41 protein-coding genes, 1 tRNA gene and 1 pseudogene are annotated in these 48875 nt (G+C 55.0%); 10 read left to right on the top strand and 33 right to left on the bottom strand.

Features of this window, described 5'->3' with window-relative positions:
* Positions 1-89 precede the first annotated feature (89 nt).
* Together QC823_RS14185 and QC823_RS14180 are read left to right on the top strand one after the other, a co-directional pair.
* Entirely contained in the window at positions 90-344 is a 255-nt protein-coding gene (locus QC823_RS14185) for a hypothetical protein (protein ID WP_309656999.1), read from the top strand.
* Positions 341-3652: a tyrosine-type recombinase/integrase gene (locus QC823_RS14180; RefSeq protein WP_309656998.1), complete on the top strand. Its 3312-nt coding sequence runs from the start codon at positions 341-343 to the stop codon at positions 3650-3652. The genes QC823_RS14185 and QC823_RS14180 overlap by 4 nt, the downstream gene beginning before the upstream one ends.
* 135 nt (positions 3653-3787) lie before the next feature.
* On the opposite strand, the gene QC823_RS14175 is transcribed toward QC823_RS14180, so the two are convergent.
* The 4 genes from QC823_RS14175 to QC823_RS14160 are packed head-to-tail and all read right to left on the bottom strand — an operon-like array spanning position 3788 to position 5785.
* On the bottom strand, positions 3788-4072 hold the full coding sequence (locus QC823_RS14175) for a hypothetical protein (RefSeq protein WP_309656997.1): 285 nt from the start codon (positions 4070-4072) through the stop codon (positions 3788-3790).
* On the bottom strand, positions 4063-4383 hold the full coding sequence (locus tag QC823_RS14170) for a hypothetical protein (protein WP_309656996.1): 321 nt from the start codon (positions 4381-4383) through the stop codon (positions 4063-4065). The genes QC823_RS14175 and QC823_RS14170 overlap by 10 nt, the downstream gene beginning before the upstream one ends.
* Positions 4384-4392: 9 nt before the next feature.
* Complete coding sequence (locus QC823_RS14165) at positions 4393-5556, bottom strand: Arm DNA-binding domain-containing protein (protein WP_309656995.1); 1164 nt, start codon at positions 5554-5556, stop codon at positions 4393-4395.
* Positions 5549-5785 (bottom strand): hypothetical protein, encoded by a 237-nt coding sequence (locus QC823_RS14160; protein WP_309656994.1) that lies wholly within the window; start codon positions 5783-5785, stop codon positions 5549-5551. Before QC823_RS14160 ends, QC823_RS14165 begins: the two co-directional genes overlap by 8 nt.
* 148 nt (positions 5786-5933) lie before the next feature.
* Here QC823_RS14160 and QC823_RS14155 point away from each other — a divergent pair, with 148 nt between their 5' ends.
* Positions 5934-6155, top strand: coding sequence for a helix-turn-helix domain-containing protein (locus QC823_RS14155; RefSeq protein ID WP_309656993.1), 222 nt, complete (start codon positions 5934-5936; stop codon positions 6153-6155).
* 13 nt (positions 6156-6168) lie between these two features.
* Here the strand turns inward: QC823_RS14155 and QC823_RS14150 are convergent, their stop codons facing one another.
* From QC823_RS14150 to QC823_RS14120, 7 genes and pseudogenes are all read right to left on the bottom strand, one after another.
* Entirely contained in the window at positions 6169-7272 is a 1104-nt protein-coding gene (locus QC823_RS14150) for an endonuclease NucS domain-containing protein (RefSeq protein WP_309656992.1), read from the bottom strand.
* Between the two features lie 9 nt (positions 7273-7281).
* Positions 7282-9300 (bottom strand): DUF262 domain-containing protein, encoded by a 2019-nt coding sequence (locus QC823_RS14145; protein ID WP_309656991.1) that lies wholly within the window; start codon positions 9298-9300, stop codon positions 7282-7284.
* Positions 9293-10717 (bottom strand): DUF262 domain-containing protein, encoded by a 1425-nt coding sequence (locus QC823_RS14140; protein WP_309656990.1) that lies wholly within the window; start codon positions 10715-10717, stop codon positions 9293-9295. Before QC823_RS14140 ends, QC823_RS14145 begins: the two co-directional genes overlap by 8 nt.
* A gap of 60 nt (positions 10718-10777) precedes the next feature.
* Positions 10778-10939: a restriction endonuclease subunit S domain-containing protein gene (locus QC823_RS14135; protein WP_309656989.1), complete on the bottom strand. Its 162-nt coding sequence runs from the start codon at positions 10937-10939 to the stop codon at positions 10778-10780.
* Between the two features lie 429 nt (positions 10940-11368).
* Complete coding sequence (locus QC823_RS14130; RefSeq protein WP_309656988.1) at positions 11369-12976, bottom strand: methyl-accepting chemotaxis protein; 1608 nt, start codon at positions 12974-12976, stop codon at positions 11369-11371.
* A gap of 230 nt (positions 12977-13206) precedes the next feature.
* Complete coding sequence (locus QC823_RS14125) at positions 13207-14943, bottom strand: putative bifunctional diguanylate cyclase/phosphodiesterase (protein WP_309656987.1); 1737 nt, start codon at positions 14941-14943, stop codon at positions 13207-13209.
* A gap of 952 nt (positions 14944-15895) precedes the next feature.
* Positions 15896-17464: pseudogene (locus QC823_RS14120) on the bottom strand (methyl-accepting chemotaxis protein); the annotation flags it as partial.
* Between the two features lie 423 nt (positions 17465-17887).
* Here QC823_RS14120 and QC823_RS14115 point away from each other — a divergent pair.
* From QC823_RS14115 to QC823_RS14090, 6 genes are all read left to right on the top strand, one after another.
* Positions 17888-18082 (top strand): hypothetical protein, encoded by a 195-nt coding sequence (locus tag QC823_RS14115; RefSeq protein WP_309657003.1) that lies wholly within the window; start codon positions 17888-17890, stop codon positions 18080-18082.
* A 465-nt stretch (positions 18083-18547) separates the two neighbouring features.
* A complete protein-coding gene (locus tag QC823_RS14110) occupies positions 18548-20242 on the top strand; it encodes a methyl-accepting chemotaxis protein (RefSeq protein WP_309656985.1) in 1695 nt (564 codons plus the stop codon).
* Positions 20243-20456: 214 nt separating this feature from the next.
* The gene (locus QC823_RS14105; protein ID WP_309656984.1) at positions 20457-23027 is read left to right on the top strand and encodes a sensor domain-containing phosphodiesterase; all 2571 of its coding nucleotides are present in this window, start codon (positions 20457-20459) and stop codon (positions 23025-23027) included.
* A gap of 365 nt (positions 23028-23392) precedes the next feature.
* Positions 23393-24070, top strand: coding sequence for a tetratricopeptide repeat protein (locus QC823_RS14100; protein ID WP_309656983.1), 678 nt, complete (start codon positions 23393-23395; stop codon positions 24068-24070).
* A 109-nt stretch (positions 24071-24179) separates the two neighbouring features.
* Positions 24180-25424 (top strand): sensor domain-containing diguanylate cyclase, encoded by a 1245-nt coding sequence (locus QC823_RS14095; RefSeq protein ID WP_309656982.1) that lies wholly within the window; start codon positions 24180-24182, stop codon positions 25422-25424.
* A gap of 192 nt (positions 25425-25616) precedes the next feature.
* A complete protein-coding gene (locus QC823_RS14090) occupies positions 25617-27329 on the top strand; it encodes a class I SAM-dependent methyltransferase (protein WP_309656981.1) in 1713 nt (570 codons plus the stop codon).
* Between the two features lie 158 nt (positions 27330-27487).
* On the opposite strand, the gene QC823_RS14085 is transcribed toward QC823_RS14090, so the two are convergent.
* From QC823_RS14085 to QC823_RS13995, 19 genes are all read right to left on the bottom strand, one after another.
* Positions 27488-27564, bottom strand: a tRNA-Arg gene (locus QC823_RS14085).
* Between the two features lie 71 nt (positions 27565-27635).
* Positions 27636-28994, bottom strand: a complete 1359-nt coding sequence (locus QC823_RS14080) for a diguanylate cyclase (protein WP_309656980.1) — start codon at positions 28992-28994, stop codon at positions 27636-27638.
* Positions 28995-29120: 126 nt separating this feature from the next.
* A complete protein-coding gene (locus tag QC823_RS14075; RefSeq protein WP_309656979.1) occupies positions 29121-29363 on the bottom strand; it encodes a hypothetical protein in 243 nt (80 codons plus the stop codon).
* 42 nt (positions 29364-29405) lie between these two features.
* Positions 29406-30041, bottom strand: coding sequence for an urease accessory protein UreG (ureG, locus tag QC823_RS14070; RefSeq protein ID WP_309656978.1), 636 nt, complete (start codon positions 30039-30041; stop codon positions 29406-29408).
* 37 nt (positions 30042-30078) lie between these two features.
* Positions 30079-30804 carry an urease accessory protein UreF gene (locus tag QC823_RS14065; protein WP_309657002.1) on the bottom strand — a complete coding sequence of 242 codons (726 nt, stop codon included), beginning with the start codon at positions 30802-30804 and terminating at the stop codon, positions 30079-30081.
* Complete coding sequence (gene ureE / locus QC823_RS14060; protein ID WP_309656977.1) at positions 30794-31345, bottom strand: urease accessory protein UreE; 552 nt, start codon at positions 31343-31345, stop codon at positions 30794-30796. Before ureE ends, QC823_RS14065 begins: the two co-directional genes overlap by 11 nt.
* A gap of 8 nt (positions 31346-31353) precedes the next feature.
* Positions 31354-33069 (bottom strand): urease subunit alpha, encoded by a 1716-nt coding sequence (ureC, locus tag QC823_RS14055; protein ID WP_309656976.1) that lies wholly within the window; start codon positions 33067-33069, stop codon positions 31354-31356.
* Entirely contained in the window at positions 33066-33386 is a 321-nt protein-coding gene (locus QC823_RS14050) for an urease subunit beta (RefSeq protein ID WP_309657001.1), read from the bottom strand. Before QC823_RS14050 ends, ureC begins: the two co-directional genes overlap by 4 nt.
* A gap of 38 nt (positions 33387-33424) precedes the next feature.
* Entirely contained in the window at positions 33425-33727 is a 303-nt protein-coding gene (locus tag QC823_RS14045; RefSeq protein WP_186254114.1) for an urease subunit gamma, read from the bottom strand.
* A gap of 16 nt (positions 33728-33743) precedes the next feature.
* Positions 33744-34628 carry an urease accessory protein UreD gene (locus tag QC823_RS14040; RefSeq protein ID WP_309656975.1) on the bottom strand — a complete coding sequence of 295 codons (885 nt, stop codon included), beginning with the start codon at positions 34626-34628 and terminating at the stop codon, positions 33744-33746.
* A gap of 200 nt (positions 34629-34828) precedes the next feature.
* On the bottom strand, positions 34829-35527 hold the full coding sequence (urtE, locus tag QC823_RS14035) for an urea ABC transporter ATP-binding subunit UrtE (protein ID WP_309656974.1): 699 nt from the start codon (positions 35525-35527) through the stop codon (positions 34829-34831).
* Positions 35527-36363 (bottom strand): urea ABC transporter ATP-binding protein UrtD, encoded by an 837-nt coding sequence (urtD, locus tag QC823_RS14030; RefSeq protein WP_309656973.1) that lies wholly within the window; start codon positions 36361-36363, stop codon positions 35527-35529. Before urtD ends, urtE begins: the two co-directional genes overlap by 1 nt.
* The gene (urtC, locus tag QC823_RS14025) at positions 36360-37517 is read right to left on the bottom strand and encodes an urea ABC transporter permease subunit UrtC (RefSeq protein ID WP_309656972.1); all 1158 of its coding nucleotides are present in this window, start codon (positions 37515-37517) and stop codon (positions 36360-36362) included. The genes urtD and urtC overlap by 4 nt, the downstream gene beginning before the upstream one ends.
* Positions 37518-37520: 3 nt before the next feature.
* Positions 37521-39122 carry an urea ABC transporter permease subunit UrtB gene (urtB, locus tag QC823_RS14020; protein WP_309656971.1) on the bottom strand — a complete coding sequence of 534 codons (1602 nt, stop codon included), beginning with the start codon at positions 39120-39122 and terminating at the stop codon, positions 37521-37523.
* A 119-nt stretch (positions 39123-39241) separates the two neighbouring features.
* Positions 39242-40519, bottom strand: a complete 1278-nt coding sequence (gene urtA / locus QC823_RS14015; RefSeq protein ID WP_309657000.1) for an urea ABC transporter substrate-binding protein — start codon at positions 40517-40519, stop codon at positions 39242-39244.
* Positions 40520-40932: 413 nt separating this feature from the next.
* Positions 40933-41718, bottom strand: a complete 786-nt coding sequence (locus QC823_RS14010; RefSeq protein ID WP_309656970.1) for an outer membrane protein OmpK — start codon at positions 41716-41718, stop codon at positions 40933-40935.
* A gap of 128 nt (positions 41719-41846) precedes the next feature.
* Entirely contained in the window at positions 41847-42617 is a 771-nt protein-coding gene (locus tag QC823_RS14005) for an ABC transporter permease (RefSeq protein ID WP_179931732.1), read from the bottom strand.
* 9 nt (positions 42618-42626) lie between these two features.
* Positions 42627-43406 carry an ABC transporter ATP-binding protein gene (locus QC823_RS14000; protein ID WP_309656969.1) on the bottom strand — a complete coding sequence of 260 codons (780 nt, stop codon included), beginning with the start codon at positions 43404-43406 and terminating at the stop codon, positions 42627-42629.
* 2 nt (positions 43407-43408) lie between these two features.
* On the bottom strand, positions 43409-44479 hold the full coding sequence (locus QC823_RS13995; RefSeq protein ID WP_309656968.1) for an ABC transporter substrate-binding protein: 1071 nt from the start codon (positions 44477-44479) through the stop codon (positions 43409-43411).
* 347 nt (positions 44480-44826) lie between these two features.
* On the opposite strand from QC823_RS13995, the gene QC823_RS13990 reads away from it, so the two are divergent.
* Entirely contained in the window at positions 44827-46386 is a 1560-nt protein-coding gene (locus tag QC823_RS13990; protein WP_309656967.1) for a BCCT family transporter, read from the top strand.
* Between the two features lie 18 nt (positions 46387-46404).
* On the opposite strand, the gene QC823_RS13985 is transcribed toward QC823_RS13990, so the two are convergent.
* The 3 genes from QC823_RS13985 to puuE all read right to left on the bottom strand — a co-directional run bounded on the left by QC823_RS13985 (position 46405) and on the right by puuE (position 48773).
* The gene (locus tag QC823_RS13985) at positions 46405-46899 is read right to left on the bottom strand and encodes an ureidoglycolate lyase (RefSeq protein ID WP_309656966.1); all 495 of its coding nucleotides are present in this window, start codon (positions 46897-46899) and stop codon (positions 46405-46407) included.
* A gap of 108 nt (positions 46900-47007) precedes the next feature.
* Positions 47008-47832 (bottom strand): bifunctional allantoicase/(S)-ureidoglycine aminohydrolase, encoded by an 825-nt coding sequence (locus tag QC823_RS13980; RefSeq protein WP_309656965.1) that lies wholly within the window; start codon positions 47830-47832, stop codon positions 47008-47010.
* The gene (gene puuE / locus QC823_RS13975; protein WP_309656964.1) at positions 47829-48773 is read right to left on the bottom strand and encodes an allantoinase PuuE; all 945 of its coding nucleotides are present in this window, start codon (positions 48771-48773) and stop codon (positions 47829-47831) included. Before puuE ends, QC823_RS13980 begins: the two co-directional genes overlap by 4 nt.
* Between the last annotated feature and the right edge of the window lie 102 nt (positions 48774-48875).

Raw genomic sequence — 48875 nt, 5'->3', positions numbered from 1 at the left:
GTAAGACGTTAGATAGCCTCAACGCATCCACCATGCAGACATAAAGCGCTCAATAATGGCGCTACCACCGCCGCGATGAATGAGGCGGGTTGAAAAGCCAGCTTCACTGGCCTGACGATCCGCCTCTGAATATCAATCGGCATTTCCTTCACACCCACCTAAAGGAAAATGGCTGCTCATCAGAAATTGTTGACGCCTTTATGGGGCACTGGGATGCAGGCCAAGAACCCTGGGCAAGCTACTCAACATTGTGTCCTCAAGAATACCGAAATCTCTTAACACCGATCATCGAACGCTTAATGGTGCGCCTAGGCTGGAAAGCTTTAAAAGGAGCAGCACTGTGAACGATAAGACCATCTGGCCCGGCTGGAAGCTAGCGAAACCGACAAAAACGGCAACTGATGGTCAGGAAACACGTCGTTACCAGCGCACAATGGGCCAATATAAGAGCTTATTAGCTACTCTTGAGACTTTGGAAAGTGCCGTACCTGGGGCTCTAGAAGGAAAGCACGGGCTCCTTTTTCCGGACAAAGCCATTACGGCTGTCTTCGACAACCTTCACCAATCAGCCCCGCCTCACGCGCTGCAAATCGCACACAATTTGCTGGTAAAAGGGTTAGAGCGCGGCCATGCCACACTTAGCTGGCAGGTCTCTATTCCTAGCCCCCTGGTGGTCGTTAAGCGGCCTTCACCTACCGTAACGACCCACTCATTCGCCGAATTGCATAAGTGGGACCCTGTGGTAGAGATGCACGATGCCATGCCAAGCTCGGCGGGACTTAGCGGGCATGCCCTGCATAAATGGCTTACCGGGCGATCGATATTCCAGTTAATTCGCGAAGGCGCTCTGCTGCATAAACGTTACTTCGAGCAATTGCCGGATGCCTTTGAGCAAGGCATCACCTTTTCAGCCGGCACGGGGTTTCTCACGTTAAAAGAATGCGTACAGCCAGCCAATGCAGGCGACGAAAATGAAGCCCCAGAAAACGGTAACGACACATCGAATGCCGATCCACTTGCCAAATCACCCTCTGAACCTCACATCGAAAAAGAGCAGCGTTTTTGCTACCGGCGCTTATTTTTAAGCCCGCTGAATCAACTGCTGCTTCTTAACACGTATCAGCGCATCGGCAGGGTATGGCCTCGTACTGCTTCCAAAAGTATCGTGCCCGTCGAGCAGTGCTTGATGTTTTATCTCAATCAGATTGCCGCCAATAAAACACCGGCAAGCTTTTCAACTCTTCTATCAATGGCTAAAACAGCGGCGGCGCTGGATATGACGCCGTTGCTGACACATTACGCAAGCAAAACCGATATTGCGTTATCACTACGCCCATCAACGTGGCAGCGACTACTCCACCGCAACGTGTTAACCGCTACTGCAATGGAGAGCGCTGGCGAAGATGTTTATTTGGACTTTCAAACACCCACTCTGGCTCGCACTACCGCTTCCGACCAGCTAAAACAGCTTCGCCAGCTGCAGCGATGTTTCTCGGCATCATTGGTGGGCCAAACAGGCAGGCGCGAGGCAATCGCCAATATTGATGCCTTTCTCGCTGTTTCAAACAATAACGATGTCATAGTCACGTTATTGGCAAAATGGTGCCAAAAATTGATGCAAAAAGGCGGCCGCGTTAAATCAAGGCTTGCCGCCCGGTCTGCTGCTACGTATTTATCGATCATAGCGCGCCCACTTGTCGCCCATAGCCAAGCGTTTGGAGATGTACCCTCAGCGAGTGCTGATGAGTGGGAAGCGCTCTATGAAAACGTCCTTAATAGCATAAAGCCAAACGGAGATCGGGCAAAAACGCAAAACCGCCTCTGCGATTTCCATCATTTTTTGGTCGACACACAGGCAGCGCCCCCTATCGACCTGGAAAACACAAGTGGCGTAAAACAGCGCGTTGATGTGAATATCATCACGCCCGCCGAATTTCGCCGCGCCTTGGCGTTGATTGACACCTCTCAGCAGCCCGAACGTTTTCGCACCATGCAAAAGCTTGTGCTGATACTGGGCTACCGTCTTGGGCTTCGCCGCAGCGAATGCGCGGGGCTAATGCTAAAAGATATCCCCTACCTTTTTGATGACGACCCACATGATGGTGAGGTCATCATTCGCTCTAATGAATACCGGCAAGGTAAAAGCTACTCGGCAACACGGCGGCTGCCGCTATGGTTACTGATGCCAGAAGAACGGAAACAGCTCATCGACTGGGTGAAACGTCGCCACGGGGAAATCACCACCGCTCAGACACAAAAGCAGTTGCTTTTTTGCCGCAGCGGTAACGGCCGTTTACTGCTGGACAATAAAGCCCTCTTTCATCCCATACAAACCGCTTTGAAGACGGTTAGCGGTGACGAAACGCTACGCTACCATCACCTACGGCACAGCTTTGTGACTTTTACCCTGCTGCGTCTGCTGGAGCGCGTGCCGGGTGAGCTGCTGCCGCGCACATGGCTAACGGATGATCATCGCACTATCGCAATGCCAAACGCTGACGCCGATATATCGGCTTTAGCCGGCCTTGCGCCCCAAGATTGCCCTTCACGCAAACGGCTTTGGCAGCTCGCGTTGTGGGCGGGGCATGCAAGCCCCGAGGAAACGCTTAGCACGTATACCCATTTATTGGACTGGGTGCTTGGTCAAACCCTACGTGAACGCTTTAACCCGACCCTCAGTATCGATCAACAGTTTGTGCTGCTTAACCTGCCGACGAAAACGGCACTGAGCACCTGGCGTAACCGCAAGGAATTAAAGGGCCAAACACAAGCCAGCGTGTTATTGGAATGTCTGCAAGATAAGTGGCAGACGTATGTAGCGGATGACCCCCTGAAAGACGAGTGGCAGCCTTACCAACCGCCAACCGAAAATCCGCTCGATAATCCCCTGGAAACGGCGTTTGACTGGCCCGAAGCCATGACGATTTATCAAAGCCTGCGACTTGTCGAACAGCAGGAGATACACGGCGTACCGCTTGATGATGCCATCCAACAAACTGCTAACCGGTTTGTCCTCGACCCTGCCCAGCTTCGCCTTTGGTTAGATAGTGGTGACGTCCTGATGAAACGCAAAACGCGATGCAAAAAACCGCAGTTCGGCCATGAAGAAAAACGCCATGACCACGACGCATTAAAGGCTTATCTGCTAGAGCTTCGCCGCTGCATGGCACCGCCTATCAAACCCTTGGTGCTGAAAAAAACCGGGGAGTTTTTTCACCGCCTGCTCGACTGGCATCAATCGCAGCCTGAGGCCGCAGAAGAAAGCTTAACCACCTTGCGCAACCACATGCAGCGCAGCACCGGGCAGCTCGCACTACCCGATGCGGAAGCCATTAACCGTGTTCATGCACTCTTACGACCGCTGCGCTGTTTTCAGAGCGTGTATCTCGTGGTTGAAGTCGAAACGGCGGCCAAGGCAAAAAGCGTTAAAAGGCATTGGTCTCAGGCGACCGGCATTCCCCATAATCGTATTGTTTTAACCCCCACGCCCTCCTCTTCTGGCAGCACACGAAACTGGTATGGCAATGCCAATCTCAAAATCACCGAAGGCCACTATAAAGATAATGCGCAACTCCTTTGGGAAGCCGTACGCTTCGCTGCGTTTATGACGATGCTGGTGCTGGGTTTGGGGGATGATTCAACGCCAACGTGAGAACGCGATAACTGCCCCCTTGCCAATTCGGGGCGCAGTGCGTTTTGAATAGATCGCTTCATAAAACTATCCCCACCCCCTGGCTGAGAGGGGGTGGGGATAAGTTGGAGTATGACGTGGGCAAGGGTTTAGATTCTAACCGCTCACCACCTCATAAGCATTGATAAAGCAGAGCTTCTGGCTAGCAAAATGTGCCCACTTCACCGTCACCTGTAACCGCTGCCCCATCGTTGGCACGCCCTGCTCAGTAATGTGGCGGTCGGTAAGATAGAAGCGGTAGTTACCCTTCGAGCCAATGAGGTAGAGCGACCACACTTGGTGCTCCATCAGCCACTCCGGGCCTTCGACACCGGCGACATAAAGCTCACCCTTAAACTGACGGCCGGCCCGCTGAGTAGCGGCTTGGTGTGTTACTGCCATGTTTGATCCTCCCACGCCCAAAGCGTGCGTTCGAGTTCGGCCAGCAGCAAAGGAATCGCATAGCGATCGGCATTGAGTTTCAGCTGCTTCAGTGTACTACCCACCCACGTCACCAGCGCTTCAAAATTATTCGCTTCGTGCCCGTCACCGAGCCACATGACCAAGGCACTACCGTTGGCTAAATGGGTCGCCACCGCTAGCGACTCCGCCAAGCGGCGCTCAACACGGCGCTGGGTCTTCCGCGCTGCCGTCACGCGCAGGGAGTGTTCAATGTCGTCGCGGGTCATCAACAGATCATCTAGGTTTTTCATCGCTATCTCCTAGGCGCGTTTTTGTTCGAGCATACGTTCAAAGGCGGAGCCGTCTTGGCGCGTCAGGTTGGGCACAAAGCGTGAATAGACTCGAAAGAGCATTTCGGTCGTGGTGTGGCCCATTTGGCGAGCGATCCACTCGGGGCTTTCACCAGCGGCAAGCCACAACGTCGCCGCGGTATGGCGGGTCTGATAGGGCCGGCGCTTTTTCAAGCCAAGCTCTTCAAGCAACGGATACCAAACCCGCTTAGTGACGTTGTGATGCGAGAGCTGGGTGCCTTTGCGCGTGGTGAAGACAAGCTCGGTCTTGCCGGTCACGGCAAACTGCGCCTTGAGGGCATCAAAGACCGGCTGGGACATATCGATCGAACGAAAGGAGCCATCGGTTTTGGTGGGGACGAATTGCCCGCGCACTAGCGCTTGATGCACCAAGATTTGACGGCGGGCAAAATCGACGTGCTCCCACGTGAGGCCATCGATCTCGCCGGTTCGCATACCGGTAAAAAAGCGCACGATGTAGTACTGACGAAAATCGTCGCGCACGTTGTCGATGATCAGCTCCACCTCGTCAAGGCTGAACGGCTCGACATCCGTGCGCGGCACACTCAACGATTTAATCCCGCGATACGGTGAGCTAAACTCATAACGGTCGGCGGCTTCATTCAGCATCATGCGCAATGGCGTCATGATGTGGTTAATGCGACTAGCAGAGATTTTCTTGCCGCTCCGGGAGTTAACTTTGGCGAGTGATGCCCGGAATTCAAGAATCTCTGCGCGGGTGATGCTGCCGACCTCTTTGTTACCCAAGGCCGGCAAAATGTGCCGATCCAAGCACCCCCGCACCGTCACGATCTGCGACTCACGCCACTCGATCTCCTTTTCGGTAAACCAGGTTTTAGCAAACTCGCTCAGCAGCGGTGTCGCGTGATACCCACCCACAGCCGTCAGCGCACGCTTGCTTAACGTCTCCGCCCGCGGGCTATCCGGAAAGTAACGGCCATAGTCGAATGACCCCAGCGTAATCTCCGCTTCGATCTTCTCCAGAATCCGCTCCAGTTTCTTACGGTTGGCGGCCGTGTTATCCAGTGACGTCTGCTCACGGCAGCGTTTGCCTAAATAGCGGAAGTCGAAAAATAGTTTATTCGTTTTCTCACGGACACGAATTTTACCCATAGCAAACACCTCCTCCCGCCATCGGCACACCCAAACTTTCCTCTTTCGAGTACAGCTGCATATCACGCTCAATTGGCTCCCAGAGGTACAGAATCTTGCGACCGCCAAAAGGGCGAATGTAGTGAATGCCTTCCAGCAACACGTCGTCTTTCAAACGTTCGCGAATAGTACGCGCGTCGTACTTGATGCGCTCAGCAAGCTCCGCTGTTGTTAAGTAGCTATGAGACATATTCCTTCTCCTTGTGATAAAGTCACAGAAGACCATTAAGACTTCCATAAAAACTTAATGAGCTCCTGAAGAACATAATAACCCAAAAAAGACCTTTTGCAAGGCTTTTAGATCTACAGGAGAGCAAAAATATTTTCAGAGGGACGCTATGATCAAATGCCACTTGTCTCGCATCATGGGAGAGAGAAAGTTAAAAATCGTCGATGTGGCCCGTGAAACAGGCGTAAACCGAGGAACGGTTACGAGGCTATACCACGAAACCGCAAGCCGCATTGAGCTTGATGTCATTGAGGCGCTGTGCCTATATTTCGATTGCCAAGTGGGTGATTTATTTGAATATCAATCAGATAGCGACACAGGCTCGTTCTAGAATAAGGTATCTTTTAGCGTTCTAACTGCCATACCTGCTTCAGTCGTTCGACCGTATGGGACCATTTGGGTGTGGTGGGCTTACAAACCGTGTTCTGGTTGCCGAACAAACCAACCTCACTAAAAGCGTCGTCGCGGCTTAAGATATATAGCCAGCGTACCGGCACCAAGTACTCGGCCTCTTCGTCTTCATCGCTTGTATAAAGATGGGGGTAGTCTTTTTCTGAAGCGATTTCCAGCAGTGTTCGTCTGCCTTGTTCGGTGTCGAAGCGGTATTCATCCGCACGGCAGCGCTCATCAGTCACTACACCCACACCAACGTACCCTGTCTTTGGAATATTGACCCAGACGCGATCACCTTCTGACAGCATCATGAGCGTTTTGGAGTACCAAGCAGCGCCACCCCCTGCGATAAAACCGTATCGGCGGGCCAGCTCCCAGGGCCGGTTATCACCAAAGGAGGCGTAGAACTCGCCGTTCCAAGGCTCTTTCTTTGTTTTGCTAGCAATAGGCTGGGTAGGCTCGTCCGGATCGATCATCCAGGCGCGGCTAAGGTAGCGGTTGCCGCCATCCTCAAAGGCAGCAAAGAACATAGCGTTGATCGACAATTGGGCGTGATCATTTAGATAAGTGATGATGCGCTCACTACTGGCATCAAGTCGGGTAGCTACTACCACGAGTTGGTGATTTTCGTTGAGAATAACAGCATCCAACCCGATATCGAACTTGGCTTCAAAAGCCTCACCCAAGGTAGAGTGAGGTCGCTGGTAGCGTTCAGCAAAATCACGATAGATATCGATCAACTGATAGTCCGCCAGAGCAACCACCCAGGAAGCGTAGTCGATGGCTTGGGCGACCACATCACGCGGAGTTTTATCGCGCTTGAGTTCGATGATGATCACCGTGCCGTTGGCGTCGATGGCTAGCAGATCAATAAACTTGTCGAAAGCGGTACGCACCTGCCGGCCAATCAGCAGCCAGTCCCGGTTTAGGATCGATACATCCTGCATAACCTGCTCTTCCAGCACGCTTTCGTCTACCAAACCCGCTGGGCGTAGCTTCTGAGGTAATGTGTCTGCCGTGCTCGCTAATTTCCATATGCCTTGTTCAATTGCCATGGTAACTCTCTACCCTGTTGTTGCAGTGGCAAGGTGAGCTTGGCTACTCTCAAGATCTTTTTTGAAAACCTTCAGCATTTCGTCGTTGTGCTGCTGAATTTCATCCTCGGTCCAAGGACTCATCTCCATCATCAACCACTGTTTGATGCTGTCTATGCCACCTTTGCGGTAGTAGTCTTTTTTTGCCTCTGGGCTTAAATTGCTTAATCGAGAGTTCTTGCTATGGCTGATTAGGCAAAGGTTGCCAAACGAATCCAGGTAATCCCTCGGCAGCTCATCAACTCCTGGCAGCGGGTTCTGGGGGTAATAATGCTCTACCGAGCTACGGAAGCTGAACGAATAACTCCTTAGCCGCGAATCCTCCTTGTAATATTTACACCACAACAGGTAATCCAGATAGTTGAACACGAGGTTATTGGCGATGTTGCCAAACGTCAGTTTGGTTTCGTCGATATAACTCCACCTTTTCGTCAACGGTTGCCCGCGTCGTTGATAAATAATGTCGTAGTATTCAGCACCATCGCCATACGCCAGAAAGCGGTCGTAGACAAAGCAGCGGGCAATCGATTCAAGATGACGCAGGTATGCCTGAGATTCGACAGTCTCAGCACGAAAGAGAAAGTAAAGCGCCGCATTTAGCCAGTGTTTGTACACCATGGTAGGCGTGGACGTGTGCAAAGCAGATAGCAACATCAGTACACGACGATTGGTATCACTATCCCCGTCCTCCGTGCCAAACGTATTGACGTAATCATTGCTGTTGTTGGAAGCCTGCCATTTCAAGCGTTTTAGACTCCAATCATCGGAATTGCCGGTAAACTCACGCTTGATAATGTAGTGGTCAAACAGGAACTTGCACTTTAGTAAGTTGTAAATAAAGGATTTTACTTGGTCGGTCGCGTCCGCCTTGCTTAGCAGGTGTTCTTCAAACACCGCTATCAGGCGCTTGTCATCCAGCGGAATATTCTTGCCGGTGGTTACCCTTAGCACCTGCAACAAGAAATTAGGGAAGTTAATGACAGTATTGAAGCGCTCCGGTGACTCTTCTTTTTTTCCGGCTTTATCCTGTTTTTGTGCCTGCTGATTTTGTGCTGAAGGAGGCGTGGCAATAAGCTGGCTCAATGGCAAAGCTTGTTCCGAATCCTGCTGGGTGCTCGTTTTGACTAGTGTCTGGCTTAAGTCAGCAAAGTTTTGAGGCTGCAATTCTCCCCAGTTTTGTTCGCCAAATAATCGGTCACGCTCCGCGGGGGTAAAGCCCATCTGCACGTAACGCTCCATGTTGGCACAGGCTTCCCATACACTTTGCAGAACGTTGTAATCCGCTTTTTCCAGTTGGCTCATCAACTTGGATTTAAGCACTTCATGCTTCTCAAGCTGCTCACCCCGGTTGTTCATGATCTCGAAGTAATGGTTCAGATCCGTGTCTTGGGGGACTTGTACTCGCATGATCTGCACGTAATGGAAAAGATAATCAGCGAAGGTTTCCAGAGAGGCCCCGTTCTCTTTGCATAGCTTAGGCACCAGCCTCTGAATCAACTCATACCCATTGAGGATATCGCGGTTGTACGCTTCGGTATGGAGCGTTTGAGCGTCGCTGTTCTCGGCCTGACCATTAAAAACCGCAAGTAGTGTTTTTGATGAATGGGGGCGACTTTCAAATTGCACGCAAGGATTCTGAAACCAGTCCCGTAGTGCTTGCCTGGCAATATCGGTCCTATTTCGGAAAAAAGATGCCAACAAAAACAGGGTGGTCAGCCGTTGCTGACCATCAATCACCTCGTACAGCGGTTGGTTACTGTCGCTGTTCTTGTGAAACACCACCAAAGTGCCGATGTAATAAGGGTTTACTCGACCGGCTGTTGCCGTCTGCTTGAGCATTTCATCCAATACGTCCTGAATCAGCTGGGTAATTTCCCCTTCGCCCCAAGCGTAGTTGCGTTGATACATGGGGATCAGATAACTGGATACTGCTTGCGGCGCACCGCCAAGTAAGTCCCGCACAGATAATTGATCGATTCCATTACTCACAGTAGCGCATCTCCTTGAACAGCTTCTCGATTGCGGCGGCCTTACTGGCGTTAACCTTTGGCAATACTGACAACTCTACCCCCAGAAAATCCGCCGGTTGGGTAGCCTCCTTGATCAACAGAAAGAGATTATTCTCCAGTACGTGATTATCCATGCTGGCGAGTTGAACTACCTGCATTTTTAATCGCAGGCTGTAGGCCCAGATAAACACCTTCTCAATAGCGCGGGATATTTCCACCATGCCAAACTTATCGATGTAAGCGATCAGCAAACAATCGAACAGCGAGCGTACATAGCGATCCCCTGTGCGTCCCTTACCCTCGTAGGTATCAAGCTCAGTGAAGATGCGTGGGGCAAAGCCTTCTAGCTCGGATAAATGCTGCAGATGAGTCCCGGAAACGTCATTCTTTTGGGGCTGAAACTCACACTGAAAACTGGCTATTTTCTGCTGGTAGTGGCCGATCATTTCAAAAAAGCGCCGACCATTGATAATGATTTGGTCCAAATGGAACGGGAAAGCCAAGTGGTTGCCGTCGATGCGGCGTTGGTAATGCTGGTTATACTCATCAACAAAATGATGCGCCATGCGCAGCTGCTCGACATAGGGGTAGCGGTCGATGCGATTAATGTTCACGCCTTTGAACAGGTACGTATGTTCCTTGCCAAAATAACGAGCCGACTCTCCGCGTGACCAGTTGCGGATACGGAATAGATAATTGGCAAACAGCTTGGCGAGCTTCTCGCTATCGCTGTTTTCCCAGTGACTGACGACGTCAGCTTTAAGGTGCTCGTCCTCTTCTGTGAACTCGCGTAGATGAAAGGCCTTGAGCAAATCGTGCGGCTCCAGGTCTCGCCCCCGCGCATTCTGGGAATCAAAAAACTGGAACGCTTCGGAAATATTGTTTAGCTCGAAAAACACCAGTTCACATCGGTTGAGCAGGAAATCAACCATCTCTTCGGTAAATTCCGAGCGCGACACAATACGGCTGACGGCCAGGTAGTTGTTGTGCAAGTTGGTTTGCGAGGTCAGGCTGCTGAAGCGAGGGTCTTTCATGTTCTTGCCCAGCGTATTCAGTGTTTCCAGCAAGTCTTTACGGAGAATTGGGTTACTGACTTTCGGCCCGGTGCGTTCGTTGATCAGCGCACGCACCGCCAGCATCAGGCTGAGAGTGCGCTGCTGGCCGTCTACAATATTGCGCTTTATTTCTCCGTTTTTGTCTTCTTCCTGATGAAACACCACGGTACCCAGGCGGTAGGCTGTTTTATCCTTATGCAGGGCAATATCAGAAAATAGCTGGCTGATATTTTTTGCCGTCCATTTGTAGGGGCGCTGGTACACGGGAATTTCCAAACGCTCATCGCCTAGCAGCTCACGAACGCTGAGAACGCCTTTTTTCAATGGGGCCGTCGCGGTCATATCATTTGTATCCTTACGTTGCGATTCCGGTTCACGCTCTTTTCGAGTCAGCCAGCTTGATCAGCCTAATGCTCCTTCCACCGCGGCTTCGGCCAGCTGGTTGCGGGTTTGGCTGGCCTGATTCAGGCGTTCTTTGAGGTGGTCGCAGAGGGCCGTCAGTTCATCGACTTTTTGGACGATGCGGTGTTGTTCCTTCGCTAAGCTAAGAGGCTTCTTACTCACGTCAGCATCCTGCTTTTCTAGCAGGTTGGGCGTTGATTACCCAAGCTTACGATACTCAGTCAATTTAAGCATCCTGTGCTAGGCTGGATTTGGCAGGGCTAGCACCTCTGTAGGGAGGTATTAATGGCCGTTAGTCATGTAGGTGTAGAGTCCCTGATGACAGTAGACGACCCAAAGCGGCCATGCTGGAAAAGGCGCAGAGACTGGACATCTGTAGCAAAATTGTATCGACTGTTTCCGCGAAAGCCTGAGCTCGGGGGTGATGTTGTCAGAGACCCTATTATCTGAACATCAGGCTTGCTTTAAAACTGTCCGAACCATTGATGGAAGTAATCAACAACAAAAATCCGCCCTAACCACTATCCTGTGAAACGGTAGTGATAAGGGCGGCGATAACCTCGCCTTGACCCGCCGAGAGGGGTAGGCGCCTTAGCTTACGGGGAGAGCAGGGGCCTGGCGGTCTTCAGGCAGTTTGAACCTTTCCACTGCGCTCAATAGGTCGTCTGCGTGGTCTTGCAGCTGTGTTGCGGACTGGGCACCTTCTTGAATGTTAAGCGCATTGCGTTGCGTGACGCGGTCCATGTCGGTGACGGCATCGTTAACCTCGCCAACCCCTTTGCTCTGCTCTGCACTGGCGTTACTGATCTCCTGCATGATGCTGGTGACACGCTCAATGGCGTCGATAATTTCTTCCGTGGCTTGGCTGGCCTCTTCTGCCTGTTTATCACCATCCTTGACACGTTCAAGGTTGCTGGTAATGCGCAAGGTAATCTCGCTCGCGGCTTCGGCACTGCGCTGGGCAAGCTTGCGGACTTCTTGGGCGACCACCGCAAACCCACGCCCGTGTTCGCCCGCCCGCGCTGCCTCAACAGAGGCATTAAGCGCAAGAATATTCGTCTGGAAGGCAATCGAGTCAATGGTGGAAATAATGCCAGCAATTTCCTGTGAGCTTTCGCTCAGGGCTTTCATGGTTTCCGTGACCTGATTGACAGATTCACCGCCGCGTCTAGCAGTTGTCGTCGCGCCGTTCGCTTCTTTGCTTGCCTGTTGCGAGTTATCCGCGTTTTGCTCAACGGTGCTGTGTAGCTCCTCCATGGCGGAGGCGGTTTCAGCAAGCGCGCTTGCCTGCTGCTCCATGCTGGAGGCCATGCCGTTGTTGTTTTCCGAGATTAGCTGGCTTTTGCTCGCCACGGTACTTGCTGAATGCTGTACCTGGGTTACAAGGTCGCGTAATTGGTTAGCCATGCCGGACAACGTGGCCATAATGCTGCTGGTGTCCCCTTCGGCGACGTGGGGTTTGGCGGTAAGATCGCCTTGCCCCACGGCTTGGGCAAAGGCGCGCACTTCTTTCGGCTCTGCGCCAAGCTCTTTGACCAACTGGCGAGAAATAAACACGGCAATCCCAATGCCTAATACTAAGGCGATCACGGTCAGGGTGATCATCAGGCGGCTAAAGTTATCCGCGACGCTACGGGCGACGGTGGTGTCTGCGGCGCTTTCCGCCTCTTGGTAGTCGATGAAAACATTGATGGCATCGAGCCACTCGGCAAACGTATCACCGCCTTCGCCAACCACTGTTTCACGGGCGGAAATAAAGTCCCCATCACGGCGCTCGTTAATAATCTCTTGAGCGAAGTCGCGGCCGCGTTGGGCAATGCGATTAATGTCGGCGAGCATTTCTTGCTCGCGCTCGGTAATGGTCTCGGGATAGTTCTCGAACATGTCGTTCAGGCGGTTTTCGGCTTGGCGATAATTGTTCGCCAGACGGTCATGAAGTTCTACCAGCTCGTTAACCTCTTGGGTGTCACTCACCAGGGTAATGTCGCGCAACGCAATCGCCCGGTCATGCACACTGCCGCGAAAGTTAATCGCGTGGCGCATCATTTGCCCGTTAACGTCATTGATCATGTACAACCGCTGATCAATGGTATTGACCCGGTCAATACCGACAACCGTGAGCGCACTAAAAATAACCAGAAGTGCCCCAAACCCTATCATTAGACGATTGCGCACTTTTAAACGCGAAAATTTCAACATGTCGGTATTCCTGTTCCCATTCCCATTTATGATGTCTTTCGTTATTGGTAGAAAGTACTTATTGTACAGTAGCTGTACAATTAAGTTATTATTGATACTTAATCGTTTTGCATGACTTTTTTCTTTTCCATCAGGCTTTAATGGGGTTCTGGCAGAAAGGCGAGCGTTGCGGCGTTAGCGTTCGCTAATCGGATGCATTGTCATTGCTCAGTGCCAGTGCTCACCAGTACTTAAAACAGAGGAAAGTCGTCGGCCGCGACCGGCTTGCTGTAGTAGTAGCCCTGCGCGTAGGTGTAATCGCACTCCCGCAGAAACGCCTCATGAGCGGCCGTCTCGACGCCCTCGCCGAGGGCATCAAGCTTGAGGTGACGGCTTAGCTGTGACAAGCTCGATACCACTCCGGCACCACGCCCGTCAGGTGTCTCCCATACGAAGGAACGATCCACCTTAAGAACGCTGAATGGCATATCAATCAGTCGCCTCAGCGACGAGTGGCCCATGCCGAAGTCGTCTAGGGCGAGGGGAAAGCCCGCCGTTTTGAGCGACTCAATAACGTCGTTGACTTCATCAACCCCTTGTTCCAGCGCACTCTCGGTAATTTCTAGCTTGACGTAAGCCGGTGACACATTGGCCGCGCGCGTAATGGCGACAAACTCATTGGCCAAGTTCGGGTTACCGAGCTGAGCAGGAGCGACGTTAACCGATACCCAGAATGCCTCGTTGCCCGGACGTTGTTGCCAGTGCCGCAGTTGACGACAGGCTTGTTCGAAGACCTGGGTGCCAAGGCAGTCCATCAGGCCCAACGTTTCGGCGAGTGGGATAAATTCAGCGGGTCCAATGGCCGCGTCTCCGGCCGGCTGAGGCCACCGTGCCAGTGCCTCCGCACCCACGATCGCGCTACTGTCCAGAGCCACAATGGGTTGATAGACAACCGTTAGATCGCCGTCTCTGATCGCGCGGCGCAGCTTGTTCTCAAGCGCCAGTTGCTTACGCTGGGCCGCAAGGGTTTGGTGGTCCGCCCAGTGAACTTGCCCGGCATTCGTATTCGCGCTGCGTTGGGCGGCCTCCTCTGCGTAGACCGAGAGTTCGCTTGGGTCATGACTATCCACGGGCGCGCGCGCAATTCCGACGCCGACCTCCACCTCGACGATGCTATCGCCAACATTAAAGGCGTCTGTCATGATAGCCGCGACAAGGGCACGGGCGCGCACCAATAGATGCTGGTCCGCCTTGTCCGCTGTCTCGGTGGTCACCGGCGCGAGGACCGCAAAGGTGTGCTCGTGGGAACGTACCAGGAATTCGCTTGGCTCGAGCTGGGCGCCGAGACGCTCTCGAATGTCGTTTAAGAGTCGGTTAGTGGCTTTGACACCATAGGCTTGATCGATGCGTTCGAGGCGCTGGCATTGCAGCTTGATGAGTCCGACGACGGAATCCGCGCTAACCGTCTCACCAAGGAGGCGCTGAAGTTGCATTAGCATGCCTCTATAATTCAGCACGCCCGTCACCGGATCGTGATCGCCTCCGCTCGATTGCAAGAGGCTGTTCAACCGGCGGGTTTCGCTCGTGAGTGCCTCCTGGATTTCATAAAACTCGGTGACGTCACGCTGCACGGAAAAGAAGTAGTCGGTGCCTTCACTGGCGAGGCGCAATGGTGACACTGTCCACGCCACTTGGTAGGCCGTGCCATCCTTGCGGTAATTCCAGGTGCGGCCCTCAAAGGTATCACCATTGCGCAAGGTCGCCTTAAGCCGATCCAGTTCTGTGCGTTCTGTTGCCGGTCCCTGATGGATGCGCGGGGTCGCGCCCACGAGCTCGTCGCGCGTATACCCTGTCAGGCGAGTGAAGGCCTCATTGACGTAGACAATCTCAGGGCCTGGCGGGTCCAACTCGGCGGTGGTGAGAACGACGGGGGAGTCTGACTGCTCAATAGCCACTTCCAAGATGCTCGTTTTATCGCTAAATGCCATGGGCACTACCTTTAAAATGACTTAATTATATCTGCTGATCCGTCAGTAAGCCGCTAACCGTATTGTGTGTAGCGACATCCGGTGAGGGAGATGACATCATGGCACGTGGGTTCCTGGTAATCTATTGTCTCACTTAGCGTGAGAGCGGCATTTTGGAGAAGTTAACCAGTTTGTGACACCTCAGTTAAGACGCTTTCTTCAGTCCTACCATTGCTGATTCGTGATCGTTGGGGCTGAGTTCAAATCTTGGTAATATCGCCAAATGCTAGTTAATCAATGGTTCGGACAGTTTTAAAGAAAGCCTGATGCTCAGATAATGGACTCTCTCACAACCTCACCCCCGAGCAGAGGCTTTCATGAAAATAGTCAATACTGCCCCATAGTGAGCCTTTAACCGATCAATCAGACAGCAACGCCGCATGACCGCTGTACACCAGACTTAACCATAACTCGCCAAGCAGTTTCTGGGGCGGAACGACTGTCAGGCACGAAAGGAAAAGACGCTACACTTCCATTTCAACGCGTCGATGACCGCGCTGAACCTGCTCAAGCTTGAGGATCGACAGCAACATTCAGGCGATAGGCGAGCGATTTCTATCGCCCGCTGGCGAACCCGAAAAGCCAACGTGCATCTGCTAAAACGTTTTTCTTCCTAGTTGGGTCTGGACTTCAATCGCATAAAACTCCGACCCGACTTTGATGAGATGTGCCTCTACAGCGCTATTACGTCATGAAACTGTCCGACCCCTTGTTCGATCAAAAACATTTCTCGGATTGTTGTATTTAACCCGTATTAGAAGGACGCCCATTCTTTGACATTACTCGGAGAAGATCCATCTTGCTGGGCCGCCAACTGATTCGTTGCGAGGGTGTTATGATGATCCTGCGATGCAGATGATGGGGCAGACTGACCCTTCAGAGGAACTTCCTCAGCCCCAGTTCCAGATTCTCGAAACGCCTGGACAGCCTCGTTCAACATAATCGTTTGCGCGTCGAGCTCGCTGGCGGCGCGGGCACTTTCTTGCACCCGAGTAGCATTTTGCTGGGTGACCTGATCCATCTGCGTAACCGCATCATTGACCTGACTAATGCCGTCGCTCTGTTCCTCGGATGCTGACGTGATCTCGCCCATCAGGTCGTTGACCCGGATGGCCGCATCAACGGTTTCCGTCAGCGTGGCCTGCGCCTTGCGGACGAGCTCAGCGCCGTCGTTAATCTGGTGGGTAGACTGGTCAATGAGCTCGCGGATATCTTTGGCTGCATCGGCACTGCGTGTGGCGAGGTTGCGGACTTCCTCGGCGACCACGGCAAATCCGCGACCATGCTCGCCGGCCCGTGCCGCTTCGACCGAAGCGTTGAGTGCGAGGATGTTGGTCTGAAAGGCGATCGAGTCGATCAGTCCCACAATCTCGGCTATTTTCCGCGAGCCTTCGGTAATTTCATCCATGGTATCGACGACGCGATGCATCATCTCGCCTGAATCACGGCTGCGATCGGCATTTTGCGAAGCGAGTTGGGTAACTTGACGGGCGTTGTCGGTGTTGTGCTTCACCGTGGTGGTTATCTCCTCCATGCTCGCCGCCGTCTGTTGGAGCGACGCGGCCTGCTGCTCAGTGCGGCTGGCGAGATCGTCATTACCCACAGCGATATCCTTGACCGTCGGTGTGACCTGGTCGACGCCGTCACGCACATCCCCAACAATGCTTCCAAGGCTTTTACGCATGATATCAAGTGCGGCCTGAACACGTCCTATTTCATCGTTACGTAACACGGCAGGCGGTGTCGCGCCGAGATTGCCCGACGCGATCTGCAGGGTGAAGCGTCTGGCTTCATCAAGCGGTCGAGTCAGTGCCCGCGCTGTTGTCACGCCAAGGAGAACCAACAGTATCAGTCCAATGGCAAGCGCCCCGATCTCGATAGGAATAAGCTGAGCCTTGTCGATGCCTCCCATCTCCCCCACGATACTGATTCCTCCGCTGAGAGCCGCCATAAGCGTGGCGACGCAGATGAATAACGTGATTCTCGCTTTGATACTGCGTAGGTTCAGCTTGCCCAGCCAACCGGATAGCCCAGAACGGCGGATGGTTCCCTGATCGAGACAATACCCTCGACGTCCTTCTCGGATCGTGGCATAGACCTTCTCGGCGGTCTTGATTTGCTCAGGTGAGGGTTTAATGCGCATGGAGGCGTAGCCACAGACCCGACCGTTCTCGATGATGGGCGTCACGTTCGACTCCACCCAGTAGTGGTCACCGTTCTTTCGGCGATTTTTGATTACTCCGCGCCAGATATCTCCCTTCTGGATGGTGTCCCAGAAATCTTTATAAGCGTCCCGCGGCATATCAGGATGACGCACAATATTGTGGTGTGAGCCAATCAACTCCTCCCGCTTAAAGCCACTGACATCGACGAAGGCGGGGTTCACATAGGTAATTTGACCGTCAAGGTTTGTGCGTGAGATGAGAAGCTGGTCATCGCCAAACACATATTCTTTCTGTGTTACGGGTTGATTATTTCGCATGACGTTTATCCTTGTTATGTGAACGGCTTCGCCCAATAACTCCAGAAGCCTGGTAGTGACAAACTAAAAAATACGTTAATTAGACGTTTGAGCACGCATCGAATATAACCGCAACACGCTACTTGGGCAGGATACACAGCTATTCGCCTCTGTTTTAGCGTCTACTGTTGCGTTGTTAACTCGACTCATGACGATTTTTCCTATTTCGTTAATTGACAACGGGTTAGATAACGTTATCGCATAATTTTTTTATTCTGATCATGATATTTGATATTAAATAGTTATTGATATACGCGTTGAATGCTCCTTTTTTATTACACGCTGCACGCCCACTCAACCAGAAACGATACAGACGTTCTTCGTTAGCGAGATCACAATCGAACGGGATAATGGCCGATGACGCAGTGACGCAAGGAATTGCATATGAGGCGTGGGACTTTGGCAGTGACCGTGCTGTTACTCCCCTCAGTAATATCCGGTGACGCCATATTGGGTCGTGAAACGTTAAGCACCTCGAGTTGGAACAACGATAAAACGATGTCTCAGGTCGCCCATATGACGCAACACGTTGATTTTCTGGCTATTCAGGAGCTAACGGATCGCTCCAACTCGCTTTAGGGTATCCATCTGTGCCAGGAATCGTTTCCGGCGAGTGACTTTCTTCTTGTTTTGGTGCTCAGCTTGGGCAAACGAGATCTGCTTCATCGGCAACTCTGTCAGACAGTGGAAAACCCTACTTTACCCTGCCGGCGGCACTTAGGCAGCTACAGCATTATCGTTATACAGCGTTTTCCTATTTTTTAGAGATATACTTAGCTTCAAAAAAACTGGCTGAAATAGGCTTTGTTTATATTTGAAGAGTATTTCATTGTTTGACAAATGCACCATTTCTTTCCGTTAATAATTAACTAGTTTTATACAATTATTATAAATTTGTGCGCTATCATGAAAAGTCTGAGAAATTTAATATGCAGTTGATTTTATCCATCAGCGTTAAGTTGTTGTGGAACGGCCCTGATATTGTGCTAGATTCAAGTCGAGGGGCCATTCTATTTGACTAAAAATGAATAGGGTAATTTTCTTATGCTTAAAAATATAAAAATTGCGCATCAATTAGCCGTTTTAGTCAGTGTTTTCACCATTGCCATATTGATTATCGGCGCGTTAGGCATAACAGGAAAAAAAGCCACGCTGGACAGTCTTAAAACCGTATATGAAGACCGTGTAGTGCCTGTAAAACAGCTATCCACCATCGTTCAAGCTTACGCCGTCAATATCGTTGATACTGCACATAAGGTCAGCAATGGCAATATTCGTTGGGAGCAGGCCGCGCGCAATTTAGAGGAGGCAAAAAGCATTATCGCGCGCGAGTGGGAAGCCTATTTGGACACCGAGTTAGTTGCTTCGGAAGAGCGCTTGGTCGCAGAACTTAAGCCTTTACTAGAGCGCGCTAATGAGGTTGAGGCAAGGCTTGAAGACATTATTCAGCGACAGAACTCGGCTGCTTTAAATGACCTCATTGTAAATGACCTTTACCAAAGTATTGACCCTGTTTCTGAGACATTTGATCAACTCATGACGGTTCAGCTCGAGGTTGCGGAGCGGGAGTACCGTCAAGGGTTGGAGCAGTACGATATCATGCGTACGACATTCATCGTCGCTATCTTGGCTGTCTTAGCAATAGGGATTTTCTTGGCTTGGTACATGATTTCCCGTCTCAGTCGTCAACTGGGAGCTGAACCCGCGTATGTCGCTAATATTGCGAGTCAAGTCGCTAACCAGAACTTGGATATCGACATTAACACCCGATCCGGTGGGGATGACGGCAGCGTCCTCTTTGCCATGAAACGCATGGTCGACAATCTATCCAGCGTTATCCAGAGCGTGCGGGATAGCTCCAATTCGATTCACGTTGGAACACGCGAAATAGCCAACGGTAACGCCGATCTCTCCTCAAGGACCGAGGAGCAAGCCTCTGCCCTGCAGCAGACGGCTGCCAGCATGGAAGAAATGACGGCTACGGTAAAACAAAATGCTGAAAACGCGAAACAGGCGAGCGGTTTAGCGCAGGAAGCTTCAGACACTGCCGAGCGAGGCGGAGATGAAGTGAATCGTGTTGTGAAAACTATGCACGATATTGCCGGCAGTTCTCAGCAGGTCTCCGATATTATAGGTGTTATTGATTCCATTTCTTTTCAGACGAATATTCTGGCATTAAATGCTTCTGTCGAAGCCGCCCGTGCCGGTGAGCAAGGGCGTGGCTTTGCCGTGGTCGCCAGCGAAGTGCGCAACCTTGCTAGCCGAAGCGCGGAAGCGGCGAAAGAGATCAGGTCGCTTATTGAAAGTTCGGTAGCACAGGTGCAGCAAGGATCTGCCTTGGTTGAGCAAACGGGCAATACTATGACAGAAGTGGTGAGTGCGATTCGTCGTGTCACGGACATCATGGACGAGATTTCCGCCGCTTCTGAGGAACAAAGTTCTGGTATAGAGCAGGTCTCTCAGGCAGTAGGACAGATGGATCAGGTGACCCAACAAAATGCGGCGCTGGTTCAGCAGGCATCTTCGGCTTCTGCTTCATTAGACGAGCAGGCCGATCGTTTGGAAGCTGCTGTGGCTGTTTTCAATCTGGCAAATAATAGTCAAGATGCAAAAAGGCACGAAGAGGGCTTTAAGCTTGAAAGTGATACGTCTGAGGTAGCTTCCCCAGCGCCGAAACAACGTTTTAATAAAGACACATCGTCTAAATTCTCTTTGCAAAATGAATGGGAAGCATTCTGACAGGACACTAACTATGTGGCTGAATAATAAGGCGTTGATCCGTTGTGATATTGAGCAGGAACGTTTCATTGTCTCAGGTAAGTCTTTTCATTCACCCACCACGTTGTGTCCGTCGTCAGAAAGGAAAAAGAAGTTCATGCTGGTTATCGAGATGCAATAAGGCGTTCCCCCAATAACGGACAAAGACAGTCATCTCTTATAAAAGGAATGACCAATGAACAACGTAAGCCCTCTACGGGAGGGTCAACAAGGCGTCTATCCATTCGCTGAGCGATATCCCTTGTTGCCTGAAAGACTCGACGTAATTTCGCAATGGATCGAGCAACTGTTACCCGATTCTATTGTGGCGTTTATGCGTTACGATGCGAAGGACGGCACATTAAGCCTACTCCCTAATCCGCGCTTCTCCCTCAACTACCATAAAGTGCTTCAGCAGGTTGAGGTCGCATCTGATGTGGTGTCCTTCGCTACGGCGGCCCATGATCGCTGCTTGACAATTACGGAAGATATCGCCTCCGACCCCCGGTGGGATTTTTTTCGCGATGCCGCCCTTGCCGAAGGTGTTCGCGCCTGCTGGTCCTGCCCTGTGATCGCACCGGATGGAGAGCTTTTGGGGACGTTCAGTACTTACTACGCCTTCCCCGACGTGCCCACTGTCGGTAGTCAACAGCGACTACACCAGGCTGCCACTATGGTCTCCTTGGCTTTGTCGTATGATCGGGATTCTCAGCGCCACCACGAGCTCACCGAGTGGTATCGGTCGCTGTTCACCTACCATCCCGATGGTGTCTATGAGCTCGATCTGGAAGGGTGTTTCCAACGCGGCAATCCCGCGCTGGAACGCATCACTGGCTACCCCGAGTCCCACCTGATCGGCCAGCATTTCGAAAAGTTCGTGACACACGACGAACGCGAAATGACCCTAGTGTATTTCAATATGGCCGCCCTGGGAGAGGTGGTGACGTATGAAACGCGTGGCATCCATGCCGAGGGTTACGCTTTTTATCTGGAGGTGATCAACTTTCCCGTATCGCTAGATGGCGAGATCGTTGGCGTCTACGGCATCTGCCGTGATATTACCCAGCGCAATCGCCAGACCGATGCCTTGAGGCGACTCAGCCGTGGGATTGAAGCCAGCCCCAACGGGGTGGTAATGGCAGATGCGAGCGAACCCGGTTTGCCTATCGTGTACGCCAACTCGGCCTTTTTGACCATGACCGGCTACTCTCGCGATGAGGTAATAGGCGTCAACTGTCGTTTCCTGCAGGGGCCGGACACCGACCCGGAAACCGTGGACGAGATACGCGCGGGTATTCGCGAGCAGCGCGATGTCTGTGTGACGCTGGTCAATTATCGCAAGGACGGCACGCCGTTCTGGAACCAGCTGGAAATCAGCCCGGTCTTCGATGACGACCAGGTTTGCAGCCATTATATCGGGACACAGCAAGACATCACCGAATGGAAAACGCAGAAAGCCCATATTGCCTATCAAGCGACCCATGATCTGCTGACCGGGCTCTATAACTTGACGTCCTTTACCAGCCTGTTGAAGGACGCCTTTCAGCGTAGCCTGAAGACGTCAGAGCTGTTGGCGGTGATGTACCTGGACATGGATGGCTTTAAGACCATTAACGACGGGCTGGGGCACCATGTTGGCAATCAGGTGCTGACCACCATCGCCCAACGGCTGGAAACGCTATTGAGTCCGGATGAGATATTGGCACGCCTGGGTGGGGATGAATTCGGCATCCTGCTGGCTGACTATCACAGCCGCGATCAGGTGATTCAGCTAGCCGAGCGCATTATCGAGACCTTGTCACAGCCCATCGAGGTTGAGGGCCAGCAAATACAACTCAGCGTCAGTATCGGCATCGCCTGCAACTGTTATCTATCGGCGCAGTCCCACGAACTTGTCCAGCAAGCCGATTTGGCCGTGGAGCAGGCCAAGCGCCAAGGACGCAACACCTGGCAGTGGTTCAAAGGATGCCAGACAGCGCACTCCCGCCACAGCGTGATGATGCGCCACGAGCTGAATACGGCGTTACTCGAAGAGCAGCTCGAGCTTCATTATCAGCCCCAGGTCGATGCCACAAACGGTGGTATTCGCAGCGTCGAAGCGCTGGTGCGCTGGCGACACCCGACGCGCGGCATGATTTCACCCGGGGAGTTCATTCCGCTGGCCGAGCACACGGGACAGATCATCCCGCTGGGGCGCTGGATTCTGTATCAGGCCTGCCGCGACATCGCTGAGCTTTACGCCAATACGGGCCGCAGGCTGCCGGTGGCGGTGAACATTTCGTCGTTGCAGTTTCGTCGCGATGGTTTTTTCGAGGAAGTGGAGCACGCCTTGGCGTGTTCGGGGTTGCCGCCGGCCCTTCTGGAACTGGAAGTCACCGAGAGCGTGCTGCTGGACGGCGCCGAACCGGTGGTCGAGCTAATGGAGAAGCTCAATATGATGGGGATAAGCGTCGCTCTGGATGATTTCGGCACCGGTTTCTCAAGCCTCAGTTATCTGTGTGACCTGCCCGCGCGCAAACTCAAGCTCGACCGCAGTTTCGTGCAGAAGGCGCAACAGGACCATCGCATCGCCGCTATCGTGGAGGGCGTGATTACCATGGCGCACCATATGGAAATGGTTGTGGTCGCCGAAGGCGTTGAGACCCGCGAAGAGCAGCAGGATATGGTTCGCCGTCAGTGCGACTTGCTGCAGGGCTTTCTGTTCTCTCGGCCCATTCCCTTGGGCGATCTAATGACCTTACCGGTACAGCTGCCTGCTGATGACTGATCACACCGATCGCGGCTCGGCCGACGACGAGAGCCTAAGGAAGATCATGGCACGATGTTTAATGGAATGTTCGATATTGGGCTAAAAAAGTCACAGCTAAAGGAACGACGACATGACAGATTAAATATGCCTTTTCTAAGGATAATCGCTGGCATCTTAAATAGAACATGCCGCATGGCGCTAAAATAAGCCGACTTCTTTTTTACGTATTTGAGAACCCGGTCTGCTCGGGTTGCTGCTTTAAATTTGGAGCAATATTCAAGCAGATGAAGGTTTTTGATCAGTAATTATGGAGTGAATAAGGCATATCCCTGTGCTGTATCAGCAGCCTTATCGTATTAATCAACGTTAAGAGGGCAGAATAAATGAGCTTCACAGGAAAAAAACAATATGACGTAATATCTGCTGACATAATACCTTATGAAGAGCAGGCGCCTGCTAAAGACGCATTGGACACTGTATTTCTTCTAGAACTGAAGGCGCTAGGTGCCAGCGGTGATGGTGACGCAAATTTCATGTTAGGAATGCGAGCTTATTATGGCGCTGATGCTGCTCCAAATTTATTAATGGCAGCGACACATTGGTATCGAGCGACTGGAAGCGGCCATGCGGATGCGGCGTATCACTTGGGGCTACTGTATTTACATGGGGGCGGTGTGCCGTTGTGCTATCAACGTGCCTTGCACCTATTTTACAAAGCGAGCGATAAGGGCCATGCCGGGGCAGTTAACCGCTTAGGTTGCCATCATTGGTGGGGTGATATTGTCCCTCAAGACCGGAAAAAAGCTTTAACATTTTTTGTTTATGCGCATCAGTTAGGCTCGACGTATGCCGCCTATAACCTTGGTCACTATTGCTTAACGCACCAGGTTTCATACAACGACGTAAAGCTGGGCATTCATTACCTATTGCAGGCGGCGAGCGCGCATCATCCCGAAGCTATGATGCGACTAGCGCATGTTTTTGACGGCGCATATCCCGACTTTGAAGATCCATTGGCCGCTTATCAATGGCAAAAAATGGCAGCTAACTTTGATTTTTAATGGTCTCTATAGTGCGATAAAGGGTGAAACAACTTTTTTCTGGCAGCCCTTTTATTGCTGAGAAGGTAACAGGTGATAACGGTGGTGAATCAAGGAGCTTATGAGAGAAATGGAATACTTAAGGTTACTTGAGGTCGCAATGGCACAATCGTTCAATGCTGTTGTTATCACCACAGCTAGCCTCGATCTTCCTGGACCAGAGATCGTCTATGTCAATACGGCCATGACTCGCATGAGCGGTTATACCCGGGAAGAGTTGCTGGGCGCCACGCCGCGTTTGTTGCAGGGACCAAGAACCGACCGTGACATGCTTGATCGCCTGCGAAAGGCGCTGCACGCCGGTGAGCCTTTCGACGCTATCACGGTGAACTACCGCAAAGACGGGGCTCCCTATGACGTGGAGTGGAACCTCTCACCGGTACGCAATGAGACGGGGGCAATTACCCATTTCGTGTCTATCCAGCGGGATATTACCGCCTCGGTAGAAGATCAGCGGCAAAGGCTGCTGCTGTCAAGTGCGATTGAAATGTCGTCCGACAGCGTGGTTATCACCGATGCTACCGGCAATATTGAATACGTCAATCAGGCGTTCGAACGTTATACGGGTTACACGCGCGACGCGGTGATTGGGCAAAACCCCCGGCTGCTTCAATCGGGCCATCATTCGGCCCAATTTTATCGCAACATGTGGGATACCCTGACAAGCGGTGACACCTTTCGCGATACATTTTTGGACCAAACACGCGATGGAGCGCACCGCTATGTTGAGCAAACGATTAGCCCCATTAAAGATGAGCAGGGGCGTATTGTCCGCTATGTTTCCGTGGGTAAAGACATTACTCAGCGGTTAAAGCACGAGCAGGAGCTAAAACGGATAGCCAGTACAGATATGCTCACGGGACTGGTTAACCGTATGAGCTTCGATCAACGCCTGGAAAAAGAAATCGAGCGTACCAGGCGCTATGAGCGGCCGCTATCACTTATCATGATTGATATTGACCACTTCAAACCCATCAACGATGAGCATGGCCACGATGTAGGCGATCAGGTGCTGGGGGACTTTGCGCGGGTACTTTCTGCGAACCTTCGCACAACCGATATTTGCGCTCGCTGGGGCGGTGAAGAGTTCATGGTGCTGGCACCGGAAACCGAGTTTTCCCAAGCCGTACAGCTAGCTGAGAAGCTGCGGCTGGCTATCGTTGACGTGATTTTTCCAGTGGTCGGGAAGGTGACGGCAAGCTTTGGTGTTGTCGAAGTCGGACCCAACGAGCTGGCAACCAGGGTGGTTAAGCGAGCCGATCAAGCGCTCTACCAGGCCAAGGCCGAAGGACGTAACCGAGTTATGGCATCGTAATAGGATAAATTTTTGGTCAGTCGTTGAAAGGTATTGTGAGCTATTTAAACAAATATTGATCGTAAATGCGGAAGTGCTAAAAGACCGCTTCTGGCCGATAGCTGAAGATCCTCGCACCTCTTTCATCACCTGAGGCGCACTAAACTGATAAGGTGAAGGTATTAGCCGGTTATTGCTTACCAAGGATTTGGCATGATGTCTTCTCAACGTCCAGCTGCGTCGACGTACTTCTACGATGAACACGCTCACCGATTGTTTAACCAGTACCAATCGCTGAACTTTGAAAGTATCCATGGTGAATGGCTTCATCATCTCCCCGAGCAGCCGGGCTTAGTATTAGACGTTGGCGCTGGTAGCGGACGTGATGCCAAAGCACTTACAGAGCGCGGTTGGCAGGTGATAGCGGTTGAGCCTGCAGAAAAGCTGAGAACGCTAGGGCAAGCATATACGCACGACCGGGATGTCAGTTGGATTGACGATACTTTGCCTGCATTGAACCGTGTCCGCCAGCTTTCACAGCGTTTCCAGCTGATTCTGGTATCAGCAGTCTGGATGCATTTGCCTCCTAATGAACAGCAACGTGCGTTGCGAGTGCTCAGCTCACTGCTAGCACCGGGCGGGCTTTTGGTGATTACCTGTCGCGAAGGCCCGGTTAGCGATGAGCGTCAGTTTCATTCGGTCAATATGGAGGTATTGGATAACTGGGCTCGGGATCTGGCACTGCTTCCCATGCAGGAAAGCTATAACAACGACCAACTTGGGCGACAAGGTGTTGCCTGGCATCTACGTGTTTTCAGGCTGCCTGATGATGGCACTGGAGCGCTGCCTTCCCTTCGACATATTATCGTTAATGATGACAAGGCTTCTTCTTATAAGCTTGGTTTGCTGCGCACGTTGACGCGCCTGGCCGATAGTGCGCCTGGCATCGTGATTTCACGAACAGACGAATGGGTGACGGTACCTCTGGGGGCGGTTGGGCTTTTCTGGATAAAACTCTACCGGCCCTTGTTAATCGAGCGTGATCTGCGCCAATCACCCGGCCAAAAAGGCTATGGCTTTGCCAAGGATGATTTCTATCGCCTACGGCAACTGTCACCCCATGATCTGCGAATCGGTTCGCCCTTTCTTGATCCTCAATGTGCCGCTAGCGTAATGCGCGCGCTGCGTGATGCTTGCCAGACCATCCTCAAAATGCCCGCGCATTTTATTACCTGGCCTGGCAGTCAGCGGCCTATTTTTGAAGGGCACTATCAGGGGTTACGTGTCCGTGAACAGGCCATCCGCCTTGATAGTGCAACACTGGCATCTTTCGGCACGTTTCAAATCCCTACCCAGCTGTGGGATGCCATGAGCCGTTACGCCTGCTGGCTGGAGCCTGCCATCGTGCATGAGTGGGTACAGCTGATGCAGCGATATGACACCGACTACGATACAGGCATCTTACATCATGCCTTGCAGTGGCAGGAAAATTGCCGTGATACACAGCAGGTACGCCAGTTAGTTACTCAACGTTTACAAGACCCTGCGCCATTGCCTTGTGTATGGTCACATAATGATCTGCACCGACAAAGGTACGCCATAGACCACTGCTTTCCTTGGTCACGTTGGAACAACAATGATTTATGGAATCTGCTGCCTGCTACGGAAAAAGCCAATCAAGCGAAATCGGATCGGCTGCCTTCTGCTAACGTAATGCAAAGAGCTAAGCAAGATATTTTACACTGGTGGCAATGTCTCGATGACAACGAAAAGGTCTGTCAACAGTTTCGAGACGAAGCGGCCGTTGCACTGCCGCTAGCTACACCAGCGTCATCTCTAGATGTAATTTTCAATAGCGCATTATTACAACGCCAACGATTGAAGGCCAATCAGCAGTTAGCAGAATGGGTGGGCAGTACCCAATAATAATGGTGTGCCCAACATTGTGCCTTTTAACAACCGAACGTCATTACGAAAGTATCAGCTTTAGCGCAGGGAGAGACATAACAAGGCACGAGATGGGCACCAAATGGGCACAAGCAAAAAATAAGGGCCTACGAATTAACGTAAGCCCTTGAAATCGCTGGCGCGCCCAGCAGGATTTGAACCTGCGACCCTCGGCTTCGGAGGCCGATACTCTATCCAACTGAGCTATGGGCGCTTAACGAGGACGTATCGTAACCGGGAGCGGCGCTTGTGTCTAGCCGAGCTGCTTCCGCGCTCATGCCATCATCACTGCATTACCACGCAGTTACGCCCGTGGTGCTTGGCTTGGTAGAGGGCTTGGTCGGCGCGTTGCAGCGAGCGTTGGTAGTCAGGGTGGCCATCGTGCAGGGTGGCCCCAACGCTGATCGTGACATTGAGCAGGGTATCGCCCGCGACCAACATCGGCTCGTTGGCGATTGCCTGGCGCAGCCGCTCGGCAAACAGGCGGCTGCCTTCGGCATCGGTATCGACGAGTACGAGCAAAAACTCTTCGCCGCCCATGCGAAACACGTAGTCACCGCCACGCGTTGAGCGGTCCAGAATGCCGGCCACCTGCTGCAGCACGCTGTCGCCGGCATCGTGGCCGTGGGTGTCGTTAAAGGCTTTGAAGTGATCAATATCCACCATCATCAGGGCAAAGCGTTTGTTAGAGTGGCGGCCAATCTCGATCTCACGATTCAGCACCACGGAAAGAAACTTGCGGTTGAGAAGGCGCGTCAAGCTGTCTCGGCCCGCTTCTAGGCCGCTGGCACGCTCCAGCATATTATCCAGCAGCATCAGAATGGAGCGCGTGGCATCGCGAATATCGCTTAGTGCGTTCATTCTTGAGGCAGTGTCCGCCTTGTGCAGTTCTTTCAGCCACTCATTATCTATCTGTTCAATGCACCGGGTGATAGCGGTAATTTCCGGTGCGCCTTCAAACGCGTGGCACGCTTTGTGCAAATACCACAGGCCAAACTCCGAGCTTGCAAGCCGTGGGAGCGAGGCCGCGTCTTGCTGCGCGGCCACGCCGTACATCAGCGTGTTTTCCCAATCCAGCAGCGCCGAGCGCTGGCGTTCACGCTCGTCACCCACGCTTTGGGTCAGCGAAAACAGCCGATACGCTTCCTCAGTGCGGGCATTGCGGTCGTTGGCGACCGAATAGGCGTGGCTCATGATCTCCATCGCCATGTCGATATGGTCAGAGACGTACACCGAGGCCTCACCGTGGGTCGCGTTTGGCATGTCGCGGTTGATCTGACGGTAGAACGCGAGTTTGAGCTGGCGCGCGCCGTTGAGCACCAAATTCACGGGAATATCAATGCGAGCATGCACCTGGCCGACTTTCTCCTGCTGCTCGACCAAGGCCTCAAAGTTCTCGTGCTCAACGCTGAACATAGCGCTCAGCCAACGCTGCATCGACGGGTTAAGCCGCTGCCCTACTTGATCATTGGAGAGAAACAGCGAGGCATTGGGGTCTTCGAGCATGACCTGGTAGAAGTGATCAGCGAAATACACGCAATGGGTCAACACCAGCGACTCCACCGCTTGCCGAACCGGCGACGATGTTCGCTGCAAAAGCGTTTGCCACTCGGTGGCAAGCTGATGTTTGTCTTTATAGCGCATAGCGCACCCCATCTCGTATTGCTGTTAAAGGCGTAATACTACACCGAAACAGCGTGATTTACTGCAGAGGTTCGGATGCCAACGGCAATAGTCCTAGGGGTGCTGCGAACGGATTAGGCGTTGCGTTTACCCCTGCTGGCGCGCCTGTTTTGCCTCTGTCTGACGGCGGCGATACACGCGCCAGACGATAAGCGCGGCAGCCGTGAACCCCAACACGCCACCCCCCAGCAATAACCACATCGCCGGGCTGCCTAAGTGGCTGTGGACGTCTATTGGGGCGTGGCCAGAGTGCGCGCTGACCGCACTGCTTAGCGCCAGCGTGATAAGGCCGAATAACGGGCGTGAAAGCGTTTTTTTCATCGGGTTCATCACGTTTTCCTTGTCTTTTATGGGATCAGGTATTGCCAACCTTTACGCAGTGGCAGCCACCGGGGGGCGACGGTCGTCGAGCATGCCTTGATCTAAAATAAAGCGAATAATGTCTTCCAACCCCACGCCGTCGTAAAGGTTGGTAAACACGAAGGGCCGCTCGCCGCGCATTTTTTTCGAGTCGCGCGCCATCACGTCTAGCGAGGCATGCACCTGCTCGGCGATGTCGATTTTATTGATGATCAGCAAATCCGATTTGGTGATCCCCGGTCCGCCCTTGCGCGGGATCTTGTCGCCGGCGGAGACGTCGATGACGTAAAGCGTGAGATCGGAAAGCTCAGGGCTGAAGGTGGCCGAAAGGTTATCGCCGCCGGACTCCACCAGCACCAGCTCAAGGCCGGGGTGGCGCTCTTGTAGCTCGTCAATAGCGGCGAGGTTCATCGAGGCGTCTTCACGGATCGCGGTGTGCGGGCAGCCACCGGTTTCCACGCCCATGATCCGATCCGCTGGCAGCGCATCGTGCTTGAGCAGAAAGTCCGCATCTTCGCGGGTGTAGATATCGTTGGTGACCACGGCGATGTTGTAGTGATCGCGCAGCGCCAGGCAGAGCTGCTTGAGTAGCGCGGTTTTGCCCGAGCCTACCGGGCCGCCAACGCCAATGCGTAAACAATGGGTCATGTCATTCTCCTGATCGTCAAATTCAACGTCTAAACGATTAACTTCTAAACAGGCGCGAATACTGGGTTTCGTGCAGGGCGCTGGCGAGTGCCAGGCCGGGAAGCACTGGGCCTAACTCGTCATCATCCAGCGTAAGTGCCTGGTCCACGGCGGTAACAAGCGCCGGGCGCAGCCGCTCGATTACCCGCTGGGCGGCAGTATGGCCGAGCGGCAGCGCTTTGCAGGCGACGGCCAGTTGGTTTTCCAGCCATGCCCAGGCAAAGCCCAGCAGCGTTTGGCGGACGCACACACCACGGGTATGGGCGGTGTACGCAAACAGCGTTACATAGCCTGCCTGAGCCGGTAACAAGGGCGGTAGTGAGTCTTCACTTGGCATCAAGTCGAGGCTATTCAACAGGCGTTTCAGCGATGTTCCTAAGCGGCTGTCTTCGGCGGCAAGCTCGGCGGTTTCGCGCGTCGCCGCTAGCCACGCGTCCCACTCGGCGATTGTTTCCCTACCCGCCTCACTGCCGCCTTGGCTAAAGACGTGATGCAGCCTCGCCAGCACCGGTAACTCGCAACGGGTTAAGCCGTCTTCCAATACGCCGCTTAGCCATTCGGCGAGGCTTGTTTCGTCGCGCACCCAATCAAGCTCGAAGGCGCTTTCCAGGCCTTGCGAGAAGGCAAAGGCCCCGATCGGGAGCGACGGGCTGACCAGTTGCATCAGCCCCAGCAGTGCCAGCTCATCGTTATGGCTTTCCAGCGCAGGGTGTTCAGTGGGCATGGTAGTGCTCATGGCCGTGTGAATGATCGTGGTCATGGTCATGACCTTGAGAGCTGGAATGGGAATGACCGTGTGCGTGGCCATGCGAGTGCCCGCCGCCGACCTGATTATAGGCGCCCGGCTCCGGGTCAAAGGTGGCGTTGTGGTGCTCAAGCACAGCTCCCAACCGTTCGGCGAGTTCTTCCAGCACATGATCCGGCGGGAAGCGCACCCAGCCACCCTTCTCGTCTTCACCCAAGGCCAGTTGAACGTGGCGATTGCCCAGGTGGTAGGCTAGCCGTGCCAGCGGTAAGCCAGCACTGACTCGCGCGGTCACCACCGGTTCTACGGCGGCACAGACACGCACTATCTCGCCGCTTTCCGCCTTTAAGCCTTCGCCGCTGCGCAATACCGGGCCGCGATCCAGAAACAGCCCCAGTTCGCGGCCGCTATCGCTTTTGGCTTTCAAGCGGCCGCGAATGCGCAGCTCGAAAGGCAACGTCAGCGTATCGCTGGCGCCGCTCTCGTCTATCGGCCCCAGCCGTTCAATGAGTTTCAACATATGGGCTCCTAAAAAAGATGATAACGCTGGGCCAGCGGCAGCTCGGTGGCGGGCTCGCAGGTTAAAATTTCGCCATCGCAGCGTACTTCGTAGGTCTGCGGGTCAACGGTCAGCTCGGGGCAGGCGTCGTTGAGCTTCATATCCTGCTTGCGCACCTGGCGCACGTTTTTGCACGCGGCCAGTTCGCTATGAAGCCCCAGTGTCTCTTTAATGCCAGCGTCTAACGCGGCCTGGCTGACAAAGCTGAGCCGGGTCTGGCTTGCCGCGCGGCCCAGCGCACCGAACATATAGCGGTAATGCACCGGCTGCGGCGTGGGAATCGACGCATTGGGGTCGCCCATGGGCGCGGCCGCGATCATGCCGCCTTTGATAATCATCGCCGGTTTGGTGCCAAAAAACGCCGGTTTCCATAGCACCAGATCAGCCATCTTGCCGACCTCGACCGAGCCGACCTCGTGGGCGATACCGTGGGTAATGGCCTGATTGATGGTGTATTTGGCGATGTAGCGCTTGGCCCGGAAGTTATCGGCGCCCAGGGCCTCGTCTTCAGGCAGCAGGCCGCGCTGCACTTTCATTTTGTGGGCCGTTTGCCAGGTCCGGCAGACGGATTCGCCAACACGCCCCATGGCCTGGGAATCGGAGGCGATCATCGAGATCACGCCCAGGTCGTGGAGAATATCCTCGGCGGCGATGGTTTCCCGGCGAATACGCGAGTCGGCAAACGCCACGTCTTCCGGAATATTGGGGTCCAGGTGGTGGCACACCATCAGCATATCGAGGTGCTCGTCGATGGTGTTGATGGTGTAGGGCCGCGTTGGGTTGGTGGACGACGGCAGCACATACGGCTTCGCGCAGGCGGTGATAATATCCGGCGCGTGACCGCCCCCGGCCCCCTCGGTGTGGTAGGTGTGAATGCAGCGTTCTTTAAAGGCCGCCAAAGTGTCTTCCACAAAGCCCGACTCGTTCAGCGTGTCGGTGTGAATGGCGATCTGCACATCGTATTTCTCCGCCACATTCAGGCAGTTATTAATGGCGGCGGGCGTGGTGCCCCAGTCCTCGTGAAGCTTCAAGCCCATGGCGCCGGCTTCGAGCTGCGCTTCAAGCGCCTCTGGCAAGCTGGCATTCCCCTTGCCCAGAAAGCCGATATTCATCGGCATATCGTCCACCGCCTGGAGCATCTTGCCGATATGCCAAGCACCTGGGGTGCAGGTGGTAGCGTTGGTGCCGGTCGCTGGCCCTGTGCCGCCGCCGAGCATGGTGGTAATGCCGCTCATCAGCGCTTCTTCCACCAGCTGCGGGCAGACGAAGTGAATGTGGGCATCCAAGGCGCCTGCGGTCAGGATCTTGCCCTCGCCGGCGATGATCTCGGTGCCGGGGCCGATGACGATCTCGACATCCGGCTGGGTATCCGGGTTACCGGCTTTGCCAATCGCGGCAATGCGGCCCTGCTGGATCCCCACGTCGGCTTTGACGATGCCCCACCAGTCGAGGATCAGGGCGTTGGTAATCACCGTGTCCATCACGCTGTTGTCGCTACGCTGGCTTTGGCCCATGCCGTCGCGGATCACCTTGCCGCCGCCGAATTTCACTTCATCGCCGTAGTGAGTGGCGTCTTTTTCGACTTCAATCCACAGCTCGGTGTCGCCCAGCCGTACGCGGTCGCCTACCGTGGGGCCGTACATGTCGGCGTAGGCCTGCCGACTGATCTTATTAACCGGTTTCATTGCTTACCTCCATCGAGCGCACCCATCACCTCGCCGCGAAAGCCATAGATATGACGCCGGCCCACAAACGGGATCAGCGTGACCTCGCGGGTTTGGCCGGGCTCAAAGCGAATCGCCGTGCCCGCCGCGACGTCCAGGCGGTAACCACGTGACGTGTCACGGTCAAACACCAGCGCTGGGTTAGCTTCGGCAAAATGATAGTGCGACCCCACCTGAATCGGCCGGTCACCGGTATTGGCCACCTCGACGCTGATACACTCACGCCCCACGCACAGCTCGATATCGCCGTCTTTTAACTGATACTGTCCTGGAATCATTGGGCCGGGAATCATGGCAGCCTCCTGGTTGCTGATAACTAGTTGATCGGGGTGTGGACGGTGACCAGCTTGGTGCCGTCGGGGAAGGTGGCTTCCACCTGTACCTCGTCGACCATCTCGGCCACCCCTTCCATTACGTCATCGCGACCCAGGATCTCGCGGCCGTAGCTCATCAGGTCCGCCACGCTGCGACCGTCGCGGGCACCTTCCATGATTTCGAAGCTGATCAGCGCGACCGCCTCGGGGTAATTGAGCTTCAACCCGCGCGCTTTACGGCGCTCGGCAAGCTGGGCGGCGGAAAACAGCAGCAGCTTGTCTTTGTCTCTCGGGGTCAGTTCCATGGTGTCTCCTTGAAAATCAGGTCAGCCAGATACGCGGCGTATGCGCGGCGCGTTCGATCCAACGGGGGCGCAGCAGATGCCAGGCCTGCTCGCAAATCGCCCAGGCTTCATTGCGTGAGTTGCCCAGGTAGCGCAGTAACAGCACGCCGTGGCGTACGGTGACGGCCCAGCGTGGGGTGTCGGGAAGCGCTTCGCGCAGGGCCTCGAGGGCACCCGCCGCATCGGCTATGCCCACTGCCCAGAGCGTCGCTTGTACCGTCGCACCGCCCTGCCCCCAGCGCCCGGTAAAGCGCGGGTGCAAAGGATCGAGCGGCTGGCGTTCCAGCCACAGCGGCTTGCCGTCGAGCGTCAAGCGGAAGTGCTGCTCGATACGCCCGGAAACATAGGGTAATTCGCTTGCCGGACGGCCCAGCGCCATCACCTCCCAGCCCAGGCAGCGCGCACTGCCGTGCAAATCAATCGAGGTACGCTGCTCGCCGCGCGAGCCGTCAAAGGCAAGGGTCTCCTGGGGCAGCCATTCAAGGGCCCCGCCGTCTTCAACGCTCAGTTGGGTGTGCTGGGTCCAGGCAACGCCCTGGCTGTCGGCTTTATAGAGCTTATTGGCGGCTGGCGTCGTCAATAGCGCGTGGGCGCCGCTTTCCACATGGGCCTGAATGGTCAGCGCATCGCCACTTACCAGCCCACCCGGCGGGTGCAGCAGGTAAACGTGGCAGGCCTCACCGCGGCCTTCCGGGTAAAACGGGCGCTGCACCCGCAGCGGGCCATGGTGGCGCGCGCGCATCATCCGGGTAGCGCCATGGCGCTGAGCGAAGGTGAGAGTAAGCGCCGCCGCCCAGTGCCGTTCACGGTCGAAACGGTGGCCGGACAGGGAAGACGGTAGGGCCGTAACGCACTGATTCATCGCAAGCTCGCAGAAGTGGCCAAAATAGCGTGGCTATCGAAACAAGATGCTTTGTAAGCAGCAAGCGCTGTACCAAAATGGTGAATTTAATATTTTTATCTTTATTTTCAGCCTGTTGAACACTAAAAATAAACAGCAGAAAAAGGCTCAGCGCACCACGTTGGCGCGCCGAGAAAAGGAATGCGCACGGTTTTGGGGCCCTACACCGTCAGGTGCTGTTTGATCAGCTCATCCGAGAGCTCGCCAATGTCGCCTTTGGCAACCGGCCGGCCACGGTCCATGATCACAAATTGGTCAGCGTATTTACGCGCGAACGGCAGCTTCTGCTCGACCAGTAACACGGTGAGGCCGTCTTCCTTGATTAGCCGGCGGATCACCTGGCCGATCTGGGCGACGATATTGGGTTGAATACCCTCCCCCGGCTCGTCGAGAATCAAAAGCTTGGGCTCGATCACCAGCGCGCGGCCGATGGCGAGCTGCTGCTGTTGCCCACCGGATAAGTCACCGCCGCGGCGATGCCTCATCTCTTCGAGCACGGGAAAAAGCTCATAGATGCGTTCGGGGATTTTTTTCACTCCATCACCGCGGGCAGCAAGCCCCGTGCGCAGGTTTTCTTCCACCGTGAGCAGCGGGAAAATCTGCCGCCCCTGGGGCACGTAACCGATCCCCAGTCGCGAGCGCGCCTCGATGGGCTTTTTCGTCAGGGCAATATCGTCTGCATAGCGAATGCTGCCGGATGCCACCGCCACTTCGCCCATGATCGCTTTCATCAGCGTGGTTTTCCCCACCCCATTGCGCCCCATTACGCAGGTACACTGCCCCTTGGGCACATCCAGATCCAAGTCCCAGAGCGTATGGCTCTCGCCGTAGAACTGATTGAGCTTTTCTATCGCGAGCATCAGGCGGCCTCCTCGTCATCAGCACCCAAATATACTTCAACCACCTTCGGGTCGCTTGAGACCTGATCCATGCTGCCCTCGGCCAGCACGCTGCCTTGGTGCAGTACCGTCACCTGACGCGCAATCGAGCGCACAAAGCCCATGTCGTGCTCGACCACCACCACCGACTGCTGGCCCGCCAGCCCGGTTAATAGCTCGGCGGTGCGCTCCATCTCCTGTTCGGTCATGCCCGCCACGGGTTCATCCACCAGCAACAGGCGCGGGCGCTGCATCAACAGCATACCGATCTCCAACCACTGCTTCTGGCCGTGGGAGAGAATGCCCGCAGGCTGGTGGCGCAGCTCAGTCAGGCCAATCGTTTCCAGCACTTCGTCGATGCGGTCTTTAATTTCGCCGGTCATGCGGGCGGTAAGCGTGGGGAAAATGCGCTTGTCGGCGGCCATCGCCAATTCCAGGTTGTGAAACACCGAAAGCGCTTCAAACACGGTGGGTTTTTGGAACTTGCGCCCGATACCCAGGCTGGCAATCTCCGGCTCGTTCATAGTGAGCAGGTTATGGCGGCTGCCGAACCAAACACTGCCTTCGGTGGGCCGCGTTTTGCCGGTGATGATATCCATCATGGTAGTCTTGCCCGCGCCGTTGGGGCCGATGATGCAGCGCAGCTCGCCATCGTCGATGGTGAGGTTGAGGTTGTTGATCGCCTTGAAGCCATCGAAGCTTACGGTCACATCTTCCAGGTACAGAATCGGGCCGTGGCGCACGTCCACCGGGGAGGTCGGCGGCGCCAGAAAATCAAACACCCGCTCACGATCAGCCAGGGAATCTAACAAACTCATACGGTTGCCTCCTGGGGTTTCGCGCTATCGTCTGGATCATTGCGTTTACGCTTGACGCGGTAGGCCAAAAGCCCCGCCACCCCCTTGGGTAAAAAGACCGTGACCAGCACGAACATGGCACCGAGTGCGAATAGCCAGGCATCGGGCATCACCCCGGTGAACACGGTTTTGGCGTAGTTCACCAACAGCGCCCCGATCACCGCGCCATAGAGCGTGGCGCGACCGCCCAGCGCCACCCACAGCACGATTTCGATAGAGAAAATCGGCGAGAACTCGCTAGGGTTGATAATTCCCACCTGGGGCACATAGAGCGCGCCGGCCAGGCCTGCGAGCATCGCGGAGACCACGAACACAAACAGCTGAAAACGCTCAACGCGGTAGCCGAGAAAACGCGTGCGCGCCTCGGCGTCGCGGGTCGCCACGCTCACTCGGCCAAGCTTGCTGGTGACAATCGCCCGGCATAATAGATACCCCAACGCCAGCGCCACGCCGGTGGCGAGGAAAAGCCCCAGGCGCGTGGTATCGGTGCGCAAATCAAAGCCCAGCAACTCACGAAAATCGGTCAACCCGTTGTTACCGCCAAAGCCCATCTCGTTGCGGAAGAACGCCAGCATCAGTGCGAACGTCAGCGCCTGGGTGATGATCGACAGATACACCCCGGTCACCCGTGAGCGAAAGGCGAGAAAACCGAATACCAGCGCCAATAGCCCCGGCGCCACCAGCACCATCACAAAGGCAAACCAGGCCATATCAAAGCCAAGCCAGTACCACGGCAGGCTATCCCAGTTGAGAAAGACCATAAAATCCGGCAGCACCGGGTCGCCGTAGGTGCCGCGATCGCCGATCTGGCGCATCAAATACATGCCCATGGCGTAGCCACCGATGGCGAAAAAAGCGCCGTGCCCGAGACTTAAAATGCCCAAGTAGCCCCACACCAAATCCACCGACACGGCGAGCAGCGCGTAGCTTAAGTACTTGCCGAATAGATTTACGGTATAGGCGGTGACGTGCAGCGGATGGCCCTGCGGCACCGCCAGGTGCAGCACGGTCACCAGCAAGAGTGCGGCAAACAGCACGCCGAGAAATAGCTGTGTGGCCCGTTCCCGAAACGGGCGTGTGAGCCAAAAGCGCTGGGAGGTGTCTATAGAGTGCATCGGTTAACCCTCCGCTGCGCGGCCCTTTTGCGGGAAGAGTCCCCGCGGGCGCTTCTGAATAAACAGGATGATGAACACCAGCACGATGATTTTCGCCAGCACCGCACCGGCCCAGGGTTCTAGCACCTGGTTGATGACACCAAGCGAAAGCCCTGCTACCAGCGTGCCCCACAGATTGCCCACACCGCCGAATACCACCACCATGAACGAATCGATGATGTAGTTCTGGCCCAGGTTGGGGCCGACGTTGGTCAGCTGGGAAAGCGCCACGCCCGCAAGCCCGGCCACGCCGGAACCCAGCGCAAAGGTCATGATATCGACGCGGGTGGCGCGAATGCCCATCGAGCGCGCCATGGCGCGATTTTGCGTCACCGCGCGCACTTCAAGGCCAAGGCGGGTGCGGCGCATCACCAGCATCAGGCCGGCAAATACCAACAGGGCAAAACCCAGCACATAGAGGCGATTGAGCGTCAGCGAGAGCCCTTCGTTAATCATCACGGAACCGCTCAGCCAGTCGGGCGAGACCACGGTGCGGTTCTGCGGCGAAATCACCGTGCGCACCAGCTGCTGCAAAATCAGGCTGACGCCGAAGGTAGCCAGCAGCGTTTCCAGCGGCCGGCCTTTAAGAAACTGGATCACTCCGCGCTCGATGGCGATACCGGCAAGGGCTGCGACCAAAAAGCCCGCCGGGATCGAAAGAATCAGCGCAAGCCCCGGCTGTCCGGGGAGCAGCTGTTGCATCGCCCAGGTGGTGTAGGCGCCGAGCATGATCAGCTCACCGTGGGCCATGTTGATCACGCCCATTACGCCGAAGGTAATCGCCAACCCAATGGCGGCAAGCACCAGCACCGACCCAAGCGACAGGCCAAAGTAGAGCGTCTCAAGCCCCTGGTTGAGCTTGAGCTTTTGCTCAATGCCCGCGAGGGCTGCCGAGGCGGCATCGGCCAAGACCGGATCGTCGCTACGCGCGGCAGAATTCAGCACCGAACGCGCCCGCTGGTTAAGACTGCCTTCCAAGTCGGCGATGGCCTCGACGTCGCCCTGCTCAAGCCGGTAGATCGCCAGGGCCTGCGACAGCAGCCGGCGCACTTCGGCATTCTCCTCGTTCTCGATCACCGCTGTTAGCGGCTCGACCATGGGAGCATCAACATTGCCCAAAAGATTCCGGGCAGACTCGCGCCGCTGGTCGGCATCGTCAACATACAAATCAAGCAACGACAGGGCATTTTGCAGCTGCCCGCGCAGCGCATTGTTGATACCGATGCGGTCGAGTTCGCGGCGCGACATGTCGCCAGCTTCCTCGAAGGTCAAGGCATCAGCCACCGGCCAGTTTCGGCCCCGATTTTCCAGCACGACGACAAATTGCTCCGTCTCCTTGTGGCGCTGCAGCTTGCCATCGAGCAGGGTTTCCAGCCAGCGACGACTGCGCTCGTCGCCGCTTGCAATGATGGCCTCAATGGCCTCTGCCTTATCAGCATAGGAGGGAGCATCAAGGGCTTCTAACAGCGACTGGCCGGGGTCTTCCTGCGCCTGGACGGCCTGTGGCAGGCCGAATAACAGGCAAAGGCATAGTAGGCCCGGCAGGAAGCGTGAAAGCATCCTCATGGGCGTGTCCTGTTTGAGTGAAAACGTTGAGCAGCGTTTACGGGCCGGTCGTGGTGACCGGCCCTGGTCATTGGGTTAACCGTCGTAGGGGTAACCGTTGTAGGGATAACGTGTTGTGGTTACTCGGCCTCGGCTTGGCCGCCGCCACAGCTGCCTTGAACTACGTTGTAGTTGCCGCACTCCATGGGCTTGCGCCAGTCGCTGATCAGGTCACGCGAGCCTTCCAGGTAGTCAGACCAGGCATCGCCGGCCACGGTAGAGGGTGTCTGCCAGACGATGGAAAACTGGCCGTTGTCCTGGATTTCGCCGATCAATACCGGCTTGGTGATGTGGTGGTTGGGCATCATCGCCGCGTAGCCGCCGCTGAGGTTAGGCACGGTCACGCCGATAATCGCGTCTTTAACGGCGTCCACATCGGTAGTTTCAGCCTTGCGCACGGCTTCAGCCCACATATTAAAGCCGATGTAATGCGCTTCCATGGGGTCGTTGGTTACGGCCATCTCGTCGCCAGTATGCTCAATCCAAGCGTCGATGAAATCGTAGTTGGCGTCGGTATCCACGCTCATGAAGTAGTTCCACGCCGCCAAGTGGCCAACTAGCGGGCCGGTATCGATGCCCGACAGCTCTTGTTCACCCACGGAAAACGCCACTACCGGGATATCCGCCGCGTTGACCCCTTGGTTGCCCAGTTCGCGGTAGAAAGGCACGTTGGCATCGCCGTTGATGGTGGATACCACGGCGGTTTTCTTGCCTTCGTTACCGAACTGCTTGATCTCGGAAACGATGTTCTGCCAATCGGAGTGACCGAAAGGCGTGTAGTTGATCATGATGTCGTCGTCGCTGACGCCATGGCTTTTCAGGTAGGCATCGAGGATCTTGTTGGTGGTGCGCGGGTAGACGTAGTCGGTCCCCGCCAGCACCCAGCGCTCGACGCCGACGTTGTTCATCAGGTAGTCAACCGCGGGGATTGCCTGCTGGTTAGGCGCCGCACCTGTGTAGAAGACATTCTCGGAAGACTCTTCGCCCTCATACTGCACCGGGTAGAACAGCAGACCGTTAAGCTCCTCGACCACCGGCAGCACCGATTTGCGCGATACCGAGGTCCAGTTGCCGAAAATCACATCGACTTCTTCCTGCGCCAGCAGTTCGCGAGCCTTTTCGGCGAACAGCGGCCAGTTGGAGGCCGGATCCACCACCACCGCTTCCAGCTCGCGGCCGAGCAAGCCGCCCTCGGCGTTCTGCTGCTCGATGAGCATTTCGACGGTGTCTTTCAGCACCGTCTCGCTGATCGCCATGGTGCCGGAGAGCGAATGCAAGATACCGACTTTAATCGGGTCTTGCTCCTGGGCCATTGCCTGAGCGCTAGCGCCCATCACGGCGCTGGCCAGCACCGCCATGGCGACGCTTTTGGATAACGCGCTTTTCAGCAAGACAGGCTGACTGGAGGCACGCCTAGAAAAAGTGTTCTTGGAGAAAGCGTTCTTAAAGAAAGGCTTTTTGAAAGTCGTCATGGAAGACTCCTTGCACCCCGATAGCGGGCTTTTTGTGTGGGTGGTGAATCCGCAAAGCGGAAACAGTCACTAGCCCATAGACTTTGCAAGGAGCGCGCCATTTTGACGCAGATAATTTTTTAGCTTTTAAAATCAAGCTTTTGAGAAAAAATACAGCGCTGAACTAGCACCACTACGCACCTTAATCCAGCGCTATCACGCCCTAAAAAAAAAGCGCCGCCTGCACCCTATTTAGGCATTGCACCAAAACAGCAACGCCCGCTGGATAGCAGGCGTTGGCTTAAAGATCATGCGACACGTTAAAAGTGAAACTTCACCAACGCACTCACCGCGCTTTCGGTGTCCATTAAATCCTCACCGACACCGTATTTGTTATGCCAATAGGAATACTCGATACCGGCATAAAGTACGCCCGGATTGCCCGAGTAGTGGCCCAAGTCCCACTTCAACTGCGGATTAAAGTGGAAATCGGCTTTGTGGTCCGACGCGGCCGAGGAGTAATCGATGTAGCCGTCGAACAAAAAGCGTGAAGCCCCCAGCTCAAACGGCGCACCCCAGGTGAGCGTAGCCTGCCAGTCATCGCTGATTTCGCTGTTGTTAACGTAGTAAAATGCAGTGTTGAAGTAGATCGTTCCCGGTACGTCCCAGGCAAAACTCAACCCCGTTAACACGTTGGTAGCGTCAGTGCCTCCGCCAAACTCGTAGGTACCTGCCAGCGATATGTCTTTTAGCGCGCCGCGGCCTAGCTCCACATCACTGAGCCAGCTCAAACTCAGTGTGGGAGAGAATTCGCCGTAAAGGTCGTCATCGTCATTGGCGGCGCCGCGACCTTGATTGCGGTCCACAAAAAAAAACGTGCCGCCCCAGTTATGCGCCGTCACGTTCTCAAAGGTGACGTAGGTATCCGTGCGCGTTTGGTTGCCAAAGGTTTCGTACTGATCGCTGTAGAGCAGCGAAATACTCGAATCCGAAAAAAACTTCTCGGCCTGCGCCGCTGGTGCGATGCTGATGGCCGCCAGCGCCACCAGCCCGGTTTTCATCACCGTTGTGGTTGCGCTTGTGTCGGTGTTGCGACGATTTTTCATGGTAATTTCCCCGTTAACATCATTGGCGCACGCGCCGGTCAATTGCCGTCATGGCCGCTTTAAAAAGTTGTCTTAAAACCGATGTGGTAAAAACAGTGTGGTAAAACCGGTGTGGTAAAACGGATGCCTTAGCGGTTTTGGCCGCGATGCGCCCAGGCGGTCATGCGTTTTTCCAGTAGCGCAAAGAGCTCGTACATCACCATCGCCATGGCGCTGATAACGATCAGCCCGGCAAACACCAGCCCCATGCGCATTTGCGAGCCGGCGCTCATCATCAAATAGCCAATGCCCTGGTTGGAGGCGACGGTTTCCGATACCACGGTGCCCACGAACGCCAGGGTGATAGCGACCTTCAGCGAGGCGAAGAAGTAAGGCAGCGAGCGCGGCAGGCCGATTTTTAGCAGCACGTCCATGCGTTTTGCGCCGAGCACGCGCAACACGTCCTCCATCTCCGGCTCTAGCGTGGCAAGGCCGGTGGCCACGTTGACGACGATGGGAAAAAAGCAGATCAAAAACGCGGTGAGAATCGCGGGTACCGAGCCAATGCCGAACCAGACCACCAAGATCGGCACAAACGCGACTTTCGGTATCGCATTAAACCCCACCAACAGCGGGTAACAGGCGTTATACAAAAAGCGCGACGAGCCGACGATAAAACCAAGCCCCAGCCCTACGGCGACGCCGAGCGCAAACCCCACCAGCGTGGTCCAGAGGGTTTGCCAGGAGTGCATGCCGATAGGCCCGGCATAGGTGACAAGCGCGGTGGCGGTCTCCCAGGCGCTGGGGAAAATAAAACTCGGCACATCGAAAAGGCGTACCGTGAGCTCCCAGATCAGCGTCAATACCACCACCGCGATCCACGGCGCCAAGCGCTCGGTCGTCTGACGTTTAACATTCATAGGTAAACCTTACGTGCTACGGATTTCACCGATCTGGGCACGCAGCTCGTGCACCAGGTCGATAAAGGGTTTGTCGTAGGTGATGTCTAGCGAGCGGGGCCGAGGCAAATCGATCTCACGCCGCTCGACCACCCGCCCCGGGCGCGAGCTCATGACGTAGACGGTATCGGCGAGAAACGCCGCTTCGCGCAAATCGTGCGTCACCAGCACCACGGTAAAGCGCTGCGCCTCCCAGAGATCGCGCAGCACGCACCAAAGCTCTTCCCGAGTGAACGCATCCAGCGCGCCAAACGGCTCGTCGAGCATGAGCAGGCGGGGCTGATGGATTAACGCACGGCAGATAGAGGCGCGCTGCTGCATGCCGCCGGAAAGCTGCCACGGGTACTGGTCTTCGTAGTCGGCCAGGCCCACGGTGTTGAGCAAATCGCGCGCCCAACCCTCAAATTCCTTGCGCCGCTTACGAAACTGATGGCGGTAGGGTTTGACGATCTCCAGCGGCAGCAGCACGTTATCCAAGGTGGTACGCCAGGGCAGCAGGTTGGCGTTTTGAAACGCCATCCCGGAGATTTTTAGCGGCTCGGTCACCGCGACACCATCGACCTGAATCGACCCAGCCGTTGGCGCGTGCAGGCCTGTGCACAACTTCATGAACGTTGACTTGCCACAGCCTGAAGGCCCCACGAAGGCGACAAACTCGCCTTCGTGGATATCCAGATCAATGTCCTCAATGGCATTACCCGAGTCATCGTAGGCCAGGCTGACGTGATCGAAAGCAACAAACGCCGACATCGTTATTCGCTCCCTGCCGGCAGCAGCATGCGGTCGTCGCGCGGAGGCAGGTATTGGCTATCGAACACATCATCAACCTCAGGCAGCGTCGGCAGCGAGTAGGCGTCGCCCACCAACTGGATCGCCTCGGCCAAGCGGTCTTCATCGATATCACCCACACCGTGTTCGCGGGCATCTGGGGTATCCACCACGCTATCGAGCGCCAGCTTCAAGCGGCGGGTTTCCATCTCGACATTGATCAAGCCGTCGCGGTTATGCACGTACTCAATGGCCGCGTCGGGGTCATCCAGCGTCTCGCCCAGGGCACGGTTGAAGGCGCGCAAAAAGCCGCGTACCGCCTCGGGGTTCTCTTCGGCAAATGCTTCGCTGGCGATAATCGCGTTGCCGTAAAGGGGCACGCCGTATTCCGGGAAAGGCATGATCGTCAGCTCGTCTTGGCTCATGCCGCGCTCTTCAAGATTCAGAAGACTGGTGAAGTAAAAGCCCGTGATCGCATCGACATCGCCGCGCGTCAGTAAGGTTTCGCGCAGCGTCGGGTCGACGTTTTGCCACTCCACCGCATCGGGGTCCAAGTCATTGGCGGCGGCAAAAATGCCCCAGGCGCGGTAGCCGGTATCAAAGGTCGGGGCGGCGATAGTTTTGCCAGCCAGATCCGCCGGGGTTTCGATGCCGCTATCTTTACGCGCGAAAACAGCCGCGGGGGTGCCGTCGTAGACGCTATACACGCCGGTGATACCTGGCCCGTCAGGGTTTTCGGCCAAAAATTCAATCAAGGCGTTTAAATCGCCAAAACCCATTTCATAGGCGCCAGAAGCCACGCGGTTGATCGCCCCCGCCGAGCCGCTGCCGGAGTCGATCTGGACATCCAAGCCCTCTTCAGCAAAATAGCCCCGTTCTACCGCCATCAAAAAAGGCGCAGAAGGCCCTTCAAAACGCCAGTCCAACTGAAAGCGGATATCCGTTTCCTGCGCGTGACTCGCTGTTGCCACCAGCACCATGACCAAGGCCACACTGCCTAACCCCAGCCGACTCGTACGTTGCTTGATCGATGCCGCTTTTACCTTCGTATTCATGCTTAACCCTCTTTGTATACAATCGACAAAATGGGTAATGCATAAAAGCGGCCAACACAAACTAAATATTTATTTATCAGACGATTACTGTATTAACGCGGGTATATTCCAGTTTTCTCTACGGTGCCGTGCACCATGAATCAGCACAGCACACCCGTCGGCGCACCAGCACAGTTGAATTCGACCTTTGTCTACAAGAATGTTAACCTAACACTCGTTTTTCGCGCCATTCTATGAATGGCGCTTTTTTTTAACCGTATTATCGACAGTTCCTCCTCGACGACTTTTTCCAACAACTTTTCGACGACGTTCTTAACGTCATCCCCTAACGCTTACTGGTGTATTAAATGCCTCATTCCCCTCAACGAACGTCCCCACCTCAAGGGCTTCGCGCCTTGGGTGACCCTATCGTGCTGATCTTGAGCATTGGCTTTATCGCGGCATTTGTACTGCTGTCGCTGTTGGATATTAACCTGGTGGCTGACAGTATCAGCACCGGTTTTGCTTGGACAGCCATTACCCTGGGCACGTATTTTCAGCTGTTGCTGCTCGCGACTTTTTTCGTTGCCATCGGCCTTGCCATGACGCCAGCGGCCAAAGCCAAAATCGGCAACTTAGACGCGCCCGAAATGAGCACGTTTAAGTGGATATCGATCATTTTGTGCACCTTGCTGGCCGGTGGCGGCGTGTTCTTCGCCGCGGGCGAGCCGGTGTATCACTTCGTGGTCACCCCGCCCGCCTTTGATACCGAAGCAGGCACGCCAGCGGCGGTTTCTGGCGCGTTGGCGCAGTCGTTTATGCACTGGGGCTTTTTGGCCTGGGCGGTGCTCGGGTCGCTCTCCGCCGTGGTGCTGGCACATGCGCACTACGTGAAAGGTCAGCCGTTACAGCCGCGCACGTTGCTTTACCCGGTTTTGGGCCAGCGCCTGTTGCAAGGCCCGCTGGGTGGGGTGGTGGATGCCTGCTGCGTGATTGCGCTAGTGGCGGGCACCGTTGGCCCGATCGGCTTTTTGGCCACGCAGGTAAGCTTCGGTTTGCACGAGCTCTTTGGTTTACCGCGGGGTTACCCGATGCAGCTGGCGATTCTGGCTCTGCTTGGCGCCATCTACGTGGCATCTGCCATGAGCGGCGTGCATCGCGGCATTCAAATGCTAAGCCGCTTTAACGTCTTTTTGGCGCTGGCGATTGGCGCGGTGATTTTTCTGTTCGGGCCGACGCTGTTTTTGATTAATAGCTACGCCTCGGGCCTAGGCGCCTACGTGAGTGAGTTTTTCACCATGGCCACGATGACCGCGGACACCGCCCCGGCGTGGTGGATGCAGTGGTGGACGGTGTTCTTCTTTGCCTGGTTTATCGGCTACGCACCGCTAATGGCGATTTTTGTCGCGCGGATTTCTCGCGGCCGCAGCGTCCGTGAAATGATTCTCGCCGTCGCGATTCTGGCCCCCATCGCCACCAGTATCTGGTTTACGCTCTTAGGCGGCTCAGGCATTTACTACCAGCTCACCGGCGCGATTGACTTAACCGAGGCGCTGAACAACTTTCAGTTTGATGTCGCTACGTTAACGGTCGCCCAGGCGCTGCCGGGTGGCACCTTGATGGCCATGGCGATTTTATTGCTGACCACGATTTTCGTCGCCACCACGGGCGACTCCATGAGTTACGCCATCGCCATGGTCGGCGCCGGGCACGACAACCCTAAACCGCTGATTCGCGCGTTTTGGGGCATTGCCATGGCGTTAATGGCGGCAATTCTGCTTTACATGGGCGCGGGGCAAATTAGCGCGCTCCAGCAGTTTATCGTGATCACGGCGATCCCGGTGTCGTTGATTATTCTGCCATCGCTATGGAAAGGGCCGCAGGCTGCGTATGCCATGGCACGCGAGCAAGGCATCATCGAGAAGTAACGCCAGCGGCGGCGCGCCTTAGGCCTCGTTCACTGTGACGCGTATCGAAATAGGGTATTCGTCACAGTTCGAGCCGTCGCCGCCACGGTCCACGACCAGAAATTCGCCTTCACGTTCCAGCACCGATTGAATGGCGTGCCAGGTGCCCGCGTGGTAATTCACGCCCTGGCGGCCATCAGTGGCGAAGGCGCGCACCTCGCCGGGGGGAATCTCCTCCCCCGGCGGGGCCACCACGACGATAAAGCGCTCCTCGTGCAGCGGCATAAACGCCTGACTGCCTAGCGGGTGACGCTCTAAAAACGTCAGGTCAAGCGGCAGCGTCACCGGCTGGCTGACAAAAATATTGATCAGGGTGCGGGCGTTTTCGCCCAAAGTGTCCACCTTCGCCAGATCGTGATGGCGCTCGGTGCGCCCGGCGTTGATGGGAAACGACGTTGATGTACGCACATCCAACACATCGCCAAAAGGCGCAAAGGCCTCTGCCGTTAGCGGTTCGGCGTTTAGTTCCAGCATGTTTTCTCCCTGCAATAGACTTCCCCCTTCATGCACTGGCACCGGTCATCCCGAGCCTGTCGAGGGAGGCCCTTCGACAAGCTCAGGGTGGGCGGGTCTGGCCAGTGTTTATAGCCGAAGGGTGGCGTGGCGGTTAACGTCTTTATACAACAAATACCGGAAAGGCTCCGGCCCGCCGGCGTAACACGCTTGGGGGCAGAAGGCGCGCAACCACATGAAATCCCCGGCTTCGACTTCCACCCAGTTTTGATTCAGGTGATAAACGGCTTTGCCTTCCAGCACATAAAGGCCGTGCTCCATCACATGAGTTTCGTCAAAGGGGATCACGCCGCCCGGCTGAAAGGTCACGATATTGACGTGCATATCGTGGCGCACGTCTGTTGGGTCGACAAAGCGCGTAGTCGCCCAGCGCCCTTCGGTGCCCGGCATTTCAATCGGGGCGATGTCCTGCTCATTAGTGACAAACGCCTTAGGCACCTCAAGCCCTTCGACAAACGCATACGCCTTGCGCACCCAGTGAAAGCGCACCGGCTCACCGCTTTCGTTGCGCACCTGCCACTGGCTGCCAGGGGGGATAAACGCATAGCCGCCAGGCGTCAGCGTATGGCGCTCACCGGATAGAGTAAGCCTTAACTCACCTTCGACAATAAACAGTACGCCTTCGGCTTCGGGGTCGAGTTCAGGCTTGTCGCTACCGCCATCCGGCTGCACGTCCATAATGTATTGGGAAAACGTCTCGGCGAAGCCCGAGAGTGGCCGCGCCAGCACCCAAAGACGCGTGCCTTCCCAGAACGGCAAGTTGCTGGTGACGATATCCTGCATCACGCCTTTAGGGATCAGCGCGTAGGCCTCGGTGAACACGGCGCGATCCGCGGTTAACTGCGTTTGCGGCGGATGCCCACCCTGCGGGGCGTAGTAGCTAGCTTTCTTCATGTTTTATCCCTTTCAACAGGGTGGTGTTCAGCCCAGTGGCGGGCGATATCGACCCGCCGGGCAACCCAAACGCGGTCATGGGCTTCAATGTAATCCAAAAAGCGCTGCAGGGCGCGGAAACGCCCGGGGCGGCCGAGCAAGCGGCAGTGCATCCCCACCGACAGCATCTTGGGGGTGTCTTCGCCTTCGGCGTAGAGTACATCGAAGGCATCGCGCAGGTAGGTAAAAAAGTGATCGGCGGTGTTGAACCCTTGCGGCGCGGCAAAGCGCATGTCGTTGGTATCCAGCGTGTAAGGCACAATCAAATGGTCATGCTCGCGCCCTTGACTATCGTGGACGCGGGTCCAGAACGGCAGGTCGTCGCCGTAGTAGTCGCTGTCATACAAAAAACCGCCCTCATCCAGCAGTAAGCGCCGGGTATTGGGGCTATCGCGCCCGGTGTACCAGCCTGCCGGTTTTTCGCCGTAGAGGCGCTGGAAGATATCTAGGGCTTTTCGCAGGTGTTCGCGCTCAATGTGCTCGGGCACTTCCTGGTAGTGAATCCAGCGATAACCGTGGCAAGCGACTTCGTGGTCAAGTTCCTTAAACGCCTGGGCGACATCCGGATTGCGCTCCAGCGCCATGGCTACGCCAAACACCGTTAGCGGCAAATCGCGACGCTCAAATTCGCGCAGAATCCGCCACACGCCCACCCGCGAGCCGTACTCGTAAATCGACTCCATGCTCAGGTGACGGTCGGGAAAAGAAGGCGCGCCAATTATCTCAGAGAGAAACTGCTCCGAGCCTGCATCGCCGTGGAGCACGCAATTTTCCGCACCTTCTTCGTAATTCAAGACAAACTGCACGGCAATGCGTGCTTTACCCGGCCAGTTGGCGTGGGGCGGGTTGCGCCCATAGCCGATCAAATCGCGGGGGTAGTCGCGGGCGGAATCCAGCGGCATGAATACCTCCTTAAACCCGGGTTATTCACGAGGCAGGCCTGAAAACAAAAATAGTGGATGGTAATCTCTAATGTAATCAATACGTTCCGGCAAGAACACGAT

The organism is Vreelandella vilamensis, assembly GCF_031451755.1.
Classification (GTDB): Bacteria; Pseudomonadota; Gammaproteobacteria; order Pseudomonadales; family Halomonadaceae; genus Vreelandella; species Vreelandella vilamensis.
Note: the sequence above shows the minus strand (reverse complement) of the source record. Positions and strands in the feature narration are given on the sequence as shown.

Excerpts from the sequence above, each read along its gene's own strand:
- QC823_RS14175 (WP_309656997.1), bottom strand. The coding sequence starts at position 4,072 with ATGGCAGTAACACACCAAGCCGCTACTCAGCGGGCCGGCCGTCAGTTT.
- QC823_RS14170 (WP_309656996.1), bottom strand. The coding sequence starts at position 4,383 with ATGAAAAACCTAGATGATCTGTTGATGACCCGCGACGACATTGAACAC.
- QC823_RS14165 (WP_309656995.1), bottom strand. The coding sequence starts at position 5,556 with ATGGGTAAAATTCGTGTCCGTGAGAAAACGAATAAACTATTTTTCGAC.
- QC823_RS14160 (WP_309656994.1), bottom strand. The coding sequence starts at position 5,785 with ATGTCTCATAGCTACTTAACAACAGCGGAGCTTGCTGAGCGCATCAAG.
- QC823_RS14155 (WP_309656993.1), top strand. The coding sequence starts at position 5,934 with ATGATCAAATGCCACTTGTCTCGCATCATGGGAGAGAGAAAGTTAAAA.
- QC823_RS14150 (WP_309656992.1), bottom strand. The coding sequence starts at position 7,272 with ATGGCAATTGAACAAGGCATATGGAAATTAGCGAGCACGGCAGACACA.
- QC823_RS14140 (WP_309656990.1), bottom strand. The coding sequence starts at position 10,717 with ATGACCGCGACGGCCCCATTGAAAAAAGGCGTTCTCAGCGTTCGTGAG.
- QC823_RS14130 (WP_309656988.1), bottom strand. The coding sequence starts at position 12,976 with ATGTTGAAATTTTCGCGTTTAAAAGTGCGCAATCGTCTAATGATAGGG.
- QC823_RS14125 (WP_309656987.1), bottom strand. The coding sequence starts at position 14,943 with ATGGCATTTAGCGATAAAACGAGCATCTTGGAAGTGGCTATTGAGCAG.
- QC823_RS14115 (WP_309657003.1), top strand. The coding sequence starts at position 17,888 with ATGAGGCGTGGGACTTTGGCAGTGACCGTGCTGTTACTCCCCTCAGTA.
- QC823_RS14110 (WP_309656985.1), top strand. The coding sequence starts at position 18,548 with ATGCTTAAAAATATAAAAATTGCGCATCAATTAGCCGTTTTAGTCAGT.
- QC823_RS14105 (WP_309656984.1), top strand. The coding sequence starts at position 20,457 with ATGAACAACGTAAGCCCTCTACGGGAGGGTCAACAAGGCGTCTATCCA.
- QC823_RS14100 (WP_309656983.1), top strand. The coding sequence starts at position 23,393 with ATGAGCTTCACAGGAAAAAAACAATATGACGTAATATCTGCTGACATA.
- QC823_RS14095 (WP_309656982.1), top strand. The coding sequence starts at position 24,180 with ATGGAATACTTAAGGTTACTTGAGGTCGCAATGGCACAATCGTTCAAT.
- QC823_RS14090 (WP_309656981.1), top strand. The coding sequence starts at position 25,617 with ATGATGTCTTCTCAACGTCCAGCTGCGTCGACGTACTTCTACGATGAA.
- QC823_RS14080 (WP_309656980.1), bottom strand. The coding sequence starts at position 28,994 with ATGCGCTATAAAGACAAACATCAGCTTGCCACCGAGTGGCAAACGCTT.
- QC823_RS14075 (WP_309656979.1), bottom strand. The coding sequence starts at position 29,363 with ATGAACCCGATGAAAAAAACGCTTTCACGCCCGTTATTCGGCCTTATC.
- ureG (WP_309656978.1), bottom strand. The coding sequence starts at position 30,041 with ATGACCCATTGTTTACGCATTGGCGTTGGCGGCCCGGTAGGCTCGGGC.
- QC823_RS14065 (WP_309657002.1), bottom strand. The coding sequence starts at position 30,804 with ATGCCCACTGAACACCCTGCGCTGGAAAGCCATAACGATGAGCTGGCA.
- ureE (WP_309656977.1), bottom strand. The coding sequence starts at position 31,345 with ATGTTGAAACTCATTGAACGGCTGGGGCCGATAGACGAGAGCGGCGCC.
- ureC (WP_309656976.1), bottom strand. The coding sequence starts at position 33,069 with ATGAAACCGGTTAATAAGATCAGTCGGCAGGCCTACGCCGACATGTAC.
- QC823_RS14050 (WP_309657001.1), bottom strand. The coding sequence starts at position 33,386 with ATGATTCCAGGACAGTATCAGTTAAAAGACGGCGATATCGAGCTGTGC.
- QC823_RS14045 (WP_186254114.1), bottom strand. The coding sequence starts at position 33,727 with ATGGAACTGACCCCGAGAGACAAAGACAAGCTGCTGCTGTTTTCCGCC.
- QC823_RS14040 (WP_309656975.1), bottom strand. The coding sequence starts at position 34,628 with ATGAATCAGTGCGTTACGGCCCTACCGTCTTCCCTGTCCGGCCACCGT.
- urtE (WP_309656974.1), bottom strand. The coding sequence starts at position 35,527 with ATGCTCGCGATAGAAAAGCTCAATCAGTTCTACGGCGAGAGCCATACG.
- urtD (WP_309656973.1), bottom strand. The coding sequence starts at position 36,363 with ATGAGTTTGTTAGATTCCCTGGCTGATCGTGAGCGGGTGTTTGATTTT.
- urtC (WP_309656972.1), bottom strand. The coding sequence starts at position 37,517 with ATGCACTCTATAGACACCTCCCAGCGCTTTTGGCTCACACGCCCGTTT.
- urtB (WP_309656971.1), bottom strand. The coding sequence starts at position 39,122 with ATGAGGATGCTTTCACGCTTCCTGCCGGGCCTACTATGCCTTTGCCTG.
- urtA (WP_309657000.1), bottom strand. The coding sequence starts at position 40,519 with ATGGCGGTGCTGGCCAGCGCCGTGATGGGCGCTAGCGCTCAGGCAATG.
- QC823_RS14010 (WP_309656970.1), bottom strand. The coding sequence starts at position 41,718 with ATGAAAAATCGTCGCAACACCGACACAAGCGCAACCACAACGGTGATG.
- QC823_RS14005 (WP_179931732.1), bottom strand. The coding sequence starts at position 42,617 with ATGAATGTTAAACGTCAGACGACCGAGCGCTTGGCGCCGTGGATCGCG.
- QC823_RS14000 (WP_309656969.1), bottom strand. The coding sequence starts at position 43,406 with ATGTCGGCGTTTGTTGCTTTCGATCACGTCAGCCTGGCCTACGATGAC.
- QC823_RS13995 (WP_309656968.1), bottom strand. The coding sequence starts at position 44,479 with ATGAATACGAAGGTAAAAGCGGCATCGATCAAGCAACGTACGAGTCGG.
- QC823_RS13990 (WP_309656967.1), top strand. The coding sequence starts at position 44,827 with ATGCCTCATTCCCCTCAACGAACGTCCCCACCTCAAGGGCTTCGCGCC.
- QC823_RS13985 (WP_309656966.1), bottom strand. The coding sequence starts at position 46,899 with ATGCTGGAACTAAACGCCGAACCGCTAACGGCAGAGGCCTTTGCGCCT.
- QC823_RS13980 (WP_309656965.1), bottom strand. The coding sequence starts at position 47,832 with ATGAAGAAAGCTAGCTACTACGCCCCGCAGGGTGGGCATCCGCCGCAA.
- puuE (WP_309656964.1), bottom strand. The coding sequence starts at position 48,773 with ATGCCGCTGGATTCCGCCCGCGACTACCCCCGCGATTTGATCGGCTAT.